The organism is Frankia sp. AgPm24, assembly GCF_023243055.1.
Classification (GTDB): domain Bacteria; phylum Actinomycetota; class Actinomycetes; order Frankiales; family Frankiaceae; genus Frankia; species Frankia umida.
Genome location: NZ_JALKFW010000163.1, coordinates 1 through 49735, shown reverse-complemented (window position 1 = coordinate 49735; position 49735 = coordinate 1). Strand labels below are relative to the sequence as shown.

The window sequence follows — 49735 nt, the reverse complement described above, 5'->3', positions numbered from 1 at the left end:
AGGCGCTGCTGCCCGCGCTCGACCACCCGCGCCTCACTCCCGCCGTCGCGGCGGCTGTGACCCGTGTCCTCACCGCCAGCCGCTAACGTGTCCGTGGCCGGTGGCGCCCGGGGCGTGAACGTCGATCTTCTCGGGCGCGCGCGGCACGGGTAACCGCGCACGTTCAGGCGAAGATCCGATCGAGGGTGTGGTCGAGGATCGGCTGCTCGGTGGTGGCGGCGAGCAGGCCGCGCAGGCCGTCGCACTGCGTGCCGCCCGGACCCTGGCGTAAAACGATCCCCCGCACCCACCACGCCCCGCAACGCGCTCCCCAGCAAGATCCGGCTACACGGGTCGTCGTAGTCGGCAAAACGGACACGAACACGACCGCGACGACCCAGGTGCATCCTGCACACCCGTGGCCCCCCAGATCGGTGTCACGGAACACGACCGCGACGACCCAGGTGCATCCTGCACACCCGTGGCCCCCCAGATCGGTGTCACGGAACGTGACCGATGTCGAGGGGGTGGCGCTGCAGCCACTCCAGGTCCGCGGATCCAGGTCGAGACGCTGTCGGCCCTGTGCCCCACCAGGCGGCGATAGCCCGGCGATGGGCAGATTCGAGCGCGGTGGCCTTCGCCGCCGAACCCGGCGCGGTCCTCGCCGGGATGCGTGAGGACGGGACCGGTCGTCGTGGACGGCCCGGGCCAGCAGCATGGCGCCGACCGTGGTGCTCAACGTCGCGATGGCCTGACGTCGGGCCGGTCCAGATACGGCGTGTGCGGACAGTTCGCTGGATGCGGCGTGTACGGACAATTCGGTTGGATGTGTTCTGCGAAAGTCCACGGAATACGGGTTTTCGCATGCGGGCGGCAGAGCGGGAAAATGCCTGGTGGTCGGCCAGGGGAAAACGAACGGCGAACGAGGGGCCGGCCACCTGCCCGAGAACGGCGATGCAGCCGCGATCGGCGGACCCGGACAGCGTTCGGGCACGCATCCGGGCGGTTTTGAACGTGCCCGGTAAAGCGGGGCGACCTGGCTATGCTCGGCGGCCGAAACCGGATTCTCCTTGTTGTGGGGAGTGATAGTCATGCCTGTCCTGCGGAAAACGAGACACCGTCATCGGCGAACGACATGCTCGATGATCATCGGGGTGTTCGCTCTGGTCCCTGTGCTGCCCACCGCGGCCCTGGCATCCGGGGCCCCCGGGGCGCCCGGGCCGCCGGGGCCGGGGGAGCACCGCCCACGGCCCGCCACCGGCGTGGCCTGGGCCTGGGGCTCCAACTCCTACGGGGAGCTCGGCTACGGCACCCAGATCGACAGTCGTCTGCCCTTCCCGGTCGCTGACCTCGACAGCATCACCGCGCTCGCGGCCGGGACCTCCTCCGCCTACGCGCTGCGCCGCGACGCCACGGTCTGGGCCTGGGGCGCCAACTGGGCCGGGCAGCTCGGGGACGCGACCACCACCAGTCGGTCCACCCCCGTGCAGGTCCTGGACCTTGACAGCGTCACCGCGGTGGCCGCCGGCGGCTCCACCGGCTACGCGCTGCGCCGCGACGCCACCGTGTGGGCCTGGGGTGACAACAGTCAGGGCCAGTTCGGCAACGGCACCACCACCGCCAGTTCCCTGCCGGTGCGGGTCAGCGGCCTGACCGACGTGAGCGCGGTGGCCGCCAGGAACGCCACCGCCCTCGCGCTGCGCCGCGACGGCACCGTGTGGGCCTGGGGCAACGGCGACAACGGGCAGCTCGGCAACGGCACGGGCACCGGCAGCTCCACCCCCGTCCAGGTCAGCGGCCTGACCGACGTGAGCGCCGTCGCCGTCGGTGGTCACGCGGCCTACGCGCTGCGCCGCGACGGCACCGTGTGGGCCTGGGGATACAACGGCGACGGCGGCCTCGGTGACGCCACCACCACCGACAGCACCGTCCCCGTCCAGGTCACCGGACTCGACGAGGTCACCGCCATCGCGGGCGGATGGGGCTCGGCCTACGCGCTGCGCCGCGACGGCACCGTGCGGGCCTGGGGATACAACGGCGACGGCCAGCTGGGTAACGCGACCACCACGAACAGCTCCACCCCGGTGCAGGTCGCCGGCCTGGCCAACGTGAGCGCCCTCGCCGGCGGGTACGCCGCCGGCTACGCGGTGCGCCGCGACGGCAGCGTCTGGGCCTGGGGGGACGACGACGGCGGCGAGCTCGGCGACGGGACCACCACCGACAGCTTCACCCCGGTCCGCGTCGCCGTTCCCGCCCGGGTCACCGCCATCGTCGGCGGCGGGGGACGCTCCGCGTACGCCCTCGGTGGCCCCGCCCGTGCGCAGCCGGACATCGCCCCGACCGCGCGGCTCTCCCTCGTCCCGGCCCTGGGTTCGGCCCCGAGCGTGGTCCTCGTGGACGCGACCGGATCAGCCCCGGGATCGGCCCCGCTGGCGTCCTACACCTTCGACTTCGGCGACGGCACCCTCGTCGGCCCGGGCACCGACGCCACGGCGGCGAATCTCTACCACGATCCCGGCAGCCACCCGGTGACCCTGACCGTGACCGACAGTGGCGGTGCCACTGCGACCCGGACCGTCACCGTGCGCCTGGTCGGGCCGGGACAGACCGGGCCGGCGATCTCCTGGGTGCGGGGCGGCGACACCCCGCAGGGCTGCAACCACTGCGCCGGGGTCCTGCTGACCAGCACCGGTACCGAGGCGTTGGCCATCACCTCGGTCACCCCGGCGCCGCGCAGCGAGGCCTTTCCCACCAACACCTGCCCCGCGGTGCTGCCCGTCGGGCAGAGCTGCACCATCTGGTGGACCGACACCGGCGGTCGGCCCGAGTCCAACCATAACGTCGTCATCCGCCACAACGCCCCCGGTGGGCTGACCATCGTCTGATCCTGACGATCCTGACCGACCCGCGCGGACCCGCGCGGACCCCCGGTGGCGTGCCCGCCGCCCGCCCCCCATGCTGTAGCGAGCGGCGACCGAATCCCTGCCATGAGTGACGTCGTCGTGATGAGGTGGCCACCGTCCCGTGTCCAGCGGCGTCTGTACGAGCCGCGACCCAACGACGGGAAGCAGAACATGATCCTCAAACGGATGTTGTCGACGTTCGCCCTGTTTCTTGCCGCTGCCGGGGTTTTCGTGCTCCTGCCCGCGGCCGTGGCGCAGGCGCGCCCCCTGGGAGGGGCCCGGATCCACCGGCCCGGTGCTGTCGTCGTCGCACCTGCCCGGGTGTACCGCCCGGGTGTGGTCTACGCGACCACGCCCGCCTATGTTGCCCCGCCGACCCCCGGGCCGACAGTGGTCTACGTGCCACCCCGGGTCTACGTCCCGCCGCGGGTCTACCGGCCCGGTGTTCGGCGCTGAGAGCTGAGAACAGTACCTGCACGTAGGTCCGTGCGGGTCGCGCCCAGCGCCGCGCGCCACCCGCACGGATCACGGATCACGGATCGAGCAGGAACCGACCACGTCGACCGCTCGACGGAGATGATCACGTCGACCGCCGGCCGGTGTCCCGGCCCGCATCGGGTGTCTGCCGTGCACCCGCCACCGCACCGGGCCGTCCAGCACAGCGAGTCGACGGGGGTGGCCAGCGTCGACGGGGGTGGCCAGCTCGGCGAGCCGCGGCTACGCGCCAGCCCCGGCCACACCAGCGACTCCGTGACCGTCACCGTGGTGCGGACCGGCTCCACCTGGCAGGTCGACGCCGCGACCATCTGCGGGGCCTACACGACCATCGGCCTGCTCGACAGGTGCCCGTGACCGCCGGTCCCACCGGTCGGGCGCCGATCCGGCCAGCCCGCCAGCCCGCCAGCCCGCCTGGTCGCCGGACAAGGGGCGTCAGTCTCTCGGGCGGCGTTTGCCGGGCTGGTCCGCCTGGTCGGCGGCGGCGCTGGAGGGGCTGGCTGGTTGGCAGGTGAACCGGCTCGGGTCGGCCCCCGCTTTGGCGAGCAGCGCGTGGAGGTGCTGCTGGTCGTCCGGGGAAAGCTGGGCGAGCGGGGAGCCTGCCGTCAGGGTCTGGATGAGCCGGGTGCGGACTTCGACGCCACGGCCGGTCAGACTGATGACCTTCTGACGTCGGTCTGTCTGCGCTGTTCGCCGTTGGACGAGGCCGCGCTGTTCCAGCCGGTCCGTGAGGAACGTGACGGTGGAGTTCCTTCAGGTCGAAGGCGTGCTCGCGCTCCGCCCGACCCCGATATGCCAGCGACCACCGTCCCTGGTGCTGGTTCGGTCCAGGGTGGGGACTATCTACGAGGCCGGGGAGCCGGTGAGGCGGCGGGTCGTCTGCTAGCCGAGCGCGCCGGTCGCGCCGTCGGTCAGTTCGCGCACGATGTCGGCGTGGCCGACGTGGCGGGCCGTCTCCTCGATCATGTGGATGTAGATCCACCGCAGTGATACCTGGGGCAGGTCGGGGTGGGCGACGACGTCGTCGATCGCGTACCCGGCCGCGGCCTTCCGGGACAACGCGCACGCACGCTCGTACGCCGCCAGCAGCGATTCAGCGGTGTCCGCGTCGGTGAGGACCCAGCTCGCGTCCTCCTCGCCGGCCGGTGACACGTCGGGGTCGGTCAGCCGACCGAACCAGTTTCGCTCCACCACGGTCAGGTGTTTGACGAGGCCGGCGAGGGTGGTGCGTGAGGGCAGCAGCCTGCGTGCGGCGTCCTGGTCGCTGACACCGCGCACCTTGTGGACGAGGACATCCCGGTGGAAGTCGAGGAACGCTTCGAGGGTTTCGCGTTCGCTGGCGGTGCTGGCCTGCATGACCCGCAGCGCCGGCGGGCGTGGCGGTGGCGGCTGCATACCGGCAACCGTAGCGCGGTGAAGACGCGGCCTGAGAGTGATCACGTTTGGCGCATCGCGTGAACGTGGCCGTCGTCGCGCGGTAGGACCGGCGGGGTCAGCGGGCCGCGCGCACCGCCGAGACCAGGCCGCCGGCGCCCTCGTCCTGCCGCGGGGGGGTGGGTATCGGACGTCCGTAGGCCGCGGCGCGCTCACGCAGGGTGAAGGTCTGCGCGTCCCAGCCGAGGGTGTCCAGCCAGCCGACCGGGTCCTGCGGCGTCTCCGAGACCCACATCGACGCCGGTGATCCCGCGGCGGCGTCCTCGCGGAAGCGTTCGAGGACACCGCGGGTGCCCAGGGTCAGGCCCATCCTGCTGCCCGCGGCGGACAGCGCGCCGACCCGTTCGAGTAGCGACCGCACCGCGTCCTCGGGCAGGTAGATCAGCAGTCCCTCGGCGATCCACACCGTCGGTCGCGCCGGGTCGTGCCCGGCGGCGGCCAGGGCGCCGGGCCAGTCCTCGCGCAGGTCGACCGGGACGGTGATCCGTTCGCAGCGTGGGGTGGCCCGCTCCTGACGCAGTACCGCGGCCTTGAAGGCCAGCGGTTCGGCCGTGTCGACCTCGAACAGTCGGGTCCGCGCGGGCCAGTCCATCCGGAAGGCCCTGCTGTCCATCCCGGCTCCGAGCAGCACGACCTGGCGGACACCGGAGGCGACCGCCCGGTCGAGCAGGTCGTCCAGGAACTTCGTCCGGATGACGATCGAGAAGGCCACACCGAGCCAGCGGCGCCGCGCCGCCTCGTCGGCGTGCGGGGGCGACGGCGCCGCGGGGTCTCGTCCGCCGGCGGTGGCGAAGGCCAGCGCCAGCGGATCCCGGAACAGCGGCCGCTCCCGTGCCGTCTCCATCGCCCGCACGCGGGCCACGCCCACAGCGGTGGCCCACACCCCGGACGGCTCGACCCGATGCGCCGTATCAGCCATGCCTTCAGCCTAGGCCGCCGGGGCGTCACCCCGGCGCGAGCGGAGGTCTCCGCGGCAGGCGGACGCGTCAGTAAATTGTGTGGCGGAGCGTGGCGATCTCTGTTCGGGTTGTCCGATGCGACAGCGCTACGACGAGTTCGCCGACTGGTACGACGCCTACGCGACCCGCGGAAGACGACGGCGACCAGCCGGTCCCCGCACTGCTCGGACTTGCGGCCACCCGAGCGGATTACTGACGAACCCGACCGACAGCCATGTCCCTTCCACCGAGGAGACCCGTGATGTCCCACCCCGCACACGTGAGAATCCGCGAAACGCGGATAGCGGACTCGGATGCCGGCCCCTACGACCTGACCTGCGGCCCCGACGGGGATCTGTGGGTCACGATGGTCCACGCCGGGCGGATCGCGCGGCTGACCCGCGACGGCCAGCTCGACTCCTACCAGCTCGCTCCCGCCACCTGCGGGCCCTCGATCATCACGCAGGGGCCGGACGGCGCGCTGTGGTTCACCCGTAACCGCGACCACCGGATCGGCCGGATCACCCTCGACGGCGAGACCAGTTCCTTTCCCACGCCCACCCCGGACAGCGGGCCCTTCGGTATCACCACCGGCCCGGACGGCGCCCTGTGGTTCACCGAGATGAACAGCGACCGGATCGGACGCGTCACCACCGACGGCACGATCACCGAGTACCCGCTCCCGGTGACCGGCGCCTTTCCGGCGGCGATCACCGCCGGGGCCGACCAGGCCCTCTGGTTCACCCTCAACCAGGCGCACGCGATCGGCCGCATCACACTCGCCGGGCAGATCACCCTCCACCCGCTGCCCACCCCCGGCGCGGCCCCGGTCGGGATCTGCCGGGGCACCGACGGCTTCCTCTGGTTCGTCGAGATCGCCGCCGGTCAGATCGGCCGGATCAGCCCGGACGGACACCTCGAGGAGTTCCCGCTCCCCGACCGGGACGCCCGACCCCACGCGATCATCGCCGACCCGGCCGGAGGCTGCTGGTTCACCGCATGGGCCGCGGGCCGCATCGGGCACATCACCACGGCCGGAGAGATCGACGAACACGACCTGCCGACGCCTTCCAGCGAACCGCACGGCCTCGCCCGCACCGAAGACGGCGTGCTCCACATAGCTCTCGAAACCGGTGGGCTCGCGCGCCTGGAGCCGCGGGCATGAGCATGGACGACGCGACCGCGCTGAACCGGGCGCGCTGGGACGAGCTGGCACGCCGGCACGGACAGGACAGCTACTACGACGTCGAGGGCTTCCTCGCCGGCCGGCTCATGCTGACCAGACGGGAGCGGGCGGAGATGTCCGCGGCGGTCGGCGCGGTGTCCGGTCTTGATCTTCTGCATGTGCAGTGCCACTTCGGGTTGGGGACGCTGTCGTGGGCCCGGCTCGGTGCACGGGTCACCGGCCTGGACTTCTCGCCCGTCGCGGTGGAACGCGCCCGCGCGCTCGCCGCCACGGCGGGAATCGACGCCCGGTTCGTCCAGGCGGACGCGCAACGACTACCCGACGATCTCGCGGGCTGCTTCGACGTCGTCTTCGCCTCCTACGGGGTGCTGCCCTGGATCGCCGACGTGACAGCCTGGATGACCGCCGCCGCCACCGCCCTGCGCCCCGGCGGAACCCTGGTACTGATCGACGGGCACCCCCTGATCCAGATGATCGATACCGTCGACCCGGTCAGGTTCGGCTTCCCCTACCAGGGCGGCGGCGCGCACCGCCTGCCCTCGACGTCGTCCTACGCCAGCAGTGCCACCGCCCTGACCACGACCGAGACCGTGCAGTACCCCCACGGCCTCGGTGAGATCGTGACCGCCGCGGCCCACGCCGGCGCTCCACCACACCGAGCGCGACGCCTTCCTACGTCCCCTTTTGACGGGGATCGCGGACGAGCCGGAGCCGAAACAGTGGGCGGGCACCCGCCGTGGCGTGACCCGCCGTCCGGTGGAGGACAGGGAATAGTGATGCGGGAACTGCTGGAGAAGATCGAAGCCAGAGGGCCCGCCCCACCAGCTTCCCTTTTCCAAAGGCAGCTGCCGAATCGTCCTGCACCGAATGATCCACGACCCCTCTGAGGCTCCCGTTGACCATGACGCGCACCGTCGTCGCAGACCTGCACTTCGCCGAGTCGCCCAGGTGGCACGAGAACCGCCTGTGGTTCTCCGACTTCTTCGGTGGCCGCGTGGCGTCGGTCCTGCCATCCGGCTCGGATCCGCGGATCGAAGCGTTGGTACCGGGGCAGCCGTCTGGCCTGGGGTGGCTCCCGGACGGCCGGCTGTTGATCGTCTCCATGCGTGACCGCAGGATCCTCCGCCGGGAGACCGACGGCACGTTGGCCGTCCACGCGGACCTGTCCGGGCACGCCACGGGACAGCTCAACGACATGGTGGTCGACGCGTTCGGGCGAGCCTACGTGGGCAACTTCGGCTTCGACCTGGCCGCTGGCGACAACGTCGCCCCGGCAGCCCTGCACCGGGTCGACCCCGACGGGAGCATCACCGAGGTTGCCTCCGATCTCTGGTTTCCCAACGGCAGCGTGATCACTACGGCAGGCGTACTGCTGGTGAACGAGACCTTCGGCAACCGCGTGACCGCCTTTGACCTCACGCCGTCAGGTGACCTCGTCCATCGACGCACCTGGGCGTCCTTCGGACCAGCGCCATCAGGAGACGACTTCACCGAGGTGCTCAGCCAGGTGGTCGTCGCGCCCGACGGCTCCTGCCTCGACGCCGACGGCAACCTCTGGATCGCCGATGCCGGAGGCAATCGCCTGCTTCAGCTGACCGCGGCAGGCGAGATCGGCGCCGAGATCAGTCCCGGGACTCCCGTGTTCGCCTGCGCCATCGGCGACGGCACTCTCTTCGCCTGCGCGGCACCCGACTTCGACGAGCAGCGACGCGCCGCCGTCCGCGAAGGACACATCATCGCCATCAGCCTCCCCTGAGCCGAGGAGCCGGACCCTGGATTGTTCTTTTACGGTAATGCCAGTACTCGGGTCCGGACAGCGGCGGAGCCCCGCTTGATGCGGGGCAGCAGGTCGAAGCCGAGCAGCCGCGTGATGGTGATCTATGGTTGCCCGTACGGATTCCTGGTTGACCCACGAGCTCGTCCTGGGAGGCTTGCCTTCATGCGTGCGATGAGTGGCGAGCATGTCGAGGAGGCTGTGGCCGAGATGGTGCGGGTACTCGGGCCTCATCAGACTCGCGACTGGCAGGTCCAGGCAGGGCCGGTCGAGTGGAGCTGCTGGAAGACCGCCGCCCATGTCGCGCACGATCTGCTGGCCTATGCGGGACAGGTGGCAGCCCGCCCCACGGCCGGGTACCTGCCCTTCGATCTCACCGTCGGGAGCGACGCGCACCCGCGCGAGGTGCTTCAGGTGGTCACCGCCTGCGGAGGGTTGCTCAGCAGTGTGCTGGCCGCCAACCCGGCTGCTCGGGCGTGGCACCACGGGCCGACCGACGCGACGGGTTTCGCGGCCATGGGCGTCGCCGAGACCCTCCTCCATACCCACGACATCACCGAGGGAATGGGCGTGCGGTGGCGTCCCCCGCGTTCACTCTGCGCGGGGGTGCTGAGCCGGCTGTTCCCGGGCGTTCCGGAGGGCGATCCGGCGCAAGTCCTCCTGTGGTCCACAGGAAGAGCCGACCTCGACGGCCACTCTCGTCGCACCTCGTGGATCTGGAGCGCTGCAATCAGCTGATCAGATCAGCTCTGTAGAGTCGGCGTGGTGGGATCTCCGCAGACGCTCAGCGAAGCCGATCGACGTCTTGTCGCCGCATGGGCCGCCGATTGCGCAGAGCGGGTTCTGGGGCTGTTCGAGGCCGAAGCTCCAAAGGATGACCGCCCTCGCGCTGCCATCGCCCGGACCCGGGCGTTCTCCCGGGGAGAGCTGAACACTGCTGAGGAGATCCGCCGTCGATTCATGGGTGGGGTCGATGCCGGTGATGTGAAGGCTCCTGCGGCAGCTGCCGCTGCCCGAGCCGCCGGCCAAGCCGTAGCCATCTGCCACATGGGCGCGCACGCACTGGGCGCCGCCGCGTATGCAGCCAAAGCGGCCGGCCTGGCCCCCGGCAGGCCAGGAGCCGTCGAGGACGAGCTCCGCTGGCAGCTCGATCACATGACGGCGGAGGTCCGGGCCGCCCTACGAGCCCTCCCGCCTGTCGGCGAGGATCGGTCAGGTCCTCTCGGGCCCGGGCTCCTCACATCAGGCCAACTCGGCACGATCATTCGTGACCTTCAAGCCGGTCTTGCCCTGCCCGACCAGGACTGATCCGACCCTTCACGCCATTACTGAGCATGGTGGTGGCTCCTCGCGGCGTCGTGCGACGTAGTGCTGGACAGCGGAGGCGGACAGTGCGGCGGTGGACACCGTGCCGGCCGGCGAGAGCGCGGATCGAGCGGCCGCTGTCGTGGGCGTCGTCCCGCATGGCGGTGAACAGCGAGGACCACACTCGTCGGCGAGGAGGGCCTCGGGCGGGGCCAAAACGCGCCCGTGTAGCCAGCCGCGGTCGGGTACGCGCAGGGGCACCAGGTCCCCGCGATCATCCCCGCGGGTGTCCCGGGCCAGGTGAGGGTGTGGGACACGCGTCCCGCGGCTTCTCCCACAGCAGGAGGTAACGCCAGAACAGCAGCCGTCGCACCCGCGCGCCGGGCAGTACCGCGGCGGCCACCTGGGCGGCCTGGCGTGTGGTCAGCGGCGCGTCGATGAGCACGGGCATGCCCGTGCGCGTGTGGTGCTCCTTCGCGCACGGGTGGCCGCCCCGCAGCAGCCCGGTCACGAGGAAGACGACGCCGAGCAGACGATGACCGACCGCGGCGGCGAGCTCGACAGGCCACTCCCGGCGCAGGTCCCTGCGGGGAAGAACGACGGCGGCGAGGACTCCACCGGGCCGCAGCACGGCCCCGAGCACCTCGAGGGCGGCCTCCAACGGCATGTGGTGCAGCGCGGTGATCGACACGATCGCGTCGTAGTCCCTGCCCGGCAGCGGGTCGACCAGCACATCCGCGAGCACGCAGGTGACGGTGTCGGGGGTGTGCCGCCGGGCCTGTTCGATCATCGGCGCGGACCGGTCGACGGCGTCGACGTGCTCGACCCGTTGGGCGAGGCGGGCCGCGAACGCCCCGGTGCCACAGCCGACATCGAGCACCCGCCGGCAGGGCCGCGGCAGGTGGCGCAGCAACAGCCGCTGGTAGTAGGTGTTGTGAGACCAGTCGAGCACAGCCGACATTGTGGCGGCGCACCGTCACCGCCCCGCCGCCGGGTCCGGCTTTGCGCCGCGACCGTGAGGAACACCGCCGTCGCGGGCAGTGCTGTCAGGTCGTCATCCACCCACCAGCAGAGCCCGCACACCCCGCCCGGGCATCCCGCGGCCGGTGTGTGAACCCGGTGGCCGCGGGATGGCGAGCGCTGCTAGGGTGCCGGAGGCCGGACAGGAGACCGAGGAGGTGGTACCCGTGCACGCAGTATCGACATGGGTGCTCCCCTGCGGGGTCACGGTCGGGCGCTAGGTCGTCCGGGAGCACCGTCCCAGCACGCTCCCGGAAGGCACGACCATGCGGTTCACGTCGCACCAGCGTCTCGACGACGCTGTCCTCGAACGTTCCTTCACCCTCGGCGAGATCCCCGGCATCCTGTGGACGTCCACGTCGGCGTCGGTGCCGCTGATCCTGCTCGGTCATCCCGGCGGGCTGCACGCCATGTATCCGCGGCTGGTGGCCCGGGCCCGGGGCTGCGTGGCGGCGGGTTTCGCCGCGGCCACCCTCGAGCTTCCCGGCAGCGGCGACCGGCCCCGCTGGGCCGCCGCCGAGCAGGCCCGCGCCGACCTGCGCCGGGCGCTGGAGGCCGGTGAGCCGGTCGAGGAGATCGTCGACCGGCTCGTCCTCCCCCTGGTCGAGAAAGCGGTTCCGGAATGGCGGGCCGCACTCGACGACCTCCTGGCACTGCCCGAGATCGGCGGCCCGGTCGGCTATGCGGGCGGGTTGATCTCCATCGGCATCCGGATGGCGGTACTCGAGCCGCGGATCGCGGCCGCGTTGCTGTTCGCCGGGAGTTTCGTACCCGCCGCCCTGGTCGAACAGGCCCGCCAGATCACCATCCCGCTGCAGGTCCTGCTGCAGTGGGACGACGAGCACAACGACCGCTCCCAGACCCTGGACCTGTTCGACGCCTTCGGCTCCACCGAGAAGACACTGCACGCCAACATGGGCGGACACACCGGCGTCCCGGCGTTCGAGGGCGACAGCGGAAACCGGTTCTTCACCCGACACCTGCGGTAGAAGGCGACGGTGTGTCAGATCAGGCGCAGCGGCATGACGTGCGTCCGCGTCGATCTACATCATCTGAGGAAACGGTCACCGCGCCGGTAACCCGGACGGTTGACTCCGCACGTGACCGCGCCCGGGCCCCGGGCGCGGTCACCGCCGTGTCGGCGACCGTCCCCTCCGGCGCCGGACGGGCGACACACGGCCAGGGCTGAAAGGTGGCCGGGCCTGGCGGACATGTACTGGCGAGCCGAGCGGCCGAGTCCGACGAGGAGCTGGTGCAGCCGATGAAACAACAGGACCCACCCGACGAGGAGCGTTTTCGTCGGATCTACTTCGCCCACTACGCACGCGTGCTCGCGTTCGTCCTGCGGCGAGTGCCCGAGAACTTCGCCGCGCAGGACATCGTCGCCGAGACGTTCACGACGGCCTGGCGGCGCCTGGATGACCTCCCGGGCCCGGACAACGCATGTCTGCTGTGGCTGCTGGGCGTCGCCCGCCGGACGATCCTCAACCAGCATCGGTCCGAACGCCGGCGAACACGGCTCGTCACGAAACTGGCCGAGGAGGCCGGGCGCAAGGACACGCCGGTGGCACCCGCCGCATTGGACGACGTCGACGTCGCCGCGCTACGGGCGGCGCTGGGCCGGCTGAGTCCAGCCGATGCCGACATCCTTCGCATGTCCGCCTGGGACGAGCTCGGTCACAGCGACCTCGCTCGCCTCCTCGACTGTTCCGTCAACGCGGTCGCCATCCGGCTCCACCGCGCCCGCAAACGGCTCCGTGACGAGCTCGCGGGCGAGCACGCCGCCATGACCACCACCCCCGCAGGCCTGACCGAGGAGCGCCGATGACCATCGACGACCGCGCACTTGACGATCTCCTTCGACGCGCCGACCCGGTCAGCCTCGAAGCCCTGCCCGGCGGCGACCAGGCGACTGCCGTGCGTCTGCTCGAAAGGCGGATTCAGCCCCTGCCGCGTCGCCGCCGCTACCGGATCCGCGTCCTGGTGGCGGTTCCCGTCGCCGCGGCGGTGGTGGGAGCGACGGCCGCGGCCGCGGTCGTCCTGTCGTCCGGGCCGGCCACCAGCGCCCTGTCACACGGCTGCTATGCCGCCGTCAGCCTGCACGCTTCGACCGCGGTCCTGGGCGATGACGGCGGCGATCCGGTCGATAGCTGTCGCAGGGTGTGGCAGACGGCCTTCGGTCAGCCCGCGCCGGCCGTGCTGAGCGCCTGCGTCTCGGCGACCGGGAAGGTCGCCGTCTTCCCGGGTGCGACCGCATGTCGCGAGCTCGAGCTGCGGGAGTTCGACGGCTCGTTCACGGCCGAGGCCCAACGGTTCGCGGCGTTCAAGCGTGACGCGGTGGCGGCCATGGACGGGCGCGGCTGCCTGGCGGTCGACGCGGCGGCGGTTCTGGTCCGGCAGCTGCTCACAGCCCATGACCTCGCTGGCTGGACCGTCGACACCGGTGACCAGGTTCCGTCCGACGCGGACCGTCCCTGCGCGAGCCTCGCCTTCGACGAAGCGCACCACGTCGTGTACCTGCCCAGGATCTAGCTCCGGCCTGGGGGTCACCGGTCACCCTGCCGGGCTGTTTTCGGCGTGATCGAGCAGCCAGGTCACGGCACGTTCGGCGTGGTCGAAAATCGAGAGGTGGCCGTCGTCGGGGGTCAGCCACAGCTCGCCGCGCCGACGGCGAACCAGTCCAGGCCCGCCGTGTCGAAAGGGGCCAGACCCGAGACGCAGACGGCGCCCAGCACACGGCCTTCCAGCACACCGGCGCAGGCCAGAGCGTGCGGCCCACCACCGGACTGCCCCATCACCGCGAACCGGTCGACGCCCAGCGCGTCCGCGACACAGGCGACGTCGGCGGCCACCGCGGCCACCGAACGGCCGTGGTGGGGGCCGGACCCGCCGTACCTGGGACGGTCGTGCGACAACCAGCGCACCGTGCCCGCACCGGCGGCGACCAGCGGCTCCGGCGGTACACCGACCTGCGGCGAGCCGTGATGCCAGTAGACGGTGGGAATGCCCGCGTTCCCACCGTCGCCGCTGTCATAGACGTGCACTGTGCGCCCGTCCGGAAGCGTGATATCGCATTCGGCTGTCGCCACCCGCGCATCCTATGTACCGGGGCGGCAGGTGCCGGTACAGGCGCAACCGGCGTGCTGTGTTCGTCCGCTCGTCCGCTGGTCGGTGTCCTGCCAGCCTTCCCACGCCCCGTCCGTCCTGGCCAGGGCGCGGATCAGTTCCGCTGGCAGCGGTGGTTCGGTGTCCTCGTCCCTCGTGCGACAAGCCCCACGATGTGGGCCGCGATGGCCCGGGGCTGTGTGACACCTGTTCGGTTCCGGACATGGCCAGGACGGGGCTCACTTCGAGGACCGCGAGCGCGGGCCGGTTCGCTTTCGCTGGGCTTTCCGTGGAGCTCGACACCGGCCCGTTGTCGAGCGACCGTCACCTGCGGCTGACGGTCGGTGGACCGCCCTCGATGTCATCCATCTGACAGCGGTGGGTGACAGTCCTGTCTGGTGTGGCGCATCGTGCCTGGTGGGGAGCCTGGACGGACGCCGGGGGGTGCCGTCGTCGGGCTCCGGGCATTCTTGTGAACGTCGTCCTGATATGGACGGACCCCCATACTGATGCGACTGGTCCGGGCCTGATCATGGCCGAGTGGAGGATGGTGGAATGACCGGGGGATTCGCGCCGCAGCAGACGGGAATGCCGAGGAAGCTGAAAGGCGTGGTCGCTTTTCTGTTCATCCAGGCAGCGTTGAACATCGTGTCATCGATCCTGGTGCGGATGCTGGTCGACGACCGGATCGAACGCGGCCAGGAAGAAGATGTGAGCCTGCTCCGTTTTCTTGTCATCCTGGGTTTCGTGGTGGGAGCGGCGCAGGTTCTCGCCGCGGTTCTGGTGATCCGTCGGATAGCGGCCGCCCTGCAGGTCGTGGTGGTGGCCGAAGGCATCGTGATTCTGGTGGGCATCGCCAGCCTGGTGAGTGGGACCGGCACCAGCGTGGTCGCGATCGTCTTCGCGATCCTGCTGATCGGATGGGTCCTGGGCAGTGAGACGCGGTGGTGGTTCGACCGCACGCTGGCCCAGCCGGGCCAGATCGGCACCGACGCCACACCCGGCTGGCCCGGTTACGGCCAGCCCGGCTACGGCCCGCCGAACGCCGGCCAGCCCGGACCCGGCCAGCCCGGACCCGGCCAGGCTGTTCACGGTCAGCCCGTCTGGCCAGGCCCTGGTCAGCCCGGCCCTGGCCAGCCCGATTACGGTCAGCCTGGTCAGGGGCAACCCGGCCACGGCCAGGCTGGTCAGCGCCCGCTCGGTCAGGAGGGCCAGCCCGGCTACGGGCAGCCCCCGGCCTGATCCGAAGCGGCCGGCGGCCCGGTTACAGCGGACCTGGCGCGGGCGGACCGGGATGCGGCCGCCCCGGGTGACGGAAGAAGGAAAAGGAACGGAGATGGACGAGGGGGAGGGGGAGATGCCGCTGGCCGGGCGGGTCACGGCCGGGGTGGTGCGGGTCGGCGACACGGTGCGCCGTCCGGTCGGCCCCTGGACCGACACGGTGGACGCGGTCCTGCGCCACCTGCACGCGGTCGGTTTCACCGGGGCCCCGCGGGCCCTGGGCCGCGACGAGCGGGGACGCCAGGTGCTCGAGTACATCCCCGGGCCGCTCGGCGACCCCGCCGGCACCTACCCGACGGCCCGCCTGGCCTGCCTGGGACGGATGCTGGCCGACCTGCACCAGGCCCTCGCCGCGTGGCGCCCACCGCCGACGGCGACGTGGAACCGGCTGATCCCACCCGACCGGGAGGAGCTGGTCTGCCACAACGACGTCGCGCCGTGGAACCTCGTCGACTCCGCCCGCGGCTGGGTGCTCATCGACTGGGACGCGACCGCGCCGAGTTCCCGGCTGTGGGATCTCGCCTACGCCGCGCAGAGCATCGCGGGCCTGCGCGCCGACCGTCCGATGGGGCGGTCGGCGGCGCGGCTACGCGCCTTCGTCGACGGCTACGACCTGGACGCCCCGTCCCGCCCGCGGCTGGCCCATCTGCTGGGACGGCGCGCCGCCGCGATGCACGACCTGCTGCGCGACGGCGCGCGGCGCGGGCGGCAACCGTGGGCCAGGATCTGGACCGAGGACGGCCCCTACTGGAAGGCCACCGCCGAGTATCTGAGCGCCTCGACCGACGCCTGGCTGCGCGCCCTGTGCTGATCTCGCACCGGTGCCACCGGGGATGACCGTCTTACCACGAGGACAACGGACGCTGCGCCCGCGTGGGCGGGCCCACCGCTGTGGGTGCATGGTGATCTGCATCCGGCGAACGTCGTCGTCGCCGACGGAACACTCGCCGGTGTGGTCGACTTCGGTGACCTGTGCGTCGGGGATCCCGCGTGGGACCTCGCCGCGGCCTGGGTCCTGCTCCCCGCGGGCGCCGCCGGGCGTTTCTTCGACCGGTACGCGTGCGCGGACGAGGCGACGATCCGCCGTGCCCGCGGTCTGGCCCTCCACCGAGGCCTGGTCCTGCTGAGGGTCGGCGAGAACGGGCGGCGGGGTGTTCCCGGTGGCAAACCGACCTGGGGACCGGCCGGCCAGGCGGCACTTGAACGTGTTCTGGGCGACAGGGTCCTCTAGAGAGACAAGAGAGACAAGAGGGACGAGGGGAGACGGCGATGCCGCAGCAGCGCGTGTTCGCGGTGCGGTTCGGGTGGGGGGAGCGGGATCTGGCGGTGCTGGCACCGGTGAGCGACCTGGTGGTGCTCGTCGACGTGCTGCGGTTCACCACCGCGGTCAGTGTCGCGGTCAGCCGGGGTGCGGTGGTGCTGCCCTACGGGTGGCGTGACGGCCGCGCCGCCGGTTTCGCCGCTGACCACGGCGCGGTCCTCGCCGGCTGCCTGCGTAACGCGCCCGCGGTCGGACGTCTGCTCGCCACCGAGGTCGCCGCGGGCCGCACGGTCGCGGTGATCGCCTCCGGGGAACGCTGGCCCGACGCCTCGGGTGTGGCGCACGCGGGCCCGCTGCGTCCCGCCGTCGAGGACCTTCTGGGCGCCGGTGCGGTCCTTCGCCACCTCGGTGACCTCACCCGGGCCCAGCTGTCCCCGGAAGCCCGCGCCGCCCGGGCGGCGTTCGACGCCGCCGCCCCCACCCTGCACGACGAGCTGCGCGAGGCGGCCTCCGGCCGGGAACTGCTGGCTCTGGGCTGGGACGACGACGTCGCGGCCGCCGCCGCTCTCGGCGCGGACATCACCGTCCCCCTCCTGCGCGACGGCGCCTTCCACGCCATGACCGCGATGGCCTGACCCGACCGTCGCATCGCCGGATCGCGGGCGGATCACGGTCAGACGGTGGGGGCGGACTGGGCGGACCGGGCGGCGCGGCGGGCGGCGCGGGTGGCCAGGGCGCAGCGCAGCAGGTAGCGGGGGGTCGGGGGAATCCAGCCGGCCTGCAACGCCATCGCCTGGTCGTCGCGCACGGCCCAGTGTTCGATGACCAGGCCGTCGCGGATGCGCTGGAAGTGGGCGTGGTGGACGGTGAACGACCGTCCGGTGGGGGCGAAGGCACGTTCCACCTCACCGGACGGCGTCCAGATGACGAAGTCACCGGTGTGCCGGCCGGACATGGTGCCATGGGTGACGACCAGGTCGCCCTCGACCACGATCTCCTCGATGGTGAACGACAGGTCGGAGAACGCCGCGCGCAGCCAGTGGGCGGTGGCCAGGAACGCCTCGGGGCCCAGCCCGCGGGTCGCCGGCGGCTCGGCCTGCGCCTCCCGGTTGACGGCCCGGGGATGGGTGAGGGCGACGAAGTCGTCGAGGTCGCCGTCGACCATCGCGCCGATGTTGCGCACGGCCACGTCGGCGAGCGTGTCACGGTCGAGTCCGCTGGCCGTCGGCCGAGCCGCCCGCACGACGACGGGACGAACCACCGCCGGGACGGTGGCGGTGGCGGCGGCGGGGTTGGTCGTGGTGTCGGTGGTGGTGGGCATGTGGGGTGCTCCCTTGTGGCGGACGTCCACCTTGTTGATGGACGTCCAGTTCGGTACAGCGGACTGCATCCAATGGTGACAGTAGGCTGTATCGAATGCCAGGGTCCGCGGACATAAGGGCAGGTCGCGTGTACGACAACCGGTCCCGTCAGGCCGGGGCGGGGCGGACCCGCCAGCGGGTGCTGGCCGCCGCCCGCGCGTCCTTTCTGGCCCACGGCTACGCACGCACGACGATCCGGGCGGTCGCGGCGGCCGCCGGGGTCTCCCAGGAGACCGTCTACAAGCGCTTCGAGGGCAAGGCCGGGCTGCTCAAGGCCGTCTACGACATCACCCTGGCCGGTGACGACGAACCGATCAGCTTCATCGACCGTCCGGAGTCGAAGGCGTTCCGGGCGGCACGCGGCGCCCTCGACTCCGCCCACGCCTACGCGGCGATGGCCGCCGGGGTGTCCGGGCGCATCAGCGACCTGATGGACATCGTGTTCCAGGCCCGCGGCGGCGACCCGGACCTGGAGGCGTTCGCCGCGACCATCGACCAGGAACGTCTCTTCGGGGCCACCGCCGCGGTCCGCCACTGGTCCGAGCTCGGCCTGCTTCGCGACGACCTGCCCGCCGACACCGCCCGCGACATCCTCTGGATGTACATCTCCCCGTCGGTGGACGGCATGCTGCGCCAACGCGGCTGGACCCGCCCCGACTACCAGACCTGGCTCGCCCGCACCCTGCTCGCGACCCTCCTGCGCCCCGACCCCGCCCCCCTCGCGGACGACCCCCCCGCCGACGGCACCCCCGCGGACGGCACCGCCGCCGACGGTGTCCCCGTTTCGTCACCCACCCTCGGCGCGGTCTGATCGCGGCCATCCGTGCGTCCATTATGCACCAATATGGACGGATTTCGGAGTGCGATGATGCGGCATCGAAGGCCCCAAAGCCCCGAATCGCGGCCGATTCGCTGCCGTGATCATGGTTGTGATCACGGGATGCCGAGGGTTGTTCAGGGATATCGGCCTCGCAATACCGAACAGGCCTCGGCATGCGACCGAACAACCCTCGGCATGCGTCGTGGCCGGGTAGATCGGCCACGACGCAACGGGCAGCGGAGGGCGTGGGGGACGTCGGCCCGCCACCGGTGTCGCCGAGCACCCCCACCCCCATCCCCATCCCCATCCGCCCGGGTTCTCCCGCAGATGCGATCAGCGGATGTCGATCACCTCGGGTGATGGTGGGCGCGGCGGGTGAGGCCGAGGGTGACGTCCAGCAGGAGGAAGGCCGCCAGGGTCACACCGAACACCGGCAGTGCCCAGCCGAGCACCACCGTGGCGAGGATCCCGGCCGCCAGCAGGGGCGTGGGAAGGTCACGCCAGGCGCCGCGGGCCGGCGGTGGGCCCAGCAGGCGCTGCCGGTCGGGCTGCTGGGCGCGGGTCGGGCGGCGCTGCCACCACATCCGCAGGCCCCAGATCAGGACGCAGACCAGGCCGAGGGCGAGGGCTGCGAGCAGGATCTGGTTGGCCAGGCCGAACAGCAGACCCATGTGGGCGGCGACGCCGAGCTTGGTCAGTTTCGCGGCCAGCGGGTAGTCCGACCACCGGGTGTGCGCGGTCACCCGGGCGCCGCCGCCCTCAGCGCTGGCGGCGGTGGTGGCGGTGGGACGCGGGTCGACGGCGACGGCGTCCAGGCGCATCGGCCAGCGCCGGTCGGTCTGGGTGACGGTCCAGGCTGTGCCCGCTTCCGCCGGCAGTTCGATGTCCACCGGTCCGGACAGGCCCGCCGCGCGGGCGGCGGCCAGAACCCGGTCCGCCGGGTCGGTTCCCGGGAGGGCGGTGGCACCGGAGGAGGAGTGATGGTGCCCGGTGGAGGCAGCCGCAGCGCCGGACGACGAGTCTGTGGCACCCGGCGCCAACGGAGTGGTGGGCGACGTGGTGGTGGGTGCGGCGTGGGCGGTGGGCAGCTCCGTGTCGAGGGTGGGGGCGTGGCCGTGGGTGGCGTCCAGGGCGGAGCGGAAGTGGGCGCCGGCGTGCCGTGACCAGGTCAGGCCGGTCGCGGACAGGAACAGCAGGCCCACCAGCAGCCACACGCCGGTGGCGCCGTGCCAGCCCAGGGTGCGTCGCCGTCCGGACGCGCGCAGATCGGGCAGCAGGACGCGCCGGGCCCGGCCAGCCCGGCCTGTCGGGCGGGTGCGGCGCACGCGGGCCAGCCACAGCAGCAGGCCCCCCGCGGCCACGACCCACAGCCAGCTCGCCGCGACCTCCGAGTAGTAGCGGCCGAACGCGCCCAGCCGCAGGGTGCGGTGCAGATCGTCGAGCCAGGTCGTCAGCGGGGTGCTGCCCCACCAGGTGGTCAGCGTGCCGCGGACCCGTGCGGTGTACGGGTCGACGTAGACGGTGCGCTGCCTGTCCCCGAGGTCGGGGACGGTGAACACGACCGCGGTGGTGCGGCGCGGCCCGTCGCCGGTGCGTATCCCGGTGACGGTGCCGCGGGATGGGCGGCGCGGGCCGCGGCGATCTGCGCGGACAGCGGTCTGGGCGTGCCGCCCACCGCGTCGACGGTCAGCTCGTGGCCGTAGACGAGCTGGTCCAGCTGCGGGGTGAGGGTGTAGGCCAGTCCGGTCAGCGCCGCGACCAGCAGGAACGGCGCGACGAACACCCCCGCGTAGAAGTGCAGCCGAAGCAGGAGCCGTCGCAGCGCCACCGACGACGTACGTGCCCCCGGCGCCGGTGGCCGCACCGCCGACGCCGGCTTCGCGGCGGGCGCCGGATCCGGCGCGGACGGGGACGGCGTGGACGGAGGCGGGGACGACGCGGAGGGAGAGGATGGAAGGGGCGGTGACAGCGTGGACGGGGGTGACGGGGGTGGTACCGCGGATTCGTCCGCGGGCACACCACGATCATCGATGGTGGCCATGGGGTCTCCGACCTGGAGGCAGGGAAGCGGGCAGGCGGGCACACCGCGCCTTCCCGTCGGCCCTCGACACCCCCGGCGTCCGCTGTCACCGCAGGCGGACGCGATCGCGGACGCGGGCTGCGGTGGGGAACGGACATCCGAGCAGGACAGGGGAACCGGACGCCGGACGTGGCGTCGCGAGCAGACCCGGACGTCGAGGGTCGGCCGTCGACGCGCACCTCACGATCGGTCGGGATCGCAGGTCTCGACGCGCGGGGCACAACGGGGACGGGCGCGGTGACGGGCCGTCCCACGGCAGGCGTGGGACGGTGGTAGCGGGTCGGACCAGGGCCACGGCGGGAGGACCCGCCGGCCGGTCAGACCGATGCCCGCGCCGGCGGCCCCCGACGAACCAGGTCGTGCCCGACCCGCGCGGCACCGGCCGTGCGCGGCGGCGGTCGACGCACCGGCGGTGTGCGGGCGGGCGGCGGATGAACCCAGGTGAGCGCCCGGCGGCGCAGCCGGCGCAGGGTCGCACGGGCCACCGTCACCGCGCCGCGGGCCGCCCGCCACAGCAGACGTTCACCGGTGGCCAGCCACCAGGCGAGCAGCAGGGCGGCACCCAGATGCGCCACCGCGACGATCGGACCGCCCGGCAGCAGATCCACCCCGACCGCGGCCCCGCCACCGGTGCCGACACCCGCCCCGGCCACCGCCGCGACGCTGTCACTGGACGCGTGCCCGGCCATACCCGCGGACGCGGTGAGCGTGAACGCCAGGTGCAGCGCGGACTGCACGCCCACGACCAGCGCGACCAGTCGCGCCAGCGACAGACGGCGACCGGCCGCACCCCAGCACACCCGGGCGGTCAGCGCCATCCCGATCGCCGTCACCGGCAGGGACGGCAGCTGCCCGCAGGCGGCGGTGTGCGCGCCCAGACCGAGCAGCACCGCGGCGACGGCGACGGTGAGGGCACGCACGCCCCGTCCGACCGGCCTCGCCGCCCACCTCACAAGACCGGCACTGTAACCGACTCGTCCGATCCGGGTGGTGAGAAGGACGGGGTTCGCGCCGACCGATGCCAGGGTCCACGTGGTGAGCCGGTCACCTTCGCCGACAGGAAGGCCGTGGAAACGGAAACGGAGGGGGCGGCCGATGTCTGGTGCGGTGGGCCCGAAGGCGGGGCCGCGGGCCGGCGCATGGTGGCGGCGTGTGCCCGGCCGGGGGCGGCACCGTCGACGATGGGAGACATGCGGGTGACGATCAGAGTGCGACCGGGGGCCAGCAGGACCGCTGTCGGCGGTGAGCGGGGCGGCCCGGACGGTGAGGCGAGCCTGGTGGTGCGTGTCTCGGCGCGGGCGGTCGACGGGAAGGCGACCGAGGCGGCGCTGCGCGCGCTCGCCGACGCGCTCGGCCTGCGCCGTGGCGAGGTGTCCCTCGTCCACGGCGCCACGAGCCGCACGAAGCTCGTGGAGATCGTCGCGTCGCCGGCCGACGAGCCCGCGCTACGCGACCGTCTGGCCGCCCTGCGCCAGCGCCGCTGACCGGCGCATGCCGTCAGCCCGTCGAGTTCGCGGGCTACTGGAGGGCGAGCCGGCTGCGGTCTGGCCACGTGAGGAACCCGTACGGGGTGCGCCGTAGAGGATCCGGCACCGTCCTGGCGAGATCGTGGGCATTCAGCCTCGGCACGCCAGCAGGCTACCCATCCTCGCCAAAGCGCAGAAGTCGGAAGATTGTCAACGCTGGTGCAGCATCCCCTTGCCGGCCTGCCCGGTCGGGTCGGAAAGCGGCCCGGTGGCGGCGGCGAACAGCTCGGCAGCGCGCCGGTGGGATCGCCGGGCCCGGCCGGGTTGGAGAGGTGAAACCGGAGAATTCCACGACGACGCCGAGGGCGGCAAGAGGCCGCATACCTGGGTCGTCGCCGTGGAATTCCTCTCGTGTTACCGAGGCTTTACCGAAAGATTCCTACGTCGCCGACCCGCGGTAGGCGACCGGGCCCTCTCCGGGGAACTGCGCCGCACCCTGGAACGACGCGCCGTCGTCGAAGAACGTGATGCTGCCGTTGCCCTGGGGGCCCGACCAGGTCACCTGGGTCCCGGTCTCCGGCCGGCCCGACGAGGGCACGACCTGGTTCCGGTTGCCGATGACAATCTGCAGGTCGGAGTCCTTGTGCCATTCCGCCCCCGGACCGCCCCACTGGATCTCCGTGTGATAAAGAGACATGCGTCTTCCCCTTCTGTCGGCGTGGCCCGCCGGGCCACGCTTTAACGGGAACAGCGGATACCGTGAATTCTGTTCACCCGAGGCCAACCGACCCGGACCGGCCGGTCCACGCGCGTCAGGACATGGATCCCCCGGGCGGGAAGTCGACTGCCAACAAGTCGAGCGAACCTCCGCGGAGCCCATCGTAACGACCCCGATAGTCGGCGACAACGGCTTTGCAGAACAAAAGCAGCTTCACATGTTTATCGAAATTATGTTTGAATATGTGGCTTTAGTTCCTTTTGGTATGTGGTGTGATTGTCGGGCATCAATGAATGCGACCCGCCGGATCGGGAACGGGGGCGGATCATCATCGGACCGAGAACGCACGCCGAGCCTGTTCGCCAGGCTCGGCGAGGTGCCCGCCACCCTCAGCTCCAGTCCGCATCCGGCGTTTCGCCAGGCGATGCGCGGCATCGACGAGGTGCTCGCAGCCACCATCGGCACCGACTCCACCTGGGCCCGCATCTTCCCCGCCCCGCTGCACACCCGTGGCCTGCAGCGGATCGGGACGGCCGTGCACCTGCCGACCACCGGCGGCGCGGGTGCCTCCGCGATGTGCTGGGCACTGACGCTGACCCGGCTGCGTCCCCACATCCTCGAGCGTCACCTCGCCACCGACGACGTGCTGGACGCCGCCCTCACCCAGCTCGCCGACCCGGACTTCGCGGATCTGGCCTTCGCGACCGTCCTGGCCTGGGGGCGCACGCCGGGTGCCACCCCAGGCCCGTGAACCTGCCCGGCCACCATGGCAGGCCCGTACTGGTGGCCGGGCGGCGGCCGCGCCTCGCCTGCGGTCAGGGGCCAGGGGTCAGCTGGTTTCGCGGGCCGTCGTGCTCACAGGCGGTGTCCCCCAACCGGGGACGAAGGGGCGAAGGTGTCGTGGGTGGCCACGAGGCCGTCGCGGTCGGGGACGACGCTGATACCGGCGTGTCTCAGCGTGCTCCAGACAAGTGCCGCGGCGGCTGCGGTGAGCACGGCCAGGGTGGCGACGAACGGCCACATGACCGCGATGAGGTTGACGGATGTGTCGTCGCTGCGGTAGCCGAGGGCCCAGAGCACGGAACTGGCCAGGGCGAGCAGAACGGTGCCTCCGGCTGCGATGGTCACTTCGGTGAGCGCCACGGTGGCGGTCTGGCGGCGGGTGGTGCCGAGGATCTGGAGGTAGTTGTTGGCGGGCTGACGGTCCTGGAGCAGGGCGACGAGGGAGATGAGGGCGGCGAGCAGGGAGACGGCGACGGCGAAGGCGGCACCCCAGCGGAAGATGTCCAGGATGGCGGTGAGTTCGCTGGCGCCGCTCACGGTGGCGGTTCCGGCGATCCGCACGTTGACGGTGGGGTCCCCACCGACGAGGCGGTCGTAGAGGTTTCCCGCCTCGGCGGTGGGGAGCGGGATGTAGAGGGTGTCGTCGGTGGGGCTGATGGTGGCGCGGTCGGTGAGGGTGACGACGAATCCGTCGAGGATGTCGCCGCGCGGCCCGTACAGCGGGGTGGGAGTCGCGTCACTGTCCTCGGGTGGGGGCTGCCCCTGGTAGGTGATCCCGTAGAGGCGATGATGGTCGCAGGTGACCTGTCCGCCGGTGACGGCGCGGACCGCGGTGCAGGATCCGGTGAGGGTGCCCCTGAGCATCGGGTCGGTGGAGGCGCTGGTGGTGCCGGTGAGGACGTCGTGGTCGGTGAGCAGACGGCGGGTGTCGTCGCTGGGGCGGCGGACTTCCACGACGCTGCGGCCGTCGGGGCTGTAGGCCTGCCAGATGGCGGCCGGGTCGTCGCTGAGGAAGTCGATGGTCGTGGCGCCGGCGGACAGGACGAACAGTCCGGACGCGAGCGCGCCGAGGGCTCTGGTGAGTGATCCTGACGGTCGGCGCAGCCGGGCTCCGACCAGGGCGGTGACCGGGTCGTCGGAGGCGCTCAGCCGGGACCCGAGCCAGGCGCACACGAGCGGGGCCACCAGTAGAAGGCCGACGAAGGTGCTGACCCGGCCGCTGAGGACGACCGGCCACGCCGCGTCGGCGTGCCACCAGTGGGTGACGGCGGCGGCGAGCAGACCGAAACCGAGGACGCACCATCGCCAGTCCGACGACACCCCACCAGGTCCGGTCGATCGTCGCCGGCCGCGGCGCAGGTGCGACCGGGCGGTCAGCCAGGCCGCCGCGGCGGCCATCGCCACCACCAGGACGAACACGACCGGCAGCGTCCTGTAGCCCGTGGAGAGATCCCCGGGGAACGCCGTCCAGGCCACGAAGGTGGGCGTGGCCCTGGCGAACAGCGGTCGTGCCACAAGCAGACCGAGCAGTGCGCCGACGCCGACGGTGAGAACGGCCTCGGACACGAGAGCACGGCGCAGCGCCGTGGCATCGAGGCCGATGACGGTGAGAAGCCCGAGCTGCCGTTCCCTGGTGCGGGCGTTCAGCCTGGTGCACGCGGCGACGAGGAATGCCCCCGGTAGCAGGGTGAAGAACAGGCCGATGATGAGGAACGTGGGCCGGTTGAAACGAAGATAGGTCGCGAGATAGTCGGCCTGCGGGCCGAACGCGTTGAAGGTGAAAATCCCGACCGGCAGTGCGCCGGCGACGGATACGGCCGGTTCGACACCTGTGATCGCGCGCAGCTCATGGGAGCCGGTAAGACCATTGGGCCCGATCAGCCCGTCCACGCGCGGGAACCGGGCGGCGATACTGGCATCACTGCCGCGAAGCTTGGCTATTTCCGGCGAGACGTACATCTCGCCTGGTTTCGGAAAACGCGACAGCCCCGGCGGCACGGGTGGATCCTCGCAGGTGGCGGCAAGAAGCGTGACCGCGTACTGGTCAAGGTCGAAGGGGTCGTACCGGTACCTGCCCTGGACGCATCCGCCCTCGCGAAAATCGCCCATCTCGGCGAGGCGCCCCCGTTCACCCACGTGCGTGACAAAGTTCGCGAGCCCAAAAAGACCACAGAGAGAAACCGCGACGAGCACTCCCACCAGGGCGGCGAGGAACCGTGTCACAGCGCGGCCGCGCCGGAAGAACAGCGTACCGACGAGAACCGCGTTACGAAGTGAGGTGAGTCGCACGAGGCCTGTCCGCCATATCGAAGTGGTCATCCGCGATGTCCGTGAGTGCGGGGTCGTGGGTTGCGCAGATCACCGCGGCACCCGCCGCGACGGTGGCGCGCAGGGCGGCGAGCACGTCGTCGCGGCTGGAGGCGTCCAGGGAGGCGGTGGGCTCGTCGGCGAACACCACAGGAGGACGGTGGATCAGAGCGCGGGCCACGGAGGCGCGTTGCGCCTGCCCACCGGAGATCTCCTGCGGTGGGCGGTCGGCGCAGTCGTCGATTCCCAGCCGGGTCAGCGCTTCCATCGCCGCGGTGCGTGCGGAGCGTCTCGACGCGCCGTTGAGGCGCAGCGGCAGCGCGACATTCTCGACCACGGAGAGTTCGGGCAGGAGCTCACCACGCTGAAAGATGAACCCGCACAGGGTGAGCCGCAGAGCGGCGCGGGCGGACGGCGACGCGGGGAGTATCCGCCCCATGAGCCTGACGTCACCCTCGGCGCGCAGGACCCCGGCCAGGCAGTAGAGCAAGGTGGATTTTCCGACACCGGATCTGCCGGTCACGCACAGCAGGGAGCCCGGTTCGGCGGTCAGAGCCAGCCCCTGGAAGAGCCGGTGACCGTTGGGGTACGCGAACGTGAGCCCTGCGGCGACGACTGAGGAACCCACGTTCGCGTACTCCATTACTGTTAGCTGCGGCTACCTTTGTTACGGATGTTACAACTAATCAGGGGCTGACCCAGCTCGAGCAGTTGTCCGGGTTCCAGCTACCCTGGTCCCGGCATGCCCGGAAGTTGTTGAGGGGTGAAACGGTAATCGACTGTGTGGACCACTGCCCGCCGTTGGTGGTGAGACGGTTGGCTCCGCTGCCGTTCCAGTTCGTGTAGGCGGCATCGCCTTCGGTCACAGTGTCCTGGACCGTGAGCAGCTTGCCCGAGTTCCACGCCTTGGAACCAGCGGAAGTTTTTTTTCTTTCCTGTCTGGCGTGAGGCATGTTGAGGCCATCGCCACCTTAAGGAAATGGAACCTTAACACGCCATAATCGTGTAGGGCGTAGCAGACCTCGACATCGATCGCCCGCTTCCCGGAGGTTCTCGACGCAGCCCTCGCCCAGCTCGCCGATACGGCCTTCTTCGCTCGCCGCCCCGGACTTCGCGGATCTGGTCTTCGCGACCGTCCTGGCCTGGGGTCGTACCCCGCCGGCCGCCCCCGCCCGGACAGACCCGTGACCTGACCACCGCCACCGCCACCGCCACCGCGGATCCGGGAGTCAGCTGGTGTCGCAGGCGACGCCGTCGTGGTCGCGGTCGAGCGGGGCCCGGTAGCCGGGTTGTCCCTGGTACAGCGGGGCGGCCCCGGCGGCCCGGACGGCGTCGCAGTTGGCGTAGTACACCGAGGTCGGGTTCTCCTGCGCCGGCGGCGGCGCCTGGGCGGCGGGCTGCTGGGCCGCGGGCGCCTGCTGGACGGGCGGTGCCTGCTGCTGGGCCGGGGGGATCACGTTGCGCTGAGGCTGGGCCGGGGGCGCCGCGGCGGCCTGGGCGGGTGGTGCGGAGGTCACGGCCGGCCGCACCGCGGCGGCCGCCGCCCGGGTGGTGGCCGGGGCGACCGGTGCGGCGGCGGCGGTCACCGGCGCGACCGGCGGAGCCGAGGTGGCGGACGTCGCCGTCGGCCGCGGTGACGGGGAACCCGGGGAAGCCGTGGGTGACGGCGACGACACCACGGGTGCGTCGGCCGAGGCCGCGACGGTCGACGGGTCCTTCTTCGGCGCGGTCAACACGATCAGGATGATCAGCAGCCAGAAGCCGCCGACGATTCCGGAAATGATCGGGTGGCGGCGCATCCACCCCCACAGTCGATACCCGACCGATGCCCCCTGCTGACCGCGTGCCACTGTGCGCCCCCCGGCTGATGGTGCGTCCCCGTCCCGGGAGTCGCGTCCCGAGGCTGGGGTGATCGGGTCGGACGATATCCCGCGTTCCGGTGCCCTGTGCGAGCAGAGCGCGACCAGGAGACAGAGCGCGGTGGCGATGGGCGTCCAGTGGGTCGCGGGTGGGCCAGGATGGGCGGTATGAGCGTGAGCGTGATCGGGCCGGTGTTCGTCCAGACAGCCCAGGCCGCGGCGGGACTGCTGCGCGAACCGGTACTGGCGCGACGGTGGGAGACACCCAGCGCGTTGGCGCAGTTCCAGGTCAGCGGGCTGGCGGGGCATCTGGCCTGGCAGGTCCTCGCCGTACCGGGGCGTCTGGACGCCGCCGAACCGGACGGGCCGGCACTCTCGCTGGTGGAGTACTACACGGCGGCGGCGTGGGTCGGCGCGCCCCTGGACGGTGACCTCAACACCGGTCTGCGCACTATCGGCGAGCAGACCGCCGCGGACGGCCCGGCCGCCCTCGCCGCCCAGGTCGACGCCACCCTCACCCAGCTCCGGACGAGGATGGCGACCCTCGACGGCACCCGGCTGGTGGCGATGCGCACGTCCGCGCCACCGCTGACCGTCGACGACCTGCTGACCACCCGCATCCTCGAACTGGCCGTCCACGCCGACGACCTCGCCGTCAGTCTCGACCTGCCCACCCCGGCGCTGCCCGAGGCCGCGACCGACCTGGTCATCGCCCTGCTGGCCCGGGTCGCCACCCGCCGCCACGGGCCGGTCGCGCTGCTGCGCGCACTCAGCCGCGCCGAACGCGCCCCCACCAGCATCACCGCCCTGTGACCCTTTCCTTCCTCCTTCACCGGCGCATCAGCGCAAACATCACCATCGCGGTCGGGGGTGGGTCGCGGTCTGGCCGCGATGTCGGATGCCGGACCATGCATTCGCCTCTGCGTACGCGATGATTCACCTAGGGTGATAGCCGTGACGGTGCGAGATCGGTTGATGACAGCGGTGCTGGCGGTCGTGGCGACGGCGACCGTGCTGGTGGTGGGGCCGAGCGCGACCGCCGCCACCAGCACGACGTCGCCCACGACCACCACGGTGGTCCCGGCCACCGCGACCACCACGGGGATTCCGGCGGCCAGGTCGGCCAGATCGGCCTCGTCGACGGCCGCGGCCCGGCTGGCGCTGCCGCCTGCGACGGGAACGTTCGCGGTCGGACGGGACACGCTGCACCTGGTGGACACCGCGCGCCGCGACCCGTGGGAGCCGACACGCCCCCGGGAACTGATGGTCGACGTCTACTACCCGGCGGCCACCCCGGCCAGCCCCGGGGCGGGTCGCGGCGGCCCGGCCCGCTACGCCGACCCGGCCGAGATCCGGTTGTACCTGGCCTCGCTCGGGCTGGACGGCGTCCTGTCGGCCACCGATATCGCCGCGACGACGATCGCGAGCCGTACCGGCGTGCGTCCCCTCGGCGGACGCCATCCGCTGGTACTGCTCTCCCCGGGGCTGGGGGTGGGCCGCCGGTCACTGACCGGCCTGGCCGAGCAGTTCGCCAGCCGCGGCTATGTCGCGGCCACCGTCGACCACGCCTACGAGTCGGTCGGCACCCTGTTCACCGGCGACCGGATGCTGACCTGCGTGGCCTGCGACCGCCTGCGGGACGTGTCCGACTTCGACGCCGCGGTGCGCTCCCGCACCGTCGATCTCTCGTTCGTCCTGGATCGTCTGATCGGCCCGCGTCCGGCGTGGCGCGCCTCGGCGACCATCGACGCGACCCGGATCGCCGCCGTCGGTCACAGCCTCGGCGGTGCGGCGGCGGTGGCGCTGCTCGCCCACGACCCCCGGGTCCGCGCCGGCGTCGACCTGGACGGCACCCTCGCCGACCCCGCCACCCCCCTGGTCCCCGCCGGCCTGCCCGGACGCGCGGTGCTCCTGCTCGGCGCCACCCCGGACCATCCCGCCCCCGGCCCGGGCGGCCAGGCACCCCCCGGCACCAGCCCCGACGACTACGACCCCACCTGGGCGCAGGCCTGGTCGCTGCTGCGCACCCCCCGCCTGTGGCTGGACGTCGACGGCGCCGACCATTTCAGCTTCACCGACGACCCGGTCATCGCCGACCAGCTCCCCCCACCCCCCGGTGCCACTGCCAGCGCCGCTGGCACCGGCGCTGGCAGTGGCACCGGCGCTGGCAGTACCGGTGGCGGTGGCCCGACGTCGAATCCGGCGCCGCCGGACGGGGTCGCTCCCACCCTGTCCGGCGCCCGCGCCCTGGCGATCACCCGCGTCTACGTCGAGGCCTTCGTCACCCGCGCCCTGACCGGACGTTCCGCTCCCATCCTGGACGCCCCGAGCCGCACCTACCCGGAAGTCCGCATCATCGGCCACTGACCGTCGCCATCGACTCCCGTCCGTCACGACTGGGGTCGTCGTCCGCTCCCGTCCGTCACGGCCGGGCGTGGCCGCGAGCCGGCTCGCCCGCCGGTCGCCCGCATGCCGAGGGTTGTTCGGGAATCGAGGGCCTCGTTTTCCGAACAACCCTCGGCATGCCACCGCACAACCCTCGGCATGGCGGCGCATCCGCCTCGGCAGGGCGGCACGTGCGCCTCGGCGACCGGGCGCGGCGTCCACGCTCGAACCACAAGGCCGAGGACACCGAGGACGCCCCGGATGGGGCGATCCCGCCGAGGCGTGGCGAAGGACGCAGAGCCGCTTTTCTTTGAGCGAGGCTCAGGTTCGGACGGGGCAGGTTCGAGCGGGGCTCCTCTTCGGACGGGGCTCAGGCGCGGGCGCGGGCGAGCAGGACGGCGCTGGGCAGGGCGTCGAGGTCATCGGCGTCGCGCAGCAGCCGGGCGGTCTCGACGAAACCGGCCCGGCGCAGCAGCAGGGCGACACGGTCGGGGGGCCAGCGGTGCGAGGGGGCGACCCGGTGGGCGTGCGGCTGGGGCTCGGTGTCGGTGACCTCGGTGGTCTGGAACGCCAGCAGCAGCTGTCCGCCCGGCGCCAGCACCCGGCGGAACTCGGCGAACAGCTGCGGGACGGCCCCGGGCGGCAGGTGGATCATCGAGAACCAGGCGACGATCCCCGACAGGGTCTGCGCGCCGAAACCGAGCCGATGCATGAGACCGACCTCGAACGACAGGTGCGGATGGTCCCGGCGGGCCCGTTCGATCATCGCCGAGGACAGGTCGAGGCCGACCGCGGCCACCCCCAGGCTGTGCAGGTGGGCGGTGATGTGACCGGGACCGCAGCCCACATCGGCGACCAGTCCGGGGCTACCCGTGGCCGCGGTGTGCTCGGCGACGAGTTCGGCGAACGCGGCGAACATCGCACGTTCGAGGGGTCGTCGCGGGAGCTGGCCGGCGAACATGTCGGCGTAGAGATCGGCGACCGCGTCGTAGGCGTCACGGGTCCGGGTCAGGTCGGCCTCGTCCCATCCGGGCCGCCTGCCGGCCTTCTCCGCCCGCCCGGAGACCGGCAGATCGCGCTGCGGGTGATCCTGCTCCGGCAGGGTCCGATCGTCGTCGGGAGTCGCGCTCATGGCGGCGGATCATAACCGGCTGTTGATCTCCGAGGCGGTGGGGGAGCGTCGGGGTGGCACCCCCGAGCGCACTTTCGTCGAGCGTCCCGCCGCCCCCACCACCCCCGCCGGACCCGCTGTGGATCACGGTGTGTGGATCACGGTGTCCGGGTGGGTCAGCCGTGCTCGCCGCGGACGGGGTAGCGCGCGGCGACGCCGTCGGGACGGTAGACCCGGGTCGGGCCGCCGGCCGGGTCGGTGCCCAGCGTGTTGCCGCACCGGGTGGAGATCCAGGTGGGGAAACTGTTCGGGGTCATCGGTGGACGCCAGCTCTCCAGGTCGTAGGTGTCACCGGTGGCGTAGCCGTCGCCGGAACGGATTTGGGCCAGCGCCTGATGGCAGGCCAGCTGCTGGTGCAGGCTCTCGGCGGACGCGGCGGTACCGACCCCGGGCACGCAGGCACCGATCGCCGACCACAGCACCTGCGTCGTCGCCGTCCGCGGCGCCTTGCGGGAGGCCACCGTCGGGCGCAGCGACACCCGGAACGCCCCCGACGACCACGATTCGACGACGATCTCCTCGACGTCCCTGCTCGCCCCGCAGTACGGCCGGCCCCCCGCCGCCGCCCCGCCCCCCACCAGACCCGCCGCTACCCCGGGACGCGCCGACGCCCCAGCCCCAGCCGACGCCGTGGGCGACGCGCTGGGTGACGCGGTGGGGGTGAGACGGCTCGCCGTGGCCGTGGGGGTGATCTCGGTGATGGCCACCGGTCGGTCGCGGGCGTCCTGATCGTCGGCGTCGTGACCGCCGCAGCCGGCCAGGGTCAGCACCAGCAGCATCCCGGCGGTGATCATGGCGGCGTTCGCCCACGCCGCCGCCCGCGCCGAGATCAACCGCACCGTGAATGTCCGCACGGGATCCAAGAGTAGGGCGCCAGACGCTCACCGTCCGTGCGAGCCCGCCCCGACCACCACGATCACCCGCCGACGGACGACCCTCGCGACCAGCGCTGTTCCCCGCCCATCACCGCGGAACGGCCACGGTCGGCGTGGGAGAACACCGTCGGCGGGATGGTCGGGGCGAGCCTGCGCTACGCGGTGACGTTGGCCTGGCCGACCGTGCCCGGGGACGTCCGTTGCTCCCCGCCCCTGCGGCGTCACGCTGACCGCCAGCTGGGCGGGGGTCGCCGGTCAGCGGCGCAGGGCGCGGTCGCGGCCTCCGACGGCACGCCAGATCAGCACGACGACGATCGCGCCCAGGATCGACCCGATGATGCCGGAGGGCTGCAGCGCGCCCTCACCGAGATCCTTGCCGAACAGGACGTAGCCGAGGAATCCCCCGACGAACGAGCCGACCACGCCGAGCAGGATCGTCTGGGCGACAGGCGTTCCGCGCGGCTGACCGGCGGGTCACCCAGGCGACCCGCCGGTCAGCCGCGTCGCGCCGGCGGTCTCGCCCGGACGGTGAGGTGCTCGCCGGCCTGGGCGACGGTGAGCAGGTCGGCCTCGTGGCCGGGGCGGGCGACCAGCTGGAGGCCGACGGGGTGACCGGCATCGGTCCATCCGGCGGGGAGGCTCAGGGCGGGATGACCGGTGAGGTTGAACGCCCAGGTCAGCGCGACGCTCATCGCCGGCCCGGGGCCGTCGTGGCCATGCGGGGGGTGGGGGGTCGTCGGGGTGGCCAGCAGGTCATGGTCGGCGAACAGCACCGCCAACGCCCGCTGCGACGCCGCCCGCGTCCCACCCGGATCCCAGCCGGGGGGAGCGTGGGTGGGGGGCCTGCGCAGGGCCAGCCAGCAGGCCTGCGGATCGGGCAGGTCGACGGTGGCGCCGGTCGTGACCAGGGCACCCGCGGCGACCAGACGGTCGAGGTGGGCGCGGGCGGCGGCGGCGATCGGGGCGTCCGTGCGGGCGAAACCCAGCGTGGACGACCAGGCCACCCGCAGCGGCCGCCCACCCCGCGCGACACCCTCACCATCCGGGACGGGCCAGGACAGGCCAGGCGGGGACAGGCCAGGCGGGGAGCGGTCGGGCGGGGAGACACGGAGGGCGTCGAGGTAGGCGGCGAGGTCGGCGGGGTGGCGGGCCAGCGCGCCGGGGGCGGTCAGACCGGCGCGGTCGCGGGCGGGAAGCCGTCCGGTGGTGAGTTTGAGGCCCAGCACCGCGCACCAGGCGGCCGGGATACGCACCGAACCGGCACCGTCGCTGCCGGTGGCCAACGGGACAAGACCGGCGGCCACCGCCGCCGCGGATCCGGCCGACGAACCCCCCGGGCTCCACGTCGGATCATGCGGGTTGCGGGTGGGGCCGCGGTCGGTGTGCCCCCAGGTCTGCCAGGCGGTTCCCGGCCCCGGCACCGCCGTGGCCCCCACCGGCACACATCCCGCCGCGACCAGCCGCCGGGTCTGCTCGGCGTCGCGTCCCTCACTGGCCTTGACGCCCAGCGGCACACCGGCGAGCGGCAGGTACTGCCCGGCACGCAGCCGACGGTCCACCTCCAGGGCCGCCGCCCGGGCGGCCCTGGGCCACAGCTCGCGAAACGCCCGCAGCTCCTCGTCGGCCACCCGGATGCGCGCCAGGGCGTCGCCGGTCACCTCCCACGCCGACCAGATCCCCTCCCGCACCAGCGCGGCGATCCGCACCGCCCCGAGAGCCTCGAGGCCGCCGAGCCCCTTGTCGCCGCCGACACCGCCGTCACCGCCGTCCAGAGCGCCTCCCGTGGTCCCGCCGCGCCGGTTCGGTGGCGACGGCATCATCATGATCCCGCATCCGGGGTGGCGGACGGCGGAAAGCCGCTGTGCTCCGGTAGCCGAATCCTGTTCGGGGGCAGCGGCGAAACGACAGAGACGGGTGTTGTGCGGAGGTGGCTGGCGCGGACCCCACCTCGTTGCCGCCCGTTACAGCTCGATGTGTGAGCCCATGATGATGGTGCGGTCTCGTGGGAGGCCGAAGTGTTCGGCGGCGTCAGCGGTGATGTAGGAGGTCGCGATGAACAGGCGTTTGCGCCAGCGGGCCATGGTCGGCGCCTTCCCACTTCGAAGCTCGATTGTGGACAGGAAGTAGGACGCCCGGTCCAGGTTCAGCTGCCGTCCTTCGACGGTGGCCGGGTCGATCGTTCTGAGGGCGCCGAGCACGTTGGGCGTCTCCATGTAGCCGAACCGTGCGGTGATGTGGCTGATGCCGTCGTCGGTGTAGCCCAGATCGTCGACGGCGATCCGCTCGTTCGCCGGCACGCGAGGTACCGGCAGGGTCTGGACCGACACGATCAGGACCAGGTCGTGGCGCACATGGCTGTGCTCGACGTTCGCCCGTAGTGCCAGCGGCGCGGTCTGCTTACTGCGGTTGAGGAACACGGCCGCGCCCGGCACCCGGGCGGTGGACGGCGCGTTCACGCGTAGCTGCTCGACGAAGTCGTGCAGCGACCCCTCGCTCTGTTCGCGCTGCGCGGTGACGATCCGTCGGCCTCGCTGCCAGGTGGTCATGACGGTGAACGCCGTCAGCGCGATAAGAAGCGGAAGCCACGCGCCGTGGACGAGTTTGGTCAGGTTGGCCGCGAGGAACAGCAGGTCGACCACCAACAGGACGCTCGCGCCCAGGCCTAGCAGCCACCGCGGCGTGTGCCACTTCCGCCGGGCGATGTAGACGAACAGCAGGGTGGTGATGGTGATCGTCCCCGTCACCGCCATGCCGAACGCGAACGCCAGGGCCGCCGAGCTACGGAACGCGAAGACGAGCGTGAGTACCGAGACCATCAGCAGCCAGTTGATCCACGGGACGTAGATCTGCCCGATCGTGGACTCCGAGGTGTGGGCGACCCGCAGCCGAGGCAGATAGCCGAGCTCGGCGGCCTGGGCCGCGACCGAGTACGCCCCGGTGATCACGGCCTGGGAGGCGATCACGGTCGCGGCGGTGGCCAGCAGGACGAGTGGCAGCCGTGCCCAGCCCGGGGCGAGCAGGAAGAACGGGCCGCTGATGGTGTCCGGGTCGCCGAGGATCAGCGCCCCCTGGCCGAGGTAGCTGAGCACGCACGCGGGGAACACCAGAAGCAGCCAGGCGCGGCTGATCGCCGGTCGGCCGAAGTGCCCCATGTCGGCGTACAGCGCCTCGGCTCCGGTGACGGCGAGCACGACCGCGGCCAGGGCGAAGAACGCGGTGCCGAAATGGTGCACCAGGAAACTCGCGGCGTAGGTCGGCGACAACGCCTCGAGGATGGTCGGGTGCCCGACGATGCCGACCATCCCGAGCGCGCCGATGGTCACGAACCACACGATCATCACGGGCCCGAACATCCTGCCGACCGTGGCGGTGCCCAACCGCTGCGCGAGAAACAGCAGCACGATGATCACCGCGGTGACCGGCACGACCAGCTCTTCGAGCGACGGCTTCACGATCCTGATGCCCTCGACCGCGGACAGCACGGAGATCGCCGGTGTGATCATGCTGTCGCCGAAGAAGAGTGCTGCCCCGAAGATGCCCAACCCCGCCAGGACGGCGGCGGTCCGGCCACCCCCTCCTGTTCCCACCCGCCGCAGCAGGGTGATCAGGGCCATGATGCCGCCCTCGCCTTCGTTGTCGGCGCGCATGGCCAGCAGCACATAGGTGACCGTGACGATGATCGTGACGGACCAGAACACCAGGGACACCACACCGAACACGGTGTCCGTGCTGACCGGGACGGGATGCGGGTCGTCCGGGTTGAACACCGTCTGAAGGGTGTAGATCGGGCTGGTCCCGATGTCCCCGAACACCACACCGAGCGCGCCGACGACCAGCGCCAGCCGAGCCGCGTCGCGCCCCTGCCCAGGATGGGCCTCCGGTGTCGGTGCCGGCTCCGGCGTCGTCAGCTGCTGCTCCGTCACGACCGTCCTTCCTGGGCGCTGGCCGCGGCGCGCCGAAGCCGGGCATCCGCGCCCCGGACGCTACCGCCCGCCCGCGGCACCTTCCGGGCTCGGGCCGCGTCCAGTCAGCGAGTCACGCCGGTCGCGGGGTCCGTGCCGACAGCCTTCGACCTGGTGAACCTGTCAGGGTGGTCGTGATCCGACATCACCACGATCATCGACCCGAGCCTGGTCGCGCCGCACCGGTGGCGTCCCGAGGGCGACCCCGACCGGATCGCCACCGACGCCCAGGTCAGCATGTACGGCCTGGTCGCCCGCAAGCCCTGACGGGCCGACGCGGCGCGGTCGTACCATGCTGTAAAGGGCCGTCCTCCACGGGTCGCGGGGCGGCCGGTCCGGTCACATCCCGACCCTGGCAGAAGGTTGGTTGTCGTGGCAGACATCGGCGTTCCCGAACTGCTCATCATCGTCGCGGTGGTCATGGTGCTCTTCGGTGCCAAGCGGCTCCCCGACGCCGCCCGGTCCTTCGGTCGTTCGCTGCGGATCTTCAAGTCCGAGGTGAAGGGTCTGCACGACGACGACCACCCCGCCGACACCGCCTCCGCCGCGCCGGCCCAAACCTCGCCCCCGGCTCCCGTCGTGGCAGCTCCTGTCGTGGCAGCGCCCGCCGCCGCCTCTCCTGCCGCGGCCCCGGTGATCGTCGCGCCGGCCCCGGCCGCACCGGTGGCGACCACCGTCGCCGCGCCGTCCGCCGCGGCGGTCTCGCCGAACGGAAGCACCCCCTCCGCCTGACCTCCGCCGGACCGCGGCGCGGGGCCCGATCGCCCGCACACCTGTCCGTCTCCTGGCCCTCGCCTGGACGCTCTCCTGGCCGTCGTCGGGCCGTCGCCACCGTGGCTGCTACGGGTCGGGCGGCCCAAGGGGTGACCGGTGGTGGTCCTCGGCGTGGTGTGTTTCGCCGCGCCACCCGGGTGGCGCCTTCCCGTCCCACGACCGTGCCGTCCGCGTCGACCACAGGTCCCCGCAGGGGCGGTGAGCTGCGGTTTCGTTCGCCTGGCCGGAGGGCCCGCGCACCTGTGGCCGCCGACGGTCACCTCTGTGGCCGCACGGTGGGACGTGGGTGTGCGCGGTCGCTCATCCACCGCGGGCCCCGAGCGCACCTCCGAGGTGTTCACTCGCTAACGGCGGCGACACCGGCCGCCACCGCGTCTGTCGCACACCGCACGCCGCACGCCGCCACGTCCCGCCCCGGGACGCGCCGCCCCGCATCGGGGTCCGGCCGGCCACCGCGGCGGACAGCGCTGGTGGTGGGTTCGGCGCCGCCGGAAAGTCGCGGCCTCAGATGCGGTGACGAACAGGATGGTGATCCGCCGTGCGCGTGGACATCTGGAGTGACCTCGTCTGCCCGTGGTGCTATGTCGGCTGGTCCCGGCTACGCCGGGCACTGACCGGCTTCACCCACCAGGACGAGCTGACGGTGCGCTGGCACTCCTACGAGCTGAACCCGGGCCTGGCCCGCGGCCGCAGCGAGCCGCGTCCCGGCGCGCCCGGACGCCGCTTGCGGGACCTGTCCGCCGAGGAGATCGCCCGCGGCGAACAGCGGGTCGCCGACGCCGCCCGCGACGAGGGACTTCCCTACCGCGCCGACCGGCATCACGGCAGCACCTTCGACCTGCACCGTCTGCTGCACCTGGCCACCGAGGCCGGCCGGGCGGCCCCCACCCTCGACGCCCTGCACCAGGCGCATTTCGGCGCGGGCCGTGACATCTTCGACCACGCGGTGGCCGTCGACGTCGCCACCGCCGCCGGCCTCGATCCCACCGACGCGCGCCGTGTCCTGGCCGGCGACGCCTACACCGAACGGGTCTTCACCGACCAGCGGGCCGCCCACGACCTGCGGATCACCGGCGTCCCGTATGTGCTGATCGACCGGAGCATCGTCGTGTCCGGGGCCCGCGGCAGCGCCCTGTTCACCCGCGCGCTGGACACCGCCTGGGCCCGCCGCCCCCGCACCCGCGCCCGGTCCCACGCCGAGGTCGAGACCGTCCCCGCGGCGGCTGCCGCTGGTGCGGGTGTCGGTGGGGGCGCCGCTGCCCGGCCGTCCCGTTCCCGGCCCCACGCACGTCAGCCCGTGCGCTGAGCCGACCGTGCCCTCCCGCTGGCCGGGCCGGGATGTGCGGCGGCTGGGCACGGTCATGGTCGGGCCAACCGGCCACTATTCGGGGACGCGCGTCCGGTTCGTTCGGGTGGAGGGGCCCCGCGGCTCGGACGGGACCGCTACCGTCGGGCCATGAGCCTGACAGCGCGGGGCGGCAGCACCGGACCAGCCGGCTCCCCGACGGCGGGGACGGCGGCGGGAGCCGCGGGGGCGGCCACCGACCAGGGGGCCGAGGCGCTGCACCGCCGGTACGCCCCGACGTCCGCCGCGTTCACCGAGGTGCACTCCCACTGTCGGATCGTGTGGGATGTGGCCGCCAGCCTGCTGGCCGCCGGAGCCGCCCCCGAAGCCGACGTCACCCTGGTACGCACCGGTGCGCTGCTGCACGACATCGGCGTCTACCGGCTCTACGACGACACCGGCCGGCTCGACTACGCCCAGTACCTGCGCCACGGGGTGCTCGGCCATGAACTGCTCGCCGCCGAGGGGCTGCCCCGCACGGTGTGCCGGTTCGCGTCCTGCCACACCGGTGTCGGGTTGACCCGTGCGGAGATCGAGGCCGGCGGGCTGCCCGTTCCCGCCGCCGACTACCTCGCCGAGACCGTCGAGGAACGCCTGGTCATGTACGCCGACAAGTTCCACTCCAAAAGCCGCCCGGGCAGCTTCCTGACCGCCGACGCCTACCGGCGGTCGCTGCGCCGCTTCGGCACGCACAAGATCGACCTGTTCGACGCGCTCACCACCGAGTTCGGCCTGCCCGACCTGCCGATGCTGGCCACCCGCCATCACATGACCCTCCACGACGCCTGACCCCACCCAGGTGGACACCTGCGCGCAGCCAGAGCCGACAGAGTCGAGACCGAAACCCACCAGGACGCCCAGGTCCAGGCCCAGGCCGGAGCCGGGCCGGGAAGCGGGGTCGGGCCGGGAGTTGGGGTCGGGCCGGGAGTTGGGGTCGGATGGGGGGCCGGGGCGGCTGACGCGGCGGCTTGGACCGGCGGACGCGATGGTCATCGGTCTGGCCGCGATGATCGGCGCCGGGGTGTTCACCGTGTTCGCGCCGGCGGCGCGGGTGGCCGGCGCGGGACTGCTACCGGCCCTCGGTGTCGCCGCGGTCGTCGCCTACTGCAACGCGACGTCCAGCGCGCGCCTGGCGGCCCGCTATCCCAGCTCCGGTGGGACCTACGTCTACGGGCGGGCACGTCTGGGTGACCTGTGGGGCTATCTGGCCGGGGTCGCGTTCGTCGTCGGCAAGACAGCGTCGTGCGCGGCGATGGCCCTGGGTGTCGGCGGCTACGCGTGGCCGGCGCATCCCCATCTGATCGCGGTCGCCGCGGTCGTGCTGCTCACCGGCGCGGATGTCGCCGGGGCCCACCGCGGGGTGGCCCTGGGCCGGGTCCTGGTCGGGATCGCGCTGGTCGTGCTGGCGGTCGTGGTCGTCGTCTGCCTGACCAGCGCGACGTTCCAGCCCGCGCGTCTGCGCCTTCGGGCGGCGTCGGACGCGGCGACGCCCAGCGCCGGCGGTGTGCTGCGGGCGGCGGGGCTGCTGTTCTTCGCCTTCGCCGGTTACGCGCGGCTGGCCACCCTGGGTGAGGAGGTGCGGGATCCGGCGCGCACGATCCCCCGCGCGGTGCTGGTCGCCCTCGCGATCACCCTCGTCGTCTACCTGGGGGTGGCCGTGGCCGTGCTGGGTGTGCTCGGCCCGGCGGCCCTGGGTGGCTCCGGTGCGCCGCTGGTCGACGCGGTGCGCGCCGCCGGGGCGGGCGCTCTGGCGCCGCTGGTGCGGGTGGGGGCGGTGGTGGCCGCGAGCGGATCGTTGCTGGCGCTGCTGCTCGGGGTGTCGCGCACCACGCTGGCGATGGCCCGCGACCGGCATCTGCCCCGGACCCTCGCCGTCGTGTCGACCCGGACCGCGGTGCCCCACCACGCGCAGCTGACGGTCGGTGCGGTCGTGGCCGTCGCGGCCGGGTTCCTCGACCTGCGCGCCACGATCGGATTCTCCTCGTTCGGGGTGCTCGTCTACTACGCGGTGGCGAACGCGTCGGCGTGGACGCTGCGCCCCGAGGAGGGCCGTCCGCCGCGCTGGGTGCCCGTGTGCGGCCTGGTCGGCTGCCTGACGTTGGCGTGCACCCTGCCGCCGGGTGCCGTCGTGGCGGGTCTGGGGATGCTCGCCGCCGGGGGCGGCGCGTACGCGCTCACCCGCCGTCACCGTGAGGGCCCGCCGGTGGCGGTTCCCGGCAGGTCACAATGAGGGCGATGAGCAGCAGCCCGCCGCCCCTCGAGCGCCCCCCCTCCGCTGCCGGACGTGCGTCCGCCGACCAGGCCGAGCCCTCCGACAGCGATGGGCCCTCCGACCAGGTGGGGCCGTCCGACCAGGTGGGGCCCTCCGCCGGGAACGGGTCGTCGGACGCCGCGACGGAGGTGGCGGTGCTGGGCGCGGTCGGGGCGGTGCGGGGGCGTCGCGGGCCGTCCACGCCGATGCTGGCGCCGGTGCGGGCCGAACGGGTCGGGGACTACGCCCGGGCCTCACGGGCCGCCTCGACATGGCGCGCCTACGACGCGGACCTGCGCCACTTCCACGCCTGGTGCGCGCAGCAGCCGGTGGCGCTGGTCGCGGTCCCGGCGCAGCCCTCGACGGTGGCCGCCTACCTGGTCGCGCTCGCCGACGGCGGCTACAAACCGTCGACGATCCGCCGGCGTCTGGCGGCGATCTCGGTGGGCCACCAGCTCGCCGGCGCCCCCAGCCCCACCGGCGCACCGCAGGTCAGCGCCGTGTGGGACGGCATCCGACGCACCCACGGGATGCGTCCGACCCGCAAGACCGCCCTCGACACCGATCTGCTCGCCCGGGTCGTGGCCACCTTCGGCGACGACGATCCCGCCGACGTGCGGGACCGGGCGCTGCTGCTGGTCGGGTTCGCCGGCTGCCTGCGCCGCGCGGAGCTCGTCGGCCTCGACGTCACCGACCTCGACGAGACCCCCGACGGTCTGATCGTCGACGTCCGACGGTCCAAGACCGACCAGGACGGCGCTGGCGCGCTGGTCGGCATCACCTACGGTTCGCACCGCGCCACCTGCCCGGTCCGCGCCTGGGCGGCCTGGGCCCGGCTGGCCGCGCTCACCGACGGACCGGCGTTTCGCGGTATCAACCGGCACGGCCACATCGGCGCCACCCGGCTGCACCCCGGTTCGGTCGCCCGCATCGTGCAACGCCGGGTGGCCGCCGCCGGCCTGGACGCCACCGACTTCGCCGGACATTCGCTGCGGTCCGGGTTCGCCACCGCCGCCGCCCGCGCCGGCGTCAACGACCGGTCGATCATGCGCCAGGGACGGTGGCGTTCCGCCGCCAGCCTGGACGCCTACGTCCGCCCCGGCCGCCTGTTCGACCGGGACAACCCCTCGGGCCGCGTCGGCCTGTAACCACGTCCCACCGGTGTCGTCTGTGACCCGCGTCGCGGGTCAGGCTGGTCACGGCGACCACGGGGCCGGCGCCGGCCCGATCGGCGTCCACCGCGGGGCACGGCGCCGACCCGGGCGAGGGTGACCCCGAGAGCCGCCCCCCACGCCTGGCCGACCGTCACCGCGGGATCGGTGATCCCGGTGCCGGCAAGGACCAGTCCCACCGCGGTGACCACACCCAGCAGTCCGATCACCCGCACCCGCACCCGCTGGCGCCGGCGCTGGTAGCGGCGCGGATCACCGTCCGTGGGCCGCCGGGGCGGTCCGCTGCGGCCGGCGCGACGGCGGGGGCCGGTCGCGGGCCGCCCCGCGGGCCGGGCGCGGACGGACTCCCGCGGCTTCGGACCGGGCCAGGGCGGGGCCTGGCCCGCAGGCGACGGTGAACGTCGACGTCGGGTCACCTATTACTCCAGAAGCTCAGAGGGACGGCGTTGTCGCATTGTTGGGACTGTCGGCGAACGGTGTAGGCGCGTTGGCCGACCGACTCCACCGCCGGGACGAAAGACCCGGTGCGATGTCTTCTACCGGGGTCCGCGAATGAGCGTCAAAGTGTCGCAAACGAGGGGCGTCGGATGAACCGTCCAACAATGCGACGGCCACTGTCGCATCGTCGGTACCCGGACCGCCTTGTACGGTGTGTTCCACGCGGCGATCCGTGCCCCCCGGGGGCTGGATCGCCGCAACGCCAGAGACACCGAACTCACGGAGAGTGGTGGATGGATGTCAGGTAGAACGCAGGGCGCTCCACGCGATCATGCCGATCCGCACGTGGCAGCCCTGCTACGGTTCCGCTACAGGATGCATCTGAAGCGGCCCGTACCGCTGAGTAAGGTCGCGCATCGGATCGCACCGGACGCCCAGGGGCGGGATCGGCGTAACCTGGAGCGTAAGATAGGCCGTTTCTTCCAGGACGGCACCGGCAGTGAAGGCCTGCGCTGGTCCCTTCTCGAGGCCCACATCCGGCTCGGGTTCCCACCCGAATCCCAGGAGGAACTCCTGGCCGAGTGCGCCACCTATTATCTTCGCGCCTATCCACAATCCCGCGACTGCTCCTACCGCACCCCGAGCGATAACATGGAAAGCATGCGGGAAACCGTCCGGCGACGTGCGGCCGAGGCCCGCGTGCGGATGTGGAGGGCCCGCGACGACCGGGGAGCGGCACTGACCGAACAGGAGATCCTGGATCACGCCGCGTCCCTGCTCGAGGCGCTGGATCGCCACCATCTGTTCAACCCGTGCCGGGACGTCATGACGAAGCTCGACGCGACGGTGCGTCGCATGCCAGCGCTCGTCGCCATGGTCACGATGTGCGATGAGGAACTCCGGGTCATCGACGATGGGCTGGAGGGGTTCCCACCCGAAGCCCTCCCGGTTCTGCGCCCCTACATTCACGACCACCGCGGTGCACATCGCAGGGCGCTGGCCACGCCACGCACCCTCGAGGACAAAACCGCCGGCACCGAGGTCCCTACCGGCGCCGAGGCCCCTGTCAACGTGGAAGCCCCCGCCGCACTCGAGGTGAGTCTCGAACCGGCGCCGCGACGCAAGGAACGTCCGCGGCTGCCCGCGGTGGCGCCCCTGTCGCCGCGCAACCGCCCGTCCGCCGCGCGTGCCGGTCAGCGGCCGGTCCCGCCCGCTGACCCCACCGCGGTCCGGGGCGGCTGAGCCACCCCGTGTTCACCGGCACCCCGACAGCGCGTCGCCCCGGGCATCGGCCGCCGTCCTCTGCCGGGCCCGGCAGTGCCCGGCCCGGCCCGGCAACGCGCGGGGTGCCGGGTGCCGGGTGCACCTGTCATGGTCATTTTTCGTGGTCGTGCGGGCCGTGGCAGGCTGCTACGTGTGCGCAGTAACGACGTAGCCGGCGGCCCGGGCCCGGCCGCCGCCGACGAGGGCCCGCCGTCTCGCACCGCGGCCGCCCTGGTCTGGGATGTGGTGGTGACCCACGCGGACGCCGACGTGGCCTGGGCGCGGTGGCTGTCCTGGCATCTGGCCGACGCCGGCTACCGCGTCACGACCGCCGCCCCGGTAGCGGCCACCCCCGGCACGCGGCCGCCGGGCGGGCTGCTGCTGGTGCTGTGGTCCGCCGCCTATCAGCGACAGGTCACCTCGCCTGTCGGCGGGCAGGCGCCGCCCGCCGACGCCCCAGCCGACCCGCGGGCGCTCGACGCGGCCACGGGCCTGGGACCCTGGCCTGCCCGCCAGGTACTGCTGGTCCGCCTGGCGGACCAGCCACGTCCCGCGCCGTACGCCGGACTGCTCGCCTTCGACCTGTTCGGCCTGGACGCGACGACCGCCCGCGACTGGCTGCTGCGTCAGATCACCACCATCGCCGCGCACCCGGCCGCCGACCTGGTCCCCCCGCCACTGCCATCGTCTCCCAGCACCACCCAGGCCGACACCCACCCCGTCGCCGACACCGAGCGCGACCCCGCCACCGCCAGCGCGACCCCCGCCGCCGGCACCGACATCGAGGCACCTGCCGCCCCGGCGGCCACCCGTGCGGACCAGCCCCACCGCGGGTTCCCGGACCGGCCCGCACCACCACCGCCGCGGCGAACACCCGTGGTGCTGGGAACGCCGCAGCTGGTGGCGACCCTGCGCCAGGAACGGGGACATCCCCTCGCGGTCACGTTCAGTCCGGCCGCACCGCTGGTCGTCACCGCCGGCACCGACACCTGCGTGCACCTGTGGCAGCTGCCGTTCCCCGATCCGCCGCGGCTGGCCGCGACCGTCGGCTACGGCCGGCGGATCAACCAGGAATGGGCGCGGGTGGTCACCTTCAGCCCCGACGGTCACACCCTGGCCGCCGCCGGCGACGCCGGCACCACCGTCCTGTGGCGGCTCACGGCCACCCGGCCACAGCCGCTGCTGACCCTGACCGGTCACCGCGGCCACATCCACGACCTGGACTTCAGCCCCGGCGGAACCCTGCTGGCGACCGCCGGCGACGACCGGGCGGTCCTGCTGTGGGACCTCGCCGACCCGGACGTCCCGACCCGGGCGGCGATCCTCGCCGGGCACCGCGCCCCGGTGCGCGCCGTCGCGTTCAGCCCTGACGGCACGCTGCTGGCCACCGCCGCCGAGGACCGCACCGTCACCCTGTGGGATCTGGCCGACCCCACCCACCCCGCCGCCACGGTCACCCTCACCGGTGCCCGCGGCCCCCTGCACACCGTCGCGTTCAGCCCCGACGGTGACACCCTCGCCGTCGCCGGACGCGACCGTGTCGTGCGCCTGTACTCGGTGGCCGAACCCACCCGTGAACGGCAGATCGCCGCCTTCGGCGAGCATCGCCGCGCCGTGCACGCCGTCGCGTTCAGCCCCGACGGGCATCTGCTGGCCACCGCCTCCGCCGACCGCACGGTCACCGTACGCATCCTCACCGACCCGGACAATCCCGGCCCGCCGCTGCGCCTGGCCGCGCACCATGGCGCCGTGCACGCCGTCGCCTTCGCCCCCGACAGCCGCCTGCTGGCCACCGCCTCGGCCGACCGCACCACCGCCCTGTGGGACCTGTTCCCCGACGAGCCGGCCCCGGCGCCGTCTCCCACCTGACCGGATGCGCGGGCCACGACGCCGCCGGATGCCGATCCTCGCGCTGGTCGGGGTGGACGGTGCCGGCAAGACCACCCAGGCGCGGCGCCTGGCCGCGGCGCTGTCCACCGCCGGGCGGCCCGCCCGCTACCACGAGAACGGCGGCGGACGGCCACTGCTGGACCCGCTCGCCCGCCGTCTGGGCCGCCGTGACGGCCCGGACCTGCTCGGCGAGCGCGGTCACCTCGCCGTCGAGGCGACGATCCGCGCCACGGCGATCACGATCGGGCTCGGCTTGTCGTGGTTGCGCGGCGAGGTCGCCGTCATGGACCGTTACACCTACTGCCAGTACGCCACCATGCGCCTGCGCGAGCATCCCGCGGCCGTGGGCGCCGCGGCGCGGGGTGAGCGGTGGGTTCGGGCCGCCTACCGGCACCTGCCCACCCCGGACCTGGTCGTCTGGCTGACGGTCCCGGTGACGGTGGCGCAGCGACGGGTGGAGCTGCGCGGACGTGACCGCGAGGACCTCGACCGGCTGACCGCGTTCGCCGCCGCGTACGCGGGCCTGCCCGAAGCCGACCTGTTCCATCCGCTGCCCGCCACCGGCAGCGCCGACGACATCCACACCGCCCTGCTGCGGCTCGCCCGCGCCACCCTGGACCAGCGCGACTGATCTGCCACCGACCGCCTGGTATCGACCGCGCCGCGGGGACGGTCAGCATCCGTCTGCGGGCGGCGAACAGCGGATCGTGCGGGCGAACCCGACGATCAGTGTCACACCGACCAGCAGGTGCAGCCCGGCCAGAGCCATCCCGGTGGCGACATCCGCCGCCCGCAGCGGCCCGGCGAAGGAACTCGCGAGCGTGGCACCGGCGATGTTCACCCACCAGCGCCCAGCCCGCCGGGTGCGCCGTTCGAGCACGGCCAGCAGCACCGCGGCGGCCACCCCGGCGAGCACCGCGGCGAGGACGACCATGGCGAACCCCACGCCGTGCACCACCGCCGGCTCGCCACCGCCAGCACGAACCCGCAGGGACACCCCCGCCAGCGGCACCGCCACAACCCAGCCGACCACGGCCACCCCGACCGCCCCCAGCACCACCCGCCCCCGCCGCATCCAGACCCCGCCCCAGACCCCGGCCGCGCCAGGGCCGGCATGCCTGTGCGGGCGCTGACCACCGCGACGGTGACAGGCCCGCGGTGCGCGCCGGGCGAAGGGGACACGGGGCGGGCGGAACCCGGGTGATGTCTGCACGGCAGAACCATCTCCGACCCGCGGCCCCGCGCACATCAGCCGACCGGCCAGAGCGCATCGACTTTGGTCGGTGGGCAGGCACGCGAGAGGCCCGTACCCTTCGGCTCATGCATCCAGCGCAGCGCCTGCGGCCGGTGGGCCTGGCCGTCGTCGCCGGCGGCCTCAGCGGGCTGAGCCGCCTGGACCTGCGCACCCCGAGCACCGCGGACGGCTGCGGCGACAGCCAGACATCGCAGGATCGGCAGGCCCGCTGTCAGGCGCGGACCACGGCGACCGTGATCACACTGGTCGTGTGCGCCGCGCCGGTCGGCCTCACCGTGTGGGCTCAGATCGCCGCCCATCCGCACAGCGGCTGGGCGGCAGTGGACATCGCGGCCGGGCTGGTCGGCTGGGCGCTGCTGGCGGCGCTGATCCGCGCCCCGGTGCCCACGGCGCTGCTACTCGCGGCCCTGGCCATGTTCTCCTCGACGGCCACCGTGCCGGCGACCCTGGCGGTCCTGCATGTCGCGGCCCGTCGCCGGCTGCCGGTGGCACTCGCCGTCGCCGCGGCCGGCATCGGCGCGCACGTCACCCGCGGGGTGCTGCGACCGCCGGAGGGGCTCCCGCTTGGTTGGCTGCTGGCACTGGTCGTCGTCGCCCATGCCGGTCTGCTGGGCTGGGGCAGGCTCGCCCGCGCCCGGGCGGCGCTGCTCGCCTCGCTGGAAGAACGGGCGCGGCGCGCCGAAACCGACGGGGCCCGTCGCGTCGCGGCGGCCCGCGCCGGCGAACGCACCCGGCTGGCCCGGGAGATGCATGACGTGCTCGCCCACCGGCTGTCCCTGCTCGCCACCTACGCCGGGGCACTGCAGTACCGGCCGGACGCGCCACCGCAGGCCTTGGCGCAGGCCGCCGGGGTGATCCGCGAGCAGGTGGCCGGCGCCCTCGACGAGCTGCGCGACGTCATCGCCGTCCTCCGCGACGACGACGAGCACACCGCGGGGCCCCCACCCACCCTCGCCGACCTCCCGCAGCTGCTCGCCCGGGTTCGCGCCGCCGGCACCCCCATCCGCCACACCTGTGACCTGCCCGCCCATCCAGCCGCCTGCCCCGCCGCCTGCGAGCAGGACGACCATGGCGCCCAGACGGAACCCGGTGTCGGCGCCGACCCCGACGGCCGCCGCGCAGACGACCGCGACCCTGCGACCGGGCGCCTCCCCGAGATCGACACCCTGGCGCCCGCGGTGGGGCGGGCCGCCTACCGGGTGGTACAGGAGGCTCTGACCAACGCCCACCGGCACGCCCCCGGCCAGCCCGTCCACCTCACCGTCCGCGGCGGCCCCGGTCGCGGCCTGACCCTCGACCTCGTCAACCAGCTGCCCGCCACCCCCGACGCGCCCCCGCCGCCGACAGCACCGGTAGCGCCCGCGTCGACGACAGTCCCATCCCGGGCGGCGTCGCCCGCGTCGCCGGGCTCCGGGATGGGGCTGGTCGGGCTCACCGAACGGGTCCGCCTGGCCGGCGGCCAACTCGACCACCAGCACGTCGACGGAACGTTCCACCTGCACGCCCAGCTGCCCTGGCCCCGATGACACACCCCGAACCGCCCGACGCGCAGGCCTCCACCACACCGACACCACCCGGGTGGGCGCGCCCGCGGATACGGGTACTGCTCGTCGACGACGACCCGCTCGTACGCGCGGGCCTGACCCTGATGCTCGACGGCGCCCGCGGCAGCGGAACACCCGACGGCGAGGAGCAGGAGATCTCCGTGGTCGGGCAGGCCGGCGACGGCGCGCAGGCCCTGACCGCCGTCGACACCCACGCACCGCACGTCGTCCTCATGGACCTGCGCATGCCCCGACTCGACGGGCTGAGCGCCACCCGCCGGCTACGCGCCCACCCCCACCCACCGGAGGTGATCGTGCTGACCACCTTCGACACCGACGACAACGTCCTCGCCGCCCTGCGCGCCGGCGCCGGCGGTTTCCTGCTCAAGGACGCCCCGCCCACCCGCATCGTCGAGGCGGTGCTGCGCGTCGCCGCCGGCGAACCCATCCTCGCCCCGCAGATCACCCGCCGCCTGCTCGCACGCACCACCACCGAAGCCGACACCCACATCCGCGCCCGCACCGCCCTGGCCGGCCTCACCCCCCGCGAACACGACGTCGCCCTCGGCGTCGGCCACGGCCACACCAACGCCGAGATCGGCACCCGGCTGCACCTGTCGACCGCCACCGTCAAAGCGCACATCACCCGCATCCTCACCCACCTGCACCTGACCAACCGCACCCAGCTCGCCCTGCTCGTCCACGACGCCGGCCTGCTCTGAGACACCCGACTGCGTCAGTAGCTGTCGTTGAGTGCCGCGGCCCACCGGATGGATTCTCTGGATGCGGTCCTGGGCAGGCTGGCTGAGCGGTAGTGGAGAAAAGAGAGGTTCTGCGGGGAGACGTGTGTCCAGGTGTCGCCTTATCCAGAGGTACCACCCTCTATGATCGCCGTGATGGCGAACAACCAGGACGATTACGACGACCGTGGCAGGATCTTCCGTACCGGCTGGCAGAAGCCTCGCCCTCCGCGGAGGGGAAACACACCTCCATGGCTGGTCATCGTCCTTCTGGTCGCCTTCGTCCTCGTCGCCGTGCTGATCACCCGGGGATGTTCCAACAGTGACAGTTCGGAGGCTGCGGACGCCGCTCCAGCAACTGTCATTGTGACGCAGACCGTGCCCGTGCCCGCAACCCCGGGCGAGGCTACTGACCTTTAATGCGTGAGGTCGGCCGCTTGATCATGGGGTGGTGTCAAGGTCAGTCCGGTGCCCGCCAGGCAGCCCTCGAGTAGGTCAGGACGACGCCCGACCCGGCGCATGCCCCGGCGGACCAGACCGGTGAGATGGTCGACGTCGACCAGGACCCGGTTGGCGATCTCCCCGCGTTTCAGCA

The 49735-nt window shown here is 72.7% G+C and carries 46 protein-coding genes and 4 pseudogenes; 31 read left to right on the top strand and 19 right to left on the bottom strand.

Annotated features, from left to right (window positions below):
* Positions 1-163: 163 nt before the first annotated feature.
* Positions 164-286: a hypothetical protein gene (locus MXD61_RS27970; RefSeq protein ID WP_285223207.1), complete on the bottom strand. Its 123-nt coding sequence runs from the start codon at positions 284-286 to the stop codon at positions 164-166.
* 847 nt (positions 287-1133) lie between these two features.
* Between MXD61_RS27970 and MXD61_RS09410 the strand changes: the two genes are divergently transcribed.
* The 3 genes from MXD61_RS09410 to MXD61_RS09400 all read left to right on the top strand — a co-directional run bounded on the left by MXD61_RS09410 (position 1134) and on the right by MXD61_RS09400 (position 3734).
* Positions 1134-2864: a PKD domain-containing protein gene (locus MXD61_RS09410; RefSeq protein ID WP_248812453.1), complete on the top strand. Its 1731-nt coding sequence runs from the start codon at positions 1134-1136 to the stop codon at positions 2862-2864.
* Positions 2865-2966: 102 nt separating this feature from the next.
* The gene (locus MXD61_RS09405) at positions 2967-3338 is read left to right on the top strand and encodes a hypothetical protein (protein WP_248812452.1); all 372 of its coding nucleotides are present in this window, start codon (positions 2967-2969) and stop codon (positions 3336-3338) included.
* 171 nt (positions 3339-3509) lie between these two features.
* Positions 3510-3734, top strand: a complete 225-nt coding sequence (locus MXD61_RS09400; protein WP_248812451.1) for a hypothetical protein — start codon at positions 3510-3512, stop codon at positions 3732-3734.
* A gap of 78 nt (positions 3735-3812) precedes the next feature.
* Here MXD61_RS09400 and MXD61_RS09395 read toward each other — a convergent pair.
* The 3 genes and pseudogenes from MXD61_RS09395 to MXD61_RS09385 form a co-directional block, all read right to left on the bottom strand.
* Positions 3813-4115 (bottom strand): annotated as a pseudogene (locus MXD61_RS09395) (MarR family winged helix-turn-helix transcriptional regulator); the annotation flags it as partial.
* A 144-nt stretch (positions 4116-4259) separates the two neighbouring features.
* On the bottom strand, positions 4260-4733 hold the full coding sequence (locus tag MXD61_RS09390; protein ID WP_374628686.1) for a DinB family protein: 474 nt from the start codon (positions 4731-4733) through the stop codon (positions 4260-4262).
* A gap of 136 nt (positions 4734-4869) precedes the next feature.
* On the bottom strand, positions 4870-5730 hold the full coding sequence (locus MXD61_RS09385; RefSeq protein WP_248812449.1) for a class I SAM-dependent methyltransferase: 861 nt from the start codon (positions 5728-5730) through the stop codon (positions 4870-4872).
* 281 nt (positions 5731-6011) lie between these two features.
* On the opposite strand from MXD61_RS09385, the gene MXD61_RS09380 reads away from it, so the two are divergent.
* The 5 genes from MXD61_RS09380 to MXD61_RS28795 all read left to right on the top strand — a co-directional run bounded on the left by MXD61_RS09380 (position 6012) and on the right by MXD61_RS28795 (position 10017).
* A complete protein-coding gene (locus tag MXD61_RS09380; RefSeq protein WP_248812448.1) occupies positions 6012-6914 on the top strand; it encodes a virginiamycin B lyase in 903 nt (300 codons plus the stop codon).
* A complete protein-coding gene (locus tag MXD61_RS09375; protein ID WP_248812447.1) occupies positions 6911-7822 on the top strand; it encodes a class I SAM-dependent methyltransferase in 912 nt (303 codons plus the stop codon). The genes MXD61_RS09380 and MXD61_RS09375 overlap by 4 nt, the downstream gene beginning before the upstream one ends.
* Positions 7823-7836: 14 nt before the next feature.
* Complete coding sequence (locus MXD61_RS09370) at positions 7837-8691, top strand: SMP-30/gluconolactonase/LRE family protein (protein WP_248812446.1); 855 nt, start codon at positions 7837-7839, stop codon at positions 8689-8691.
* 192 nt (positions 8692-8883) lie between these two features.
* Positions 8884-9447, top strand: coding sequence for a hypothetical protein (locus tag MXD61_RS09365; RefSeq protein ID WP_374628684.1), 564 nt, complete (start codon positions 8884-8886; stop codon positions 9445-9447).
* Positions 9448-9474: 27 nt separating this feature from the next.
* Entirely contained in the window at positions 9475-10017 is a 543-nt protein-coding gene (locus tag MXD61_RS28795; RefSeq protein ID WP_374628679.1) for a putative immunity protein, read from the top strand.
* A gap of 271 nt (positions 10018-10288) precedes the next feature.
* On the opposite strand, the gene MXD61_RS09355 is transcribed toward MXD61_RS28795, so the two are convergent.
* Positions 10289-10966 (bottom strand): class I SAM-dependent methyltransferase, encoded by a 678-nt coding sequence (locus MXD61_RS09355; protein WP_248812443.1) that lies wholly within the window; start codon positions 10964-10966, stop codon positions 10289-10291.
* A 334-nt stretch (positions 10967-11300) separates the two neighbouring features.
* Here MXD61_RS09355 and MXD61_RS09350 point away from each other — a divergent pair, with 334 nt between their 5' ends.
* From MXD61_RS09350 to MXD61_RS09340, 3 genes are all read left to right on the top strand, one after another.
* Positions 11301-12023: a dienelactone hydrolase family protein gene (locus tag MXD61_RS09350; RefSeq protein ID WP_248812442.1), complete on the top strand. Its 723-nt coding sequence runs from the start codon at positions 11301-11303 to the stop codon at positions 12021-12023.
* Between the two features lie 272 nt (positions 12024-12295).
* Positions 12296-12862, top strand: a complete 567-nt coding sequence (locus tag MXD61_RS09345; RefSeq protein WP_248812441.1) for an RNA polymerase sigma factor — start codon at positions 12296-12298, stop codon at positions 12860-12862.
* Positions 12859-13566 (top strand): hypothetical protein, encoded by a 708-nt coding sequence (locus MXD61_RS09340; protein WP_248812440.1) that lies wholly within the window; start codon positions 12859-12861, stop codon positions 13564-13566. Before MXD61_RS09345 ends, MXD61_RS09340 begins: the two co-directional genes overlap by 4 nt.
* A gap of 113 nt (positions 13567-13679) precedes the next feature.
* Here the strand turns inward: MXD61_RS09340 and MXD61_RS28430 are convergent, their stop codons facing one another.
* Positions 13680-14123, bottom strand: coding sequence for an alpha/beta fold hydrolase (locus MXD61_RS28430; RefSeq protein WP_248812439.1), 444 nt, complete (start codon positions 14121-14123; stop codon positions 13680-13682).
* A 571-nt stretch (positions 14124-14694) separates the two neighbouring features.
* Here MXD61_RS28430 and MXD61_RS09330 point away from each other — a divergent pair.
* The 4 genes and pseudogenes from MXD61_RS09330 (at position 14695) to MXD61_RS09315 (ending at position 17316) form a co-directional block, all read left to right on the top strand.
* A complete protein-coding gene (locus MXD61_RS09330; protein WP_248812457.1) occupies positions 14695-15381 on the top strand; it encodes a hypothetical protein in 687 nt (228 codons plus the stop codon).
* 94 nt (positions 15382-15475) lie between these two features.
* A complete protein-coding gene (locus MXD61_RS09325; RefSeq protein ID WP_248812438.1) occupies positions 15476-16231 on the top strand; it encodes a phosphotransferase in 756 nt (251 codons plus the stop codon).
* A 51-nt stretch (positions 16232-16282) separates the two neighbouring features.
* A pseudogene (locus MXD61_RS09320) lies at positions 16283-16651 on the top strand (phosphotransferase); the annotation flags it as partial.
* A 38-nt stretch (positions 16652-16689) separates the two neighbouring features.
* A complete protein-coding gene (locus tag MXD61_RS09315) occupies positions 16690-17316 on the top strand; it encodes a 2-phosphosulfolactate phosphatase (protein ID WP_248812436.1) in 627 nt (208 codons plus the stop codon).
* A gap of 38 nt (positions 17317-17354) precedes the next feature.
* On the opposite strand, the gene MXD61_RS09310 is transcribed toward MXD61_RS09315, so the two are convergent.
* Positions 17355-18071, bottom strand: a complete 717-nt coding sequence (locus MXD61_RS09310) for an ester cyclase (protein WP_248812435.1) — start codon at positions 18069-18071, stop codon at positions 17355-17357.
* 59 nt (positions 18072-18130) lie between these two features.
* Here MXD61_RS09310 and MXD61_RS09305 point away from each other — a divergent pair, with 59 nt between their 5' ends.
* The gene (locus tag MXD61_RS09305) at positions 18131-18853 is read left to right on the top strand and encodes a TetR/AcrR family transcriptional regulator (protein WP_248812434.1); all 723 of its coding nucleotides are present in this window, start codon (positions 18131-18133) and stop codon (positions 18851-18853) included.
* A 356-nt stretch (positions 18854-19209) separates the two neighbouring features.
* Here the strand turns inward: MXD61_RS09305 and MXD61_RS09300 are convergent.
* Positions 19210-20903 (bottom strand): annotated as a pseudogene (locus tag MXD61_RS09300) (PepSY-associated TM helix domain-containing protein).
* Positions 20904-21259: 356 nt separating this feature from the next.
* Entirely contained in the window at positions 21260-21862 is a 603-nt protein-coding gene (locus tag MXD61_RS09295; protein WP_248812433.1) for a hypothetical protein, read from the bottom strand.
* Between the two features lie 270 nt (positions 21863-22132).
* Here MXD61_RS09295 and MXD61_RS09290 point away from each other — a divergent pair, with 270 nt between their 5' ends.
* Positions 22133-22426 carry a DUF167 domain-containing protein gene (locus MXD61_RS09290; RefSeq protein ID WP_248812432.1) on the top strand — a complete coding sequence of 98 codons (294 nt, stop codon included), beginning with the start codon at positions 22133-22135 and terminating at the stop codon, positions 22424-22426.
* A gap of 421 nt (positions 22427-22847) precedes the next feature.
* Here the strand turns inward: MXD61_RS09290 and MXD61_RS09285 are convergent, their stop codons facing one another.
* Positions 22848-23105, bottom strand: coding sequence for a hypothetical protein (locus MXD61_RS09285; RefSeq protein WP_248812431.1), 258 nt, complete (start codon positions 23103-23105; stop codon positions 22848-22850).
* 397 nt (positions 23106-23502) lie between these two features.
* Between MXD61_RS09285 and MXD61_RS09280 the strand changes: the two genes are divergently transcribed.
* The gene (locus MXD61_RS09280) at positions 23503-23877 is read left to right on the top strand and encodes a hypothetical protein (RefSeq protein WP_308222710.1); all 375 of its coding nucleotides are present in this window, start codon (positions 23503-23505) and stop codon (positions 23875-23877) included.
* 104 nt (positions 23878-23981) lie between these two features.
* Here MXD61_RS09280 and MXD61_RS09275 read toward each other — a convergent pair whose 3' ends face one another.
* The 3 genes from MXD61_RS09275 to MXD61_RS09265 all read right to left on the bottom strand — a co-directional run bounded on the left by MXD61_RS09275 (position 23982) and on the right by MXD61_RS09265 (position 28015).
* The gene (locus MXD61_RS09275; RefSeq protein WP_248812430.1) at positions 23982-26228 is read right to left on the bottom strand and encodes an FtsX-like permease family protein; all 2247 of its coding nucleotides are present in this window, start codon (positions 26226-26228) and stop codon (positions 23982-23984) included.
* Positions 26176-26844 (bottom strand): ABC transporter ATP-binding protein, encoded by a 669-nt coding sequence (locus MXD61_RS09270; RefSeq protein ID WP_248812429.1) that lies wholly within the window; start codon positions 26842-26844, stop codon positions 26176-26178. The genes MXD61_RS09275 and MXD61_RS09270 overlap by 53 nt, the downstream gene beginning before the upstream one ends.
* A 601-nt stretch (positions 26845-27445) precedes the next feature.
* A complete protein-coding gene (locus MXD61_RS09265) occupies positions 27446-28015 on the bottom strand; it encodes an excalibur calcium-binding domain-containing protein (RefSeq protein ID WP_248812428.1) in 570 nt (189 codons plus the stop codon).
* A gap of 228 nt (positions 28016-28243) precedes the next feature.
* Here MXD61_RS09265 and MXD61_RS09260 point away from each other — a divergent pair, with 228 nt between their 5' ends.
* Both MXD61_RS09260 and MXD61_RS09255 read left to right on the top strand, forming a co-directional pair.
* A complete protein-coding gene (locus tag MXD61_RS09260) occupies positions 28244-28888 on the top strand; it encodes a maleylpyruvate isomerase N-terminal domain-containing protein (protein ID WP_248812427.1) in 645 nt (214 codons plus the stop codon).
* A gap of 141 nt (positions 28889-29029) precedes the next feature.
* On the top strand, positions 29030-30442 hold the full coding sequence (locus MXD61_RS09255; RefSeq protein ID WP_248812426.1) for a lipase: 1413 nt from the start codon (positions 29030-29032) through the stop codon (positions 30440-30442).
* 388 nt (positions 30443-30830) lie between these two features.
* Here the strand turns inward: MXD61_RS09255 and MXD61_RS09250 are convergent, their stop codons facing one another.
* The 5 genes and pseudogenes from MXD61_RS09250 to MXD61_RS09230 form a co-directional block, all read right to left on the bottom strand.
* A complete protein-coding gene (locus tag MXD61_RS09250; RefSeq protein WP_248812425.1) occupies positions 30831-31592 on the bottom strand; it encodes a class I SAM-dependent methyltransferase in 762 nt (253 codons plus the stop codon).
* A 155-nt stretch (positions 31593-31747) separates the two neighbouring features.
* The gene (locus MXD61_RS09245) at positions 31748-32485 is read right to left on the bottom strand and encodes a DUF2599 domain-containing protein (RefSeq protein ID WP_248812424.1); all 738 of its coding nucleotides are present in this window, start codon (positions 32483-32485) and stop codon (positions 31748-31750) included.
* Positions 32486-32761: 276 nt separating this feature from the next.
* Positions 32762-32947, bottom strand: a pseudogene (locus tag MXD61_RS09240) (GlsB/YeaQ/YmgE family stress response membrane protein); the annotation flags it as partial.
* Positions 32948-33000: 53 nt separating this feature from the next.
* Positions 33001-34329: an amidase gene (locus MXD61_RS09235; protein ID WP_285223206.1), complete on the bottom strand. Its 1329-nt coding sequence runs from the start codon at positions 34327-34329 to the stop codon at positions 33001-33003.
* A 138-nt stretch (positions 34330-34467) separates the two neighbouring features.
* A complete protein-coding gene (locus tag MXD61_RS09230; protein ID WP_248812423.1) occupies positions 34468-36429 on the bottom strand; it encodes a potassium transporter Kup in 1962 nt (653 codons plus the stop codon).
* Positions 36430-36840: 411 nt separating this feature from the next.
* On the opposite strand from MXD61_RS09230, the gene tatA reads away from it, so the two are divergent.
* From tatA to MXD61_RS09190, 8 genes are all read left to right on the top strand, one after another.
* A complete protein-coding gene (gene tatA, locus MXD61_RS09225; RefSeq protein ID WP_248812422.1) occupies positions 36841-37200 on the top strand; it encodes a Sec-independent protein translocase subunit TatA in 360 nt (119 codons plus the stop codon).
* A gap of 580 nt (positions 37201-37780) precedes the next feature.
* Positions 37781-38548 carry a DsbA family oxidoreductase gene (locus tag MXD61_RS09220; protein ID WP_248812421.1) on the top strand — a complete coding sequence of 256 codons (768 nt, stop codon included), beginning with the start codon at positions 37781-37783 and terminating at the stop codon, positions 38546-38548.
* 150 nt (positions 38549-38698) lie between these two features.
* The gene (locus MXD61_RS09215; protein WP_248812420.1) at positions 38699-39376 is read left to right on the top strand and encodes an HD domain-containing protein; all 678 of its coding nucleotides are present in this window, start codon (positions 38699-38701) and stop codon (positions 39374-39376) included.
* 196 nt (positions 39377-39572) lie between these two features.
* Positions 39573-40817, top strand: a complete 1245-nt coding sequence (locus MXD61_RS09210) for an APC family permease (protein WP_248812419.1) — start codon at positions 39573-39575, stop codon at positions 40815-40817.
* Between the two features lie 227 nt (positions 40818-41044).
* Entirely contained in the window at positions 41045-41986 is a 942-nt protein-coding gene (locus MXD61_RS09205) for a tyrosine-type recombinase/integrase (protein ID WP_248812454.1), read from the top strand.
* Between the two features lie 837 nt (positions 41987-42823).
* Positions 42824-43690, top strand: coding sequence for a hypothetical protein (locus MXD61_RS09200; protein WP_248812418.1), 867 nt, complete (start codon positions 42824-42826; stop codon positions 43688-43690).
* A 174-nt stretch (positions 43691-43864) separates the two neighbouring features.
* Entirely contained in the window at positions 43865-45580 is a 1716-nt protein-coding gene (locus MXD61_RS09195) for a hypothetical protein (RefSeq protein ID WP_248812417.1), read from the top strand.
* 28 nt (positions 45581-45608) lie between these two features.
* Positions 45609-46232, top strand: a complete 624-nt coding sequence (locus MXD61_RS09190; RefSeq protein ID WP_248812416.1) for a thymidylate kinase — start codon at positions 45609-45611, stop codon at positions 46230-46232.
* Positions 46233-46274: 42 nt separating this feature from the next.
* Here the strand turns inward: MXD61_RS09190 and MXD61_RS09185 are convergent, their stop codons facing one another.
* Complete coding sequence (locus MXD61_RS09185) at positions 46275-46676, bottom strand: DUF6069 family protein (protein WP_248812415.1); 402 nt, start codon at positions 46674-46676, stop codon at positions 46275-46277.
* Between the two features lie 245 nt (positions 46677-46921).
* Between MXD61_RS09185 and MXD61_RS09180 the strand changes: the two genes are divergently transcribed.
* The 3 genes from MXD61_RS09180 (at position 46922) to MXD61_RS09170 (ending at position 49560) form a co-directional block, all read left to right on the top strand.
* Complete coding sequence (locus MXD61_RS09180) at positions 46922-48382, top strand: sensor histidine kinase (RefSeq protein WP_248812414.1); 1461 nt, start codon at positions 46922-46924, stop codon at positions 48380-48382.
* The gene (locus MXD61_RS09175; RefSeq protein WP_248812413.1) at positions 48379-49122 is read left to right on the top strand and encodes a response regulator transcription factor; all 744 of its coding nucleotides are present in this window, start codon (positions 48379-48381) and stop codon (positions 49120-49122) included. Before MXD61_RS09180 ends, MXD61_RS09175 begins: the two co-directional genes overlap by 4 nt.
* A gap of 174 nt (positions 49123-49296) precedes the next feature.
* Complete coding sequence (locus MXD61_RS09170) at positions 49297-49560, top strand: hypothetical protein (RefSeq protein ID WP_248812412.1); 264 nt, start codon at positions 49297-49299, stop codon at positions 49558-49560.
* Positions 49561-49735 lie beyond the last annotated feature (175 nt).

What these genes read in the sequence shown, in the direction of transcription:
- MXD61_RS09405 (WP_248812452.1), top strand. Translation starts at nt 2,967, where the DNA reads ATGAGTGACGTCGTCGTGATGAGGTGGCCACCGTCCCGTGTCCAGCGG.
- MXD61_RS09205 (WP_248812454.1), top strand. Translation starts at nt 41,045, where the DNA reads ATGCTGGCGCCGGTGCGGGCCGAACGGGTCGGGGACTACGCCCGGGCC.
- MXD61_RS09200 (WP_248812418.1), top strand. Translation starts at nt 42,824, where the DNA reads ATGCATCTGAAGCGGCCCGTACCGCTGAGTAAGGTCGCGCATCGGATC.
- MXD61_RS09350 (WP_248812442.1), top strand. Translation starts at nt 11,301, where the DNA reads ATGCGGTTCACGTCGCACCAGCGTCTCGACGACGCTGTCCTCGAACGT.
- MXD61_RS09190 (WP_248812416.1), top strand. Translation starts at nt 45,609, where the DNA reads ATGCCGATCCTCGCGCTGGTCGGGGTGGACGGTGCCGGCAAGACCACC.
- MXD61_RS09380 (WP_248812448.1), top strand. Translation starts at nt 6,012, where the DNA reads ATGTCCCACCCCGCACACGTGAGAATCCGCGAAACGCGGATAGCGGAC.
- MXD61_RS09265 (WP_248812428.1), bottom strand. Translation starts at nt 28,015, where the DNA reads ATGCGCCGCCACCCGATCATTTCCGGAATCGTCGGCGGCTTCTGGCTG.
- MXD61_RS09170 (WP_248812412.1), top strand. Translation starts at nt 49,297, where the DNA reads ATGGCGAACAACCAGGACGATTACGACGACCGTGGCAGGATCTTCCGT.
- MXD61_RS09340 (WP_248812440.1), top strand. Translation starts at nt 12,859, where the DNA reads ATGACCATCGACGACCGCGCACTTGACGATCTCCTTCGACGCGCCGAC.
- MXD61_RS09385 (WP_248812449.1), bottom strand. Translation starts at nt 5,730, where the DNA reads ATGGCTGATACGGCGCATCGGGTCGAGCCGTCCGGGGTGTGGGCCACC.
- MXD61_RS09215 (WP_248812420.1), top strand. Translation starts at nt 38,699, where the DNA reads ATGAGCCTGACAGCGCGGGGCGGCAGCACCGGACCAGCCGGCTCCCCG.
- MXD61_RS09285 (WP_248812431.1), bottom strand. Translation starts at nt 23,105, where the DNA reads ATGTCTCTTTATCACACGGAGATCCAGTGGGGCGGTCCGGGGGCGGAA.
- MXD61_RS09275 (WP_248812430.1), bottom strand. Translation starts at nt 26,228, where the DNA reads ATGACCACTTCGATATGGCGGACAGGCCTCGTGCGACTCACCTCACTT.
- MXD61_RS09330 (WP_248812457.1), top strand. Translation starts at nt 14,695, where the DNA reads ATGACCGGGGGATTCGCGCCGCAGCAGACGGGAATGCCGAGGAAGCTG.
- MXD61_RS09325 (WP_248812438.1), top strand. Translation starts at nt 15,476, where the DNA reads ATGGACGAGGGGGAGGGGGAGATGCCGCTGGCCGGGCGGGTCACGGCC.
- MXD61_RS09375 (WP_248812447.1), top strand. Translation starts at nt 6,911, where the DNA reads ATGAGCATGGACGACGCGACCGCGCTGAACCGGGCGCGCTGGGACGAG.
- MXD61_RS09235 (WP_285223206.1), bottom strand. Translation starts at nt 34,329, where the DNA reads ATGATGATGCCGTCGCCACCGAACCGGCGCGGCGGGACCACGGGAGGC.
- MXD61_RS09250 (WP_248812425.1), bottom strand. Translation starts at nt 31,592, where the DNA reads ATGAGCGCGACTCCCGACGACGATCGGACCCTGCCGGAGCAGGATCAC.
- MXD61_RS09260 (WP_248812427.1), top strand. Translation starts at nt 28,244, where the DNA reads ATGAGCGTGAGCGTGATCGGGCCGGTGTTCGTCCAGACAGCCCAGGCC.
- MXD61_RS09315 (WP_248812436.1), top strand. Translation starts at nt 16,690, where the DNA reads ATGCCGCAGCAGCGCGTGTTCGCGGTGCGGTTCGGGTGGGGGGAGCGG.
- MXD61_RS09345 (WP_248812441.1), top strand. Translation starts at nt 12,296, where the DNA reads ATGAAACAACAGGACCCACCCGACGAGGAGCGTTTTCGTCGGATCTAC.
- MXD61_RS09390 (WP_374628686.1), bottom strand. Translation starts at nt 4,733, where the DNA reads ATGCAGGCCAGCACCGCCAGCGAACGCGAAACCCTCGAAGCGTTCCTC.
- MXD61_RS09290 (WP_248812432.1), top strand. Translation starts at nt 22,133, where the DNA reads ATGCGGGTGACGATCAGAGTGCGACCGGGGGCCAGCAGGACCGCTGTC.
- MXD61_RS09180 (WP_248812414.1), top strand. Translation starts at nt 46,922, where the DNA reads ATGCATCCAGCGCAGCGCCTGCGGCCGGTGGGCCTGGCCGTCGTCGCC.
- MXD61_RS09185 (WP_248812415.1), bottom strand. Translation starts at nt 46,676, where the DNA reads ATGCGGCGGGGGCGGGTGGTGCTGGGGGCGGTCGGGGTGGCCGTGGTC.
- MXD61_RS09210 (WP_248812419.1), top strand. Translation starts at nt 39,573, where the DNA reads ATGGTCATCGGTCTGGCCGCGATGATCGGCGCCGGGGTGTTCACCGTG.
- MXD61_RS09370 (WP_248812446.1), top strand. Translation starts at nt 7,837, where the DNA reads ATGACGCGCACCGTCGTCGCAGACCTGCACTTCGCCGAGTCGCCCAGG.
- MXD61_RS09365 (WP_374628684.1), top strand. Translation starts at nt 8,884, where the DNA reads ATGAGTGGCGAGCATGTCGAGGAGGCTGTGGCCGAGATGGTGCGGGTA.
- MXD61_RS09310 (WP_248812435.1), bottom strand. Translation starts at nt 18,071, where the DNA reads ATGCAGTCCGCTGTACCGAACTGGACGTCCATCAACAAGGTGGACGTC.
- MXD61_RS09175 (WP_248812413.1), top strand. Translation starts at nt 48,379, where the DNA reads ATGACACACCCCGAACCGCCCGACGCGCAGGCCTCCACCACACCGACA.